Source organism: Flavobacterium chryseum (genome assembly GCF_004362015.1).
Lineage (GTDB): Bacteria > Bacteroidota > Bacteroidia > Flavobacteriales > Flavobacteriaceae > Flavobacterium.
The window spans coordinates 1-57,671 of sequence record NZ_SNWW01000002.1 but is presented as its reverse complement, the minus strand read 5'-3'; the positions used below and the strand labels follow the sequence as shown (position 1 = coordinate 57,671).

42 protein-coding genes and 1 pseudogene (1 of these 43 running past the window's edge) are annotated in these 57,671 nt (G+C 36.1%); 35 read left to right on the top strand and 8 right to left on the bottom strand.

From position 1 onward, the window contains the following. The 5 genes from EV143_RS04005 to EV143_RS03985 form a co-directional block, all read left to right on the top strand. Positions 1–1,984, top strand: partial view of a SusC/RagA family TonB-linked outer membrane protein gene (locus EV143_RS04005; protein WP_133506689.1) — the 3' portion only. Its footprint begins 1,115 nt before the window's first position; the window shows 1,984 of its 3,099 coding nt (coding positions 1,116–3,099); the start codon falls outside the window, past its left edge; its stop codon occupies positions 1,982–1,984. 62 nt (positions 1,985–2,046) lie between these two features. Continuing rightward, entirely contained in the window at positions 2,047–3,570 is a 1,524-nt protein-coding gene (locus tag EV143_RS04000) for a RagB/SusD family nutrient uptake outer membrane protein (RefSeq protein WP_133506688.1), read from the top strand. A gap of 10 nt (positions 3,571–3,580) precedes the next feature. Further along, complete coding sequence (locus EV143_RS03995; RefSeq protein ID WP_133506687.1) at positions 3,581–4,684, top strand: hypothetical protein; 1,104 nt, start codon at positions 3,581–3,583, stop codon at positions 4,682–4,684. A 133-nt stretch (positions 4,685–4,817) separates the two neighbouring features. Further along, positions 4,818–6,209, top strand: a complete 1,392-nt coding sequence (locus tag EV143_RS03990) for an endo-1,4-beta-xylanase (RefSeq protein WP_133506686.1) — start codon at positions 4,818–4,820, stop codon at positions 6,207–6,209. 49 nt (positions 6,210–6,258) lie between these two features. Continuing rightward, positions 6,259–7,182, top strand: coding sequence for a glycoside hydrolase family 16 protein (locus EV143_RS03985; protein ID WP_133506685.1), 924 nt, complete (start codon positions 6,259–6,261; stop codon positions 7,180–7,182). A gap of 375 nt (positions 7,183–7,557) precedes the next feature. Here EV143_RS03985 and EV143_RS03975 read toward each other — a convergent pair whose 3' ends face one another. Then, entirely contained in the window at positions 7,558–7,971 is a 414-nt protein-coding gene (locus EV143_RS03975; RefSeq protein ID WP_133506684.1) for a winged helix-turn-helix transcriptional regulator, read from the bottom strand. A 103-nt stretch (positions 7,972–8,074) separates the two neighbouring features. On the opposite strand from EV143_RS03975, the gene EV143_RS21730 reads away from it, so the two are divergent. From EV143_RS21730 to EV143_RS03950, 6 genes are all read left to right on the top strand, one after another. After that, positions 8,075–8,617 (top strand): SDR family NAD(P)-dependent oxidoreductase, encoded by a 543-nt coding sequence (locus EV143_RS21730; RefSeq protein ID WP_410503698.1) that lies wholly within the window; start codon positions 8,075–8,077, stop codon positions 8,615–8,617. Positions 8,618–8,645: 28 nt separating this feature from the next. Beyond that, entirely contained in the window at positions 8,646–8,840 is a 195-nt protein-coding gene (locus tag EV143_RS21720) for an SDR family oxidoreductase (protein ID WP_243739810.1), read from the top strand. An 88-nt stretch (positions 8,841–8,928) separates the two neighbouring features. Continuing rightward, positions 8,929–9,546, top strand: coding sequence for a TetR/AcrR family transcriptional regulator (locus tag EV143_RS03965; protein WP_133506683.1), 618 nt, complete (start codon positions 8,929–8,931; stop codon positions 9,544–9,546). A 55-nt stretch (positions 9,547–9,601) separates the two neighbouring features. After that, a complete protein-coding gene (locus EV143_RS03960; RefSeq protein ID WP_133506682.1) occupies positions 9,602–10,933 on the top strand; it encodes a TolC family protein in 1,332 nt (443 codons plus the stop codon). A gap of 11 nt (positions 10,934–10,944) precedes the next feature. Beyond that, positions 10,945–12,033 (top strand): efflux RND transporter periplasmic adaptor subunit, encoded by a 1,089-nt coding sequence (locus EV143_RS03955; RefSeq protein ID WP_133506681.1) that lies wholly within the window; start codon positions 10,945–10,947, stop codon positions 12,031–12,033. Positions 12,034–12,042: 9 nt separating this feature from the next. Continuing rightward, positions 12,043–15,093, top strand: coding sequence for an efflux RND transporter permease subunit (locus EV143_RS03950; RefSeq protein WP_133506680.1), 3,051 nt, complete (start codon positions 12,043–12,045; stop codon positions 15,091–15,093). 497 nt (positions 15,094–15,590) lie between these two features. On the opposite strand, the gene EV143_RS03945 is transcribed toward EV143_RS03950, so the two are convergent. Beyond that, positions 15,591–16,142 (bottom strand): TetR/AcrR family transcriptional regulator, encoded by a 552-nt coding sequence (locus EV143_RS03945; protein ID WP_133506679.1) that lies wholly within the window; start codon positions 16,140–16,142, stop codon positions 15,591–15,593. Positions 16,143–16,355: 213 nt separating this feature from the next. Between EV143_RS03945 and EV143_RS03940 the strand changes: the two genes are divergently transcribed. Next, entirely contained in the window at positions 16,356–17,414 is a 1,059-nt protein-coding gene (locus tag EV143_RS03940) for an NAD-dependent epimerase/dehydratase family protein (protein WP_133506678.1), read from the top strand. A gap of 18 nt (positions 17,415–17,432) precedes the next feature. After that, complete coding sequence (locus EV143_RS03935; RefSeq protein ID WP_243739787.1) at positions 17,433–17,858, top strand: DUF2141 domain-containing protein; 426 nt, start codon at positions 17,433–17,435, stop codon at positions 17,856–17,858. Positions 17,859–18,460: 602 nt separating this feature from the next. On the opposite strand, the gene EV143_RS03930 is transcribed toward EV143_RS03935, so the two are convergent. Together EV143_RS03930 and EV143_RS03925 are read right to left on the bottom strand one after the other, a co-directional pair. After that, the gene (locus EV143_RS03930) at positions 18,461–19,045 is read right to left on the bottom strand and encodes a hypothetical protein (protein ID WP_133506677.1); all 585 of its coding nucleotides are present in this window, start codon (positions 19,043–19,045) and stop codon (positions 18,461–18,463) included. Next, a complete protein-coding gene (locus EV143_RS03925; protein WP_133506676.1) occupies positions 18,999–19,973 on the bottom strand; it encodes a hypothetical protein in 975 nt (324 codons plus the stop codon). The genes EV143_RS03930 and EV143_RS03925 overlap by 47 nt, the downstream gene beginning before the upstream one ends. Before the next feature lie 929 nt (positions 19,974–20,902). On the opposite strand from EV143_RS03925, the gene EV143_RS03920 reads away from it, so the two are divergent. After that, positions 20,903–21,382, top strand: a complete 480-nt coding sequence (locus EV143_RS03920) for a YybH family protein (protein ID WP_133506675.1) — start codon at positions 20,903–20,905, stop codon at positions 21,380–21,382. A gap of 123 nt (positions 21,383–21,505) precedes the next feature. Here the strand turns inward: EV143_RS03920 and EV143_RS21420 are convergent, their stop codons facing one another. Then, the gene (locus tag EV143_RS21420; protein ID WP_243739786.1) at positions 21,506–21,898 is read right to left on the bottom strand and encodes an adenylate/guanylate cyclase domain-containing protein; all 393 of its coding nucleotides are present in this window, start codon (positions 21,896–21,898) and stop codon (positions 21,506–21,508) included. 39 nt (positions 21,899–21,937) lie between these two features. On the opposite strand from EV143_RS21420, the gene EV143_RS03910 reads away from it, so the two are divergent. Next, complete coding sequence (locus EV143_RS03910; protein WP_243739785.1) at positions 21,938–22,438, top strand: glycosyltransferase family 2 protein; 501 nt, start codon at positions 21,938–21,940, stop codon at positions 22,436–22,438. Positions 22,439–22,934: 496 nt separating this feature from the next. Next, the gene (locus tag EV143_RS03905; protein WP_133506673.1) at positions 22,935–23,600 is read left to right on the top strand and encodes an IS6 family transposase; all 666 of its coding nucleotides are present in this window, start codon (positions 22,935–22,937) and stop codon (positions 23,598–23,600) included. A gap of 139 nt (positions 23,601–23,739) precedes the next feature. On the opposite strand, the gene EV143_RS03900 is transcribed toward EV143_RS03905, so the two are convergent. Then, the gene (locus EV143_RS03900) at positions 23,740–25,737 is read right to left on the bottom strand and encodes a GAF domain-containing hybrid sensor histidine kinase/response regulator (protein WP_133506672.1); all 1,998 of its coding nucleotides are present in this window, start codon (positions 25,735–25,737) and stop codon (positions 23,740–23,742) included. 1,140 nt (positions 25,738–26,877) lie between these two features. Here EV143_RS03900 and EV143_RS03895 point away from each other — a divergent pair. From EV143_RS03895 to EV143_RS03860, 6 genes and pseudogenes are all read left to right on the top strand, one after another. Further along, positions 26,878–27,591 (top strand): alpha-L-fucosidase, encoded by a 714-nt coding sequence (locus tag EV143_RS03895; RefSeq protein WP_317128063.1) that lies wholly within the window; start codon positions 26,878–26,880, stop codon positions 27,589–27,591. Positions 27,592–28,302: 711 nt separating this feature from the next. Beyond that, positions 28,303–28,770: pseudogene (locus EV143_RS03885) on the top strand (RICIN domain-containing protein). A gap of 42 nt (positions 28,771–28,812) precedes the next feature. After that, the gene (locus EV143_RS03880) at positions 28,813–33,093 is read left to right on the top strand and encodes an Ig-like domain-containing protein (protein ID WP_133506671.1); all 4,281 of its coding nucleotides are present in this window, start codon (positions 28,813–28,815) and stop codon (positions 33,091–33,093) included. 42 nt (positions 33,094–33,135) lie between these two features. Then, positions 33,136–37,863 carry an Ig-like domain-containing protein gene (locus EV143_RS03875; protein WP_133506670.1) on the top strand — a complete coding sequence of 1,576 codons (4,728 nt, stop codon included), beginning with the start codon at positions 33,136–33,138 and terminating at the stop codon, positions 37,861–37,863. A gap of 668 nt (positions 37,864–38,531) precedes the next feature. Then, positions 38,532–38,816 (top strand): hypothetical protein, encoded by a 285-nt coding sequence (locus EV143_RS03865; RefSeq protein WP_133506669.1) that lies wholly within the window; start codon positions 38,532–38,534, stop codon positions 38,814–38,816. Between the two features lie 178 nt (positions 38,817–38,994). Next, positions 38,995–40,530: a histidine kinase dimerization/phosphoacceptor domain -containing protein gene (locus EV143_RS03860; RefSeq protein ID WP_133506668.1), complete on the top strand. Its 1,536-nt coding sequence runs from the start codon at positions 38,995–38,997 to the stop codon at positions 40,528–40,530. Between the two features lie 143 nt (positions 40,531–40,673). Here the strand turns inward: EV143_RS03860 and EV143_RS03855 are convergent, their stop codons facing one another. Beyond that, complete coding sequence (locus EV143_RS03855) at positions 40,674–41,255, bottom strand: TetR/AcrR family transcriptional regulator (protein WP_133506667.1); 582 nt, start codon at positions 41,253–41,255, stop codon at positions 40,674–40,676. Positions 41,256–41,326: 71 nt separating this feature from the next. Next, a complete protein-coding gene (locus tag EV143_RS03850) occupies positions 41,327–42,079 on the bottom strand; it encodes a glucose 1-dehydrogenase (RefSeq protein ID WP_133506666.1) in 753 nt (250 codons plus the stop codon). Positions 42,080–42,300: 221 nt separating this feature from the next. Between EV143_RS03850 and EV143_RS03845 the strand changes: the two genes are divergently transcribed. From EV143_RS03845 to EV143_RS03785, 13 genes are all read left to right on the top strand, one after another. After that, on the top strand, positions 42,301–43,881 hold the full coding sequence (locus EV143_RS03845) for a histidine kinase dimerization/phosphoacceptor domain -containing protein (protein ID WP_133506665.1): 1,581 nt from the start codon (positions 42,301–42,303) through the stop codon (positions 43,879–43,881). A gap of 14 nt (positions 43,882–43,895) precedes the next feature. Beyond that, a complete protein-coding gene (locus EV143_RS03840; protein WP_133506664.1) occupies positions 43,896–45,842 on the top strand; it encodes a sigma 54-interacting response regulator in 1,947 nt (648 codons plus the stop codon). Positions 45,843–46,008: 166 nt separating this feature from the next. Next, on the top strand, positions 46,009–46,797 hold the full coding sequence (locus EV143_RS03835; RefSeq protein WP_133506663.1) for an alpha/beta hydrolase: 789 nt from the start codon (positions 46,009–46,011) through the stop codon (positions 46,795–46,797). Positions 46,798–46,843: 46 nt separating this feature from the next. Further along, positions 46,844–47,863, top strand: a complete 1,020-nt coding sequence (locus EV143_RS03830; RefSeq protein ID WP_133506662.1) for an alpha/beta fold hydrolase — start codon at positions 46,844–46,846, stop codon at positions 47,861–47,863. A gap of 39 nt (positions 47,864–47,902) precedes the next feature. Beyond that, a complete protein-coding gene (locus EV143_RS03825; protein WP_133506661.1) occupies positions 47,903–49,672 on the top strand; it encodes an amidohydrolase in 1,770 nt (589 codons plus the stop codon). Between the two features lie 34 nt (positions 49,673–49,706). Then, positions 49,707–50,726, top strand: coding sequence for an MBL fold metallo-hydrolase (locus tag EV143_RS03820; protein ID WP_133506660.1), 1,020 nt, complete (start codon positions 49,707–49,709; stop codon positions 50,724–50,726). A 34-nt stretch (positions 50,727–50,760) separates the two neighbouring features. Continuing rightward, entirely contained in the window at positions 50,761–52,140 is a 1,380-nt protein-coding gene (locus EV143_RS03815; RefSeq protein ID WP_133506659.1) for an alginate export family protein, read from the top strand. 70 nt (positions 52,141–52,210) lie between these two features. Next, on the top strand, positions 52,211–52,684 hold the full coding sequence (locus EV143_RS03810) for a nuclear transport factor 2 family protein (protein WP_166638110.1): 474 nt from the start codon (positions 52,211–52,213) through the stop codon (positions 52,682–52,684). 172 nt (positions 52,685–52,856) lie between these two features. Further along, on the top strand, positions 52,857–53,537 hold the full coding sequence (locus tag EV143_RS03805) for a hydrolase (RefSeq protein ID WP_243739784.1): 681 nt from the start codon (positions 52,857–52,859) through the stop codon (positions 53,535–53,537). A gap of 92 nt (positions 53,538–53,629) precedes the next feature. After that, entirely contained in the window at positions 53,630–54,586 is a 957-nt protein-coding gene (locus tag EV143_RS03800; RefSeq protein WP_133506656.1) for a polysaccharide deacetylase family protein, read from the top strand. 54 nt (positions 54,587–54,640) lie between these two features. Then, a complete protein-coding gene (locus EV143_RS03795; protein WP_133506655.1) occupies positions 54,641–55,747 on the top strand; it encodes an alkene reductase in 1,107 nt (368 codons plus the stop codon). A gap of 237 nt (positions 55,748–55,984) precedes the next feature. Continuing rightward, complete coding sequence (locus tag EV143_RS03790) at positions 55,985–56,923, top strand: alpha/beta fold hydrolase (RefSeq protein ID WP_208111250.1); 939 nt, start codon at positions 55,985–55,987, stop codon at positions 56,921–56,923. 20 nt (positions 56,924–56,943) lie between these two features. Next, positions 56,944–57,402 (top strand): IS6 family transposase, encoded by a 459-nt coding sequence (locus tag EV143_RS03785; protein ID WP_133506654.1) that lies wholly within the window; start codon positions 56,944–56,946, stop codon positions 57,400–57,402. Positions 57,403–57,671 lie beyond the last annotated feature (269 nt).

The following is a 57,671-nucleotide window of genomic DNA, read 5'->3' as shown; positions in this document are numbered from 1 at the left end:
TGGTAATAACTTATCTGTAAGTAAGTCGTCTCAACAAGTAGTAAGAAACGATGATAGAGGTGGTTTGGTTATGAACACCTTAAGACAATCGCCGGAATTACCGGTTAGATACGCCGATGGTTCTTATGCGGGACCAACAAGTGGTTTAGGGTCTTCTGCAAATGAAGCAACAAACCCAATTGCTTTATCGGAATACAATAATTCAACTACAGAAAGATTTAAAATTAATGGTAATTTATTTGCTGATTTCACGATTATCAAAGGATTAGTTTTTAGATCTGAATTAGGTTATGATCTGAATTTTTCAAAAAGCAGTGCTTTTGCGCCTAAATATACTTTAGGAAATGTGTCTGAACTTTTAAACAAATCTTTCAAACAGCAGGATCAAAGTTATTATTGGAACATTAAAAACTATCTGACGTATAATAAAACGCTAAATGAAAATCACAATTTTACTTTCTTATTAGGTCAGGAAGCCCAGGAAAGCCGCTATGAATATTTAAGCGGTTACAGAACGGGTGAGTTTTTAAATAAGGATTTTACGAACTTAAACATTGGAGATATTGATACTGCACTTAACGGCAATGGTTCCGGCAGATGGTCGATGGCATCTTATATTTCGAGATTAAACTATAGCTTTTCTGACAGATATTCTTTCTCTGCGTCTTTAAGAGCTGATGCTTCGTCAAATTTTGGACCTAACAACAAATGGGGATATTTCCCGTCATTTTCAGGAGGATGGACAGTAAGTAACGAAAAGTTCTTTGAGCCTTTATCAAAGACTATAAATTATTTAAAATTCAGGGCAGGTTATGGTCTTGTAGGAAATCAAAATATTCCGGCAAACAGATATCAAACCATACTATCGTTACTTTCATCCCCCTTTGGAGGTGTGTCACCAACAATTGATAACTTAGGCAATCCGGATATTAAATGGGAATCTCTTAAATCTTTCAATGCCGGTTTTGAATTAGGATTATTTGATAACAGAGTAAAAATAGATTTTGACTATTATGTTAAGAATTCTTCAGATTTCCTGACCAAACAAATCAACGATGAATCAAATCAAAGTGCACTTAATTACTACCTCAATACAGGTGAAATTGTAACTAAAGGAGTCGAATTTACATTGAATACAAGAAATATTGTTACCGAAAATTTCACATGGGACAGTACAATTATTTTATCTAAATACAATAATGAGCTGACCAGTTTTCAGGGTCAGGGCAAATCTTTGTTAGGGAAAGTACAATTCGATTTATATAACGTTACCAGAACAACAGAAGGACAGCCGGTAGGACAATTTTATGGATACGTTACTGACGGATTATTTAAAAATGCTGCCGAATTAGCTGCAGGACCAACTCAGGAAACAGGAACCGGAATTGGAGATATTCGTTTTAAAGATCTTAACAGTGATGGAAAAATCGATAGTAAAGATCAAACAGCCATAGGAGATGCAATTCCTGATTTTACGTATGCATTTACCAATAATTTTAAATACAAGAACATCAGTTTATCTGTTGTTTTAACAGGAAGTCAGGGCAACCAGATCTACAATTTTACGCGCCATTATACAGATGGTATTTATCCGGGATTTGGAGATCGTTTTGGAAACGTTAGTACTGAGGCATTAAGTGCTTTTGAACCTGGAGTAAACGAAAATACAGATGTACCCCGAATCACACTTAATGATCCAAACGGTAATGGCAGAATTTCAAATCGATTTGTTGAAGATGGCTCTTATTTAAGAATTCAGAATGTTTCATTGAGCTATGATTTACCAGAAAAGATATTCGAAAAATCTATTTTCTCTAAAGTAAGAGTATACGCAAATGTTCAAAATTTATACACGTTTACTAAATACTCCGGTTTTGATCCTGCCCTTGGAAATTTAGATCAAAATATAACCCTAAGCGGTATTGATTTAGGAAGATATCCTGTGCCAAGAACAATTTCTATGGGAGTGAATTTAGAATTCTAAAATTGATAAAAAAACACATTTAACTTAATGATTCATAATCGTTAACATAAAAAAAAATAGTTATGAAAAAACTTTTTAAACTTTTTATGATGGGAATGCTAATACCATTACTGTCTTTATTTTCCTGTTCAGATGATTTTTTGGATGCACCATCTGAAAATCAATTAACTCCGGCAGACTTACCCGAAGGAGTAACCGCTTTTGACGGAATCGCAGAGAGTTTGTACTTTAAGCCGTGGTTTACTTTTAATGATAAATTCCTGATTGCTGTAGGAGATATGTATGCGGGAAATGCTTTTTCATTTGATGGTGCCTATGCACAATTTAAAGATGCCCAGGTAACCTCGCAAAACCCAATTCTGACAGAAGGATACGTTTCGTTATTTTCGGTTGTCGATCAATCCAATAATTTAATGAGTCTGGTTGAAGAAAGAAAAAGCGAATTGCCTGAAGCATCGTATAAAAAAGCTATTGCAATATCCAGATTTATGAGAGCCAATGCCTATTTCTATCTCGTGAGAACTTTTGGTGCTGTGCCTATTATTAGCAAAGCCGGTTCTGCTGCACAGCCAAAAAGAAATCTCGTTTCGGATGTGTACAAATTTATAAAACAGGATTTGGAATATGCTGTTGAAAATCTACCTGAACAACCATTAAAAAAAGGGTATGTTACGAAATTTGCCGCTATGGGTATTCTTGCAAAAGTGCATTTAACCTTAAATGAATACGGAGAAAGTTCAGCCTTAACCCAGCAAATTATTGGAAACCAATATAAATTAATCCAGGAATATGGAAACTTATTTAGCAGCCCTGAAAATAATAATAGCGCAGAGAGTATGTTTGCCTTGCAATGGAAAGCGATTGCTACAGAATGGGGAACACAAAATACAAACCAGGCCTATATAGTTCCGGGAGGTACAGGAATAACCGGTGGCGGCGACGGATGGGGAGTTTATCTGCCTTCTATCTCACTACAAGCTGGATTTGAGCCAAAAGATACCAGAAAAAAGAACACGATTATGACAGATGGTGACTTTTATCCTGAATTATTAAAAAATCAAGGTGGTTTCACGTACAAAAAAATCCTTTCTTCTACAGGAGCTAATTTCAGAAAATACATTGTAGGTTCTGCAGCAGAAAGAAACGATGTGTTTTTTATGAGAACATCACAAAACACGATTATACTAAGATATTCTGATGTTTTGTTAATGCATGCCGAAGCGATTTTGGCCGGAGCAGGTTCTACTACTTCTGCAGCTGCTTTAAGCGCTTTTAATGAAGTGAGATCAAGAGCCGGATTACCAGCTAAAACAATACTTACCAGAGAGGATCTGTTTAATGAAAGAAGAGTCGAATTTGCACTTGAAGGACAGTATTTCTTTGATTTAAAACGCCGTGGTATTGCTGAAGCTACAGCAATTATTTCACAGCAGGAAGTTGGTTTTTATTCTGATGATGCCAGAACTGAATTGGTTTCCAGAAAGATAACTCCTGGCAATAATTATTTTGAATTGCCATTACCTCAATCTGCTATTGATACTAATCCATCATTATTAGAACCACCGGTTCCTTTTAACTTCAATTAATTTTTATACTATGATCAATAAAATAAAATATAGAATTATAATTCTTTTGGCTCTGGTTTCTTTTACAGCTTGCCAAAATGATGATAATAGTACTACTGCAACTATAGATGCAATGGTTGCTGAACCCGGAGATTTACTTAATCAGGCTTTTCCGTTAAATAAAGTTAGGGTCGAAGGTGAAGGTTTAGCGGGATTAAAAAAGATTACGCTGGATAATAAAATTAATATCAGTTTTAATCCTAATCATAATTCAGATAAAGCATTTATTTTTACGATTCCTTTTGACGAAAAACTAGGAAGCAGATTTGGTGTACAACCCATTACATTTGAAACAGCTGCCGGTTCATTTACAAAAGATATCGAGATTTTACAACCTGTTCCTACCGTTACAAAAACAATTCCGGCTGTAGCAACTCCGGGATTTCCGCTGGAAATTGAAGGCACCTGGTTTTATAATATTTCTTCGGTAACCTTAGGAGGAAAAGCATTAAATTATACTCTAAAATCATCTTCTTCAATTATTATCGGTTTACCTGCAGATGCAGTTTCAGGATCAGAATTAATAATCACTACTCCGGGAGGTACAGCAAAAACAACAATAAATTTTGCCACACTAGTTATAGTATCTGATTTTGACGGAAATGGTGTCAGAACGAGTTGGAATTCTTATGGCGATATCGATAGTTTTAACGCAAATACTGCAGGTGGTCCAACAGGTAATTATGCAGCACTTGCATGGACTGGTTCAACTGCCAACGGTTACAACGGAAGCAGCGCCGGAGGAGGAACTAGTTTTCTAAGTACATCAAACACTGATGCTGCAAGAACTTTTATAGATATTGACGTTAGTGCCAATGTAATAGGCGCTCAATTTGCCATACAATTAAACACCATCGATGGTAAAGATTATGGTTATAATTTTAAAATAACCGATATAAATTGGACAACAAAAACCATAACCTTAGCTGATTTTAAAGATAATTATGGGTTTGGACTGCCTGCTACTACGCTGGACGCTTCTAAAGTTAATGAAATCAAAGTAGGAATTGTACAGAGTGATACGCCAAATCCTAGTGTGATAAAATTTGACAATATTAAAATTCGTTACCAATAATTGAGGATTGTATGCACTTTACTAAAAAAGAGGTTGTCATCAAAGCAGCCTCTTTATAAAAGTGAATTATATCATAAATAACAAAGAAAATATAATAAGAGTATTCCAGAATATTCTATAATAAAAAAACAGTATGAAAATTAAATTTTTACTAGTGCTCAGCAGTCTCTTCTTTTTTTTAAATGCCTGTTCTAAAGATGACAATGAAACTGTTGAAACTTTAGAAACACCCATTGCAAATGCACCAAAAGATGTGAATGACAATGGTTTTAAAGCTAAATGGAATTATGTTTCCAATTCTAAAAGCTATCTTTTAGATGTTTCTACAACCGAAAATTTTACAGCAATTGTGCCCAATTACAATTCAAAAGAAGTGACTGATTTGAATGAAGTTGTGGTTGGTTTAGCGGGTGGTACGCAATATTATTACAGAGTAAGAGCCAAATCAGAGACGCAAACTTCGGGTTATTCAAATGTTATTAGTGTTGTAACTACCGGGTCTAACGGTATTCCTGAAGATCCTACATTTTTAAAAGTAAAAGTCAATAAGGTGGCAAATCCATTTTTTGTTGGTATGGCAATAAAGGCTTCGCAATTAACCAGCGGAAGCCCTTATGATATTATTTTGAAAAATGAATTTAGCAGTATTTCTGCCGAATATGAAATGAAAATGGATCAAATTTCTACTACAAGCGGTGTTTATAACTGGACAGTGGCTGATCAAATTGTTGCTTACGGAAATTCAAATGGCATCAATGTTCACGGTCACGCTTTAGTATGGCACAATTCAGTACCAAAATGGCTAACCGATTTTTCTGGTACTGATGCTGAATTTGCTGCAGAAGTAAAAAAATATATTACGGATGTTGTGACGCATTATGCCGGAAAAGTAAAATCCTGGGATGTGGTTAATGAATCTGTAGATGATAATGGCGGCAATATGAGAAATACTATTTTTCTTAGACGAATGGGACCTAATTATGTAAAAGATTGTTTTCAATGGGCAAGAAATGCAGCAACTACAGCAGGTGACACAAATTTATTATTGTTTTATAATGATTATGCAACGTCGACCAATATCCCAAAACAAGATAAAGTTTTTAGCATTATAGATGATCTAAAAACAAGTAACCTTATTGATGGTGTTGGTTTTCAAATGCATAATACTTATTTAAGCCCAACAAAAACTCAAATCGAAACAGATATTAACAGAGCTGTTTCAAAGGGTCTGAAAATTCATGTTTCAGAATTAGACATTCAAGTCAATCAATTTAATGACATCTCTACTTTTACAAATGAAAGAAGATTAGCTCAAAAAGAAAAATACAAAGAAATGGTAAAAATCTATAATGCACTTCCGGCAGCAAACAAATACGCTTTAACGATTTGGGGAATGAAGGATAATGAATCCTGGATTCCGTATAACACAGATCTTAACCATGTTGGAAATGACTGGCCTTTATTGTATGACGCAAATTTTGCTATCAAAAGTTCGCATACCGGATTTCTCGAAGGTTTAGATTAAATTTTAAAGCATAATACTTTACTATACTATTAATTAACCACAAAAAATTATGAAAAAATTAAATTTGTTATCATTAGCATTATCATGTGTTTTAGGATTTGCATCCTGCTCAGATAATACAAGTCCTGTATTGGAAGAAGACCAATTGGCAAGTGTAAATACCTCTAAAAGTACAGGTAAAATAGCCGCCGCACCCTGGGTGAAACAATTTGAAGACACATTCAATGTAGGCTCTAATTTGTCACAATGGACAAAAGAACAACGATCGGATTATAATTCCTGGTATTGTGACTATAATAGTTCGGTACCTACCACACAATGGAGAGATGGAAAACAATGTTTAGAAATCAAAACAACCAAATTAAGCACTTACAAATATCAATCTGGTTTCATTAGTTCTCATTATCAATACAAACCAGAAAACAATACAGAGTATATGCTTTCTGCTAATATTAAATTAATAGCGATGGATGGCGGAACCTACAAATCTTTCTCAGATACTTACGGTGCATGGCCGGCCTTTTGGTCTGTACAGCAAAACGCATGGCCAACCAAAGGAGAAATTGATATTCTGGAAGGTTACTCTTTTGCACCTAACGCCAGCCGTTATACTTCAAATATTTTTTATGGAACTTCTTCCGGAAACAACTTATTAGGAAACGCTGCCGAAAGAAACTATCCCGGTAGTTTTAATTTAAACGGAAATAACGGATGGCATTTATATGAATCCTTCTGGAAAATGCAAAACAATGTTGTAACCGTAACCATAAAGGTTGACAATGTAACTGTTGCAACATATATGAACAGTAGTGTAGCTAATCTTAATTTTAATAATTTTGGAACACATTCGATTATTTTCAATATGAATGTGGGATCAAAAGACTCTAATTTTATAGACCCTAATAAAATTAACTTATTTTCATCTGTAATGATGTGGGTAGATGATGTAACGGTTTACAAAAGACCAATCTAATTGATAAGCGGAGGAAGCAGATTTCGAAAATTATAAATATTTATGTTGTAGCCAGCACTGATAGTTCGAATTCAATTCTTCAAAATACAACTTTTAAAAGAGGCTTTCCGTAAAGGAACAGCCTCTTTTTTATATTTCTGTTTAATCTCAATTTTATCTCTTGTTATGGTCATATTATTTTCGGTTCTGTCACATCTGGGAATAACATTTATCTTTAGAATTTAAACCCATCGAAAAATGAATACGAAAGGTCATTGCTATCCAAAGTCTATTATTCTGCAGGCAGTATATTTCAAACTTAGGTTTACTTTAAGTTATCGAGATGTTGAAGAAAGAATGAAGATAAGATTGGAGGCAGCTTCAATGTAATATATACTATAGATTTGATTCAAGTTCTTTTAAAGCATTTTTAATAAATCCTTCCTTATCAGCCTTCATCTGTCCCAGCAATTCCTTTCTTTTATCAGGAATTTTGGTATACTTTTCAGCCCAAAGATTAATTTCAACAATTATGGGAATTAAATCCATTCCTTTCTGTGTCAATTGATATAATACTTTGGCTTTACTTTCCGGATGCTCCAGTTTCTGAATAATTCCGTTTTCTTCTAATGAAAGCAGTCGGGCAGCCAAAATGTTAGTTGCTATCTTCTCATCAGATTTGGCCAATTCGCCATAGGTACATTTTTTTTTAAGCATTAAATCCCTCACAATCAATAGTGACCACTTGTCACCAAAGGCTTCAAGTGAAAAACTTACCGGGCAGTCTGATCTCTTTTTTTGAGTTTTCATAAAATAAATTTAAAACCACTTGCATTTTACAAGTAAATGCTTTTATATTTGCACTTGCAATTCGCAAGCAAATATACAAATAATAATTTTAAGCTAAGAAATAATGGAATTAAAAGGAAAAACAATATTAATTACCGGTGGTTCTGCCGGAATAGGATTAGAGGCAGCAAAACAATTCATTACAGAAGGCGCTAAAGTAATTATTACAGGAAGAGATCAGAAAAAATTAGATCTTGCCAAAAAAATGCATCCATCCATTACGACCATTAAAAGTGATGCGTCCAGCCAGGAAGCTGCGATTGCTTTGTACAATCAAATTAATGAAATGGGTGGTATCGATATACTTTATAACAATGCCGGAATTATGAATGGCCAGGATAATTTAGGTTTCAGTAATTCAAAACATTTTGAGAAAGCTGCCATAGAAATTAATACTAACTACTTAGGAGTTATTCTCTTAAATGATCTTTTTCTGAATATGCTTAAGCAGAAAAGAAGCAGCTATTATCAATACATCATCGATATTGAGTTACACGCCGTCCAATCTTGTACCGACTTATTCAGCATCAAAAGCTGCAGTACGTTTTTATACCGAAGCATTACGAGATCATTTACAGATAATTGGAAGCAGCATAAAAATATTTGAATTATTGCCCCCGTTGGTAAAAACAAATATGTCTGAGGGAATGGAAGGTAAATCGATAACACCAGATGTGCTAATTGATGCTTTGATAAAAGGATTAAAAAACAATACGTACACTATTCGTGTTGGCGATACAAAAGCGATTTATCTGTTAAATAGATTTTTACCAAAGTTAGCTTACAAGTTATTGAATCATAAAGGCATTACGGCCAGATTGCAATCTTAATTTATATAAAATATTTAACTGAAAATAAAATGAACGTTGTTCATTTTATTTTATATCTTTGTCAGTAGTAAGTCTGGAACAGATAAGTATGAGTATAGTAGATAGAAAAGCAAGAGAAAAAGAAGCTTTAAAAGCCCTGATATTAAAAGGTGCTAAAAAGCTTTTTGTTGAAAAAGGAATTGAACAGACTACCATAAGAAACATTGCTGAAGAAATTAACTACAGTGTAGGCACTGTTTATGTTTATTTTAAAGATAAAAACGATATTCTCCATGATCTTCACACGATAGGTTTTCAGGAATTAGATAGTTATTTTATGGAGTTATATACTGTAGAAGATCCGAAGGAAAGATTAAGGAAAATGGGGTTTACCTATATTAAATTTGCCATCGAAAATTCTGAAATGTACGATTTGATGTTTAATCTAAAAGCGCCAATAGAATTCCTCAAAGAGTCCGAGAATGAAGATTGGGACGAAGGATGTACAGCATTTGGATTAGTTAAAAAAACTATTGAAGAATGTATTAATAAAGGATATTTTAAAGGTCATAGCGCTGAACCATTGGCATTTATGGTTTGGAGTTTGGTACATGGTATGTGCTGTCTGGAAATTCACCAGAGAATTAAAAACGTAAATTTTACTAATCCGGATACCATTTTGTATGACGGATACAATGAATATTTAAAAATGATAGAAAAGCTTTAAAAATTTTTTAATCAAAAAAATGAACATAGTTCAAATTATAAACAATGTACAATAAATGAAAATTAAACTAACTTTTGCAATACTCTGTCTAGGATATTTAGGGTATGCACAGAACAAGCTGGAAAGTTATATACAGACAGGCTTAAAAAATAACGAAGTAATCAGGCAGCATAATTTTGACATAAATAAAAGTATGTATGCCTTAAAAGAAGCACAAGCTTTATTTTATCCAACAGTTTCTTTAAATGGAAGTTACACAAAAGCAGAAGGCGGAAGGACAATCGATATTCCTATTGGAGATATGCTGAATCCGGTGTACACTACTTTAAATCAGATTACCAATTCTAACGCTTTTCCAATGTTAGAAAATCAGTCGGTTTTGATAAATCCGGATAATTTTTATGATGCTAAAATTCATACCACGATGCCATTGCTAAATTTTGAAATTATTTATAATAAAAGGATCAAAACCCAGCAGGCTTCGCTTCAAAAAATAGAACTCGAAATCTACCAAAGAGAGTTAGTAAAGGAAATTAAAATTGCTTATTACAAATACCTGCAGTCGGTTGAAGGAATTAAGATTTATGAAGATGCTTTGGCTTTGGTAAAAGAAAATCAAAGGGTAAATCAGGCTTTATTTAGAAATGAAAAAATAAACAGAACTGCCGTTTTACGAAGCGATAATGAGGTAATCCGCATTCAGGCCAATTTAGAAACCGCGCGACAGACCAGCAATAATGCCAGATCATATTTTAATTTTTTATTGAATCAAAAACTTGATACCGTAATAGAAACGGATCAGAGTGAAGTACCGCCAATAGAAGTCATTTCAGAAAATACCCAAAATAGAGAAGAATTGCAAAAGCTGACGCAGGCTAAAGAAATCAATGAAAATGTTAGCAAACTGACCAATTCATACTGGCTGCCAAAAGTAAATGGTTTTGCCGATTTCGGAATTCAGGATTTTGAATTTGAAGTTGATAAGCAATCACGGTATTATTTTGCCGGTGTGGGTTTAGAGTGGAATATTTTTTCGGGAAATAAAAACAAGTATAAACTGAAACAAGTCGAAGAGGATCAGAAAAAAATAAGTTCCCAGACTGATAATGTCAAACAGCAATTACTGCTTCAGTTTCAGATTTCACAGAACAATCTAAAATCGGCCTTGGAGCAGTTTTATGCAGATAAAAATCAAAAACAGTCGGCCAAAAAATACAACGACGATATTACCAAACTATACAAAGAAGGCCAGGCCATTTACATAGAGCTTCTGGATGCGCAGAACCAATGGGTAAATGCACAGCTTAACACCAATATTTCGCTTTATAATTCCTGGATTGTTTTTGCGGAATTAGAAAGAGCCAACGCCACTTTTACTTTTAACTAAAAACAAAAAAAATGAAATCAAAGATTCAAAAATACCTAAAAGGAAGTTTTATACCAGATAGTAGAAAAAGCCTGGTTCTACTGCTTGTTCTATCGCTTTTTTACGCCTGTAAAGAAGAAAAAAAAGAAAATTTACCCTTTGAAAGCGCAGATGTTATTCCGATTAAAACAGCCTCAGTTCAATCTTTGGCCCTTAAGAATACCATAAGCGCATCGGGTTTGGTAACAACAGAAAACCAGGCAAATTACGGATTTAAAATCGGAGGCATCATCAATCGAATTTATGTTGAAGAAGGACAGTTTTTTAAGAAAGGACAACTTTTGGCATCGTTAGACGAAACAGAAATTAATGCCGGTTTAAACCAAACTGATCTGAATCTCAAAAAGTACGAACGTGATTATAAACGAGCAGGCAATCTCTACAAAGACAGTGTTTACACATTAGAACAGCTTCAGAATACAAAAACAGGTCTTGACATTGCTAAAAAACAGAAAGATGCTGTTGCTTTTAATGCACGTTATTCTAAAATTTATGCGGCTGCAGATGGATTTGTTTCGAAAAAAATAGCAAACGAAGGAGAAATAGTCGGCGCAGGAGCGCCAATTCTGGCTATAAATGAAACGAGCCAGAACAATAATTATCTGCTAAAAGTAGGATTGACAGACAAAGAATGGGCTGCGGTTAAAGTAGGACAGAAAGCCACTGTAACACTTGACGGTTATCCGGACGAAAAATTTGGTGCTTTTATTTTTAGAAAATCGCAGGCGGCAGATGCAGCATTGGGTTCTTTTCAGGTTGAATTAAAACTGAGCCTTAACAAAAACAAACCAGCAGTGGGAATGTTTGGAAAAACCGAAATAAATGCAGAACACTCAGAAGATTTTATGATCATTCCGTACAATTCGCTTATTGAGGCAGACGGAAACAAAGCGTTTGTTTTTATTGTAGAGAATAACAAAGTAAAACGCCAACCGGTAATAATCAATAAATTTGAGAACAATAAAGTATTCATCAAAGAAGGTCTTCAGAAAACAGATCAGATCGTAATCTCCAACAGTGCTTATCTGAACGAACAATCAACCATCAAGATCATTAAATAATTCAGTATCATGAAAATAACAAACTTTGCTGTTAAGAATTATCAGTTTACGCTGATTATATTTCTGCTGGTTGCTGTGGTAGGTTATCTTACCCTGTTTACAATGCCAAGGGCTGAAGATCCTGCAACACATCCTCCACAATATTTAATTACGGTAATTTATCCCGGCACAAATCCGAAAGATATGGAGGAACAGGTCGTAAAACCGATCGAAAACAAAATTTACGGACTCGAAAATATCGAAAAAATATTAACCACAGTAGAAGACGGTGTTGCTGCTTTTCAGGTAAAATTTAAATACGGCGTTGATGTTGATAACAAATATCAGGAGATTTCTACGGAAATGAATGCGCTTAAAAACAGCGAACTTCCCAAAGATATTTATCAGATAAAAACCGAAAAAATTGCTTCATCAGATGTAAAAATCCTTCAGGTGGCTTTGGTTTCTGAAAATGCGTCAGACAAAAAGCTGCGCGATGAAGCGGATAAGCTTAAATCTAAAATTGAGAAAATAACCAATCTTAAAGATGTAAAATATGCCGGAATTCCGGAGCAGGAAATTCGCATTGACTTACAGTTGGAAAAACTGGCACAGCTAAAAATTCCGTTAAACGTGGTCATCGGAAGCCTACAAAGCGAAGCAGCCGATATTCCGGGAGGAAGCATAGACTTAGGCAGTAAAGTATTTAATGTAAAAACCAGCGGTAAATTTAAAAATGCCGATGATGTAGCCAATACGGTAATTTACAATGCGAACGGAAAAATAATCTACATGAGAGATGTAGCCGAAGTAGGCTATAAGTCTCAGGTTGTCGATCATATTACGCGCATCAACGGACACCGTTGTGTGCTCGTGACAGCCGGAATGAAAGACAATGTAAACATTACCGATGTACAAAAAGAATTCTTGCCAATTGTAGATGAATTTTCTAAAGAACTACCGTCAAACATAAAATTGGTAAAAAACTTTGATCAGGCGAATATGGTATCGCAGCGTCTGGGACATTTAGGTTTTGATTTTATGCTGGCAATTTTTTTGGTAATTGTTACATTGCTTCCATTAGGTTTAAGAGCTTCCGGAATTGTGATGATTTCTATTCCGTTATCGCTCGCATTAGGATTAATTGCAATGAATGCTTTTGGCTTTTCTTTAAATCAGTTGAGTATCGTTGGTCTGGTGGTAGCTTTGGGATTACTGGTTGATGACAGTATTGTGGTAGTCGAAAATATAGAACGGTGGCTGCGAGAAGGACATTCAAAAATGGATGCAGTCCTTAAAGGCACCAGACAAATTGGAATTGCTGTAGTAGGCTGTACTGCAACACTTATTATCGCTTTTTTACCGCTGACTTTTCTGCCGGATGTTTCGGGTGAGTTTATCCGAAGTCTGCCAATGGCTGTCATTACAAGTGTTTTGGCATCGATGATTGTAGCTTTAACATTGGTTCCGTTTTTAGGAAGCCGATTTTTAAAAACACACGATCATGCGGGAGGGAATATTTTTCTTCAGTATCTGCAAAAGTTCCTGACCAGAGCGTACCGTGATGTTATGCCAAAAGCCTTAAAATATCCCAGAACAACTATTGCCATTTCTATCGTTTTAAGCATCACTGCTTTTGGATTGTTTAAAGTAACTGGTTTTAAATTATTCCCAGCTTCTGAAAAACCAATGTTTCTTATTAATATAAAATTACCACTTCAGGCCAATATTTCAGAAAGTGACCGCGTGACCAAAATTGTAGAAGCAGAGTTAAAAAATCATAAAGAAATCGTGTATTACACTTCCAATGTAGGTAAGGGAAATCCGCAGATTTATTACAATGTGCATCCACAGGACAGAAAACCGGATTTTGCACAGATTTTTGTCCAGCTAGAAGATGAAGCAAAACCATCAGAAAAAACAGCTTTGATTGAAGAACTGCGAACTAAATTTAAAACTATGCCTTACGCAAAAGTAGAGGTAAAAGATTTTGAACAGGGAACACCCTTAGAAGCCAATATTGTAGTGCGGTTATTTGGTGAAGATCAGGAAGTGCTGCGCAAGCTTTCTTCACAGGTAGAAACTATTCTTAGAAATCAGGAAGGAACCGTGTACATTAACAACGAGTTGAATACTTATAAGACAGATGTTAAAGTTAAAATAAATAAAGAAAAAGCCAGAACACTGGGAGTATTAACGAGCGATGTGGATAAGGTAATCCGTCTTTCGGTAGCTGGATTAACGGTTGGCGATTATATAGATGACAGGGGAGATGCCAGAAATGTTACACTGACATTGCCCCGTGATAAATTTTCGAACCTTGATGCTTTGAAAAACCTGTACGTAAATAACCTTCAGGGAACCCCGATTGCACTGAACCAGATTGCTGAAATTTCGTTTGAAACTTCTCCAACTGCAATTAATCATTTTAATAAATCACGCTTTTCAAAAGTAACCGCTTTATCAGCAAAAGGTTATTATGCCAATGATTTATTGACGCACATTGTTCCAAAACTGGATCAATTGAAAATGCCAAAAGGATATTACTACAAATTATCAGGTGAAAAAGAATCCGAAGGAGATGCGCTGGGTGGTAATTTTCTGGCGGTAATTATTTTAAGCACCTTTTTGTTTGTTGCGGTTTTACTGCTGCAGTTTAAAACTTTTAAAGGAATTATTATTGTGCTTTCGATTATACCATTGGGAATCTTAGGGGGAGTACTTTTACTTATTATGAACGGAAGTCCGATGTCGTTGGTTGCCATTATCGGTTTTATAGGTCTTTCCGGGATACAGGTCAAAAATTCGCTGCTGCTGGTAGATTTTACCAATCAGTTGAGACAGGAAGGGCATTCGATCGATGAAGCGATTGCCATTGCAGGAGAAACGCGTTTTCTGCCGGTAGTACTGACATCCATTACTGCAATTTGTGGTTTGATTCCAATTGCGCTAAACTCAAATCCTTTGATTACACCATTGGCCATTGTTTTAATTGGCGGTTTAATCAGTTCTACAATATTATCAAGAATTGTAACTCCGGTGATGTATAAATTGATTCCGCCAAGTATTGAAAAGAAGTAAGGAAACAGAAAATAGTTTTTTTTGTTGCAATTCTAAAAAAAAAAAAGCAGAAACGAGTCAAACCATTTGCTAGTAGGGTATATAAAAAAAATGGCGCCAATTGTTTTCAATTGGCGCCATTTGGCTGTTGTGACCTCGACGAGACTAATTTCTATATATTTTATGGAAGATTTGAAGAGATTGGCTTACCATATGTGACTCCTGTCTTTCATTGGCTTAAAGAATTTGGTTTTGATGTCCTGTTGGGGATTGAGAGAAAATTGATATCGTTTTATTTTTGATTTTGCACAAAATGTACTCTGATATTTTTTACTTTATTTAATTAATGTAAAAGATACCGCCTTAACTTTTGTGGCAAAAAAGGTTTCCATTCCAGAGTAAAACAGTAATTTCAGGTTATTCGTTAAGGAAGATTAAACAATTCGTTTTTAAAATCCATGATATTTGTTTATTTTGCTTTGAGAGATTCGATTAGAATTGATGGCTTATAAAAATTGCTATAATTTATTGAGTTTATTTACCAGATAACTTATCATATGTGCAATACTTTCAGCAGGAACAGAGAAATCATTTTCGATCCAATTTTTGATCACAGCAATACTTCCTTTTTCGCCAAATTGGTATGCCATTTCAGCAAAAGGCTTTACTTCGTCGGTAAGTTCTATTTGATTTTCAACTGGAAAATTAGTCCGAACACTTCTCAGGATTCGCGACAGAATTCCGCTTCCATCTGCTTTGGTAAACACAATTTTGCTCATCTGCTTATCACTTTCCAGTAACTGGCAGCTGAGCAGTATCACATCATCCATATTGGTACTTTTACGCAAAACTACTGAGAGTTTTTCAAAAACATTATCTTCTATTTCAAGCACTATATCCAGCGGAATATTATAATGCCGATAAAATGTATTGCGGTTGACATCGGCTGTTTTACACAGTTCGGTTATGGTAATTTCGCTCAATTCCCTCTCGTGCAGCAAACTAAATAATGCCTCACGCAATATTTTTTTAGTATACTGAACCCTTCTGTCTTTTCTTAAATCCATCACAAATTATTTTACATACGCTACAAAAGCATTATTCTTTGTTCGCTAATGTACAGTAGAATCCTTTTTTGAAACAGCAAATACATTCTTCTTTAATAGTTTTACGTAGTAATCAAAAAGAACACAAAGTTAAATATTGAACATATTGTATAACAAATATAGCTTTTTAATCAAAATTTAAGCGGATTGAAAAGGACAAATGTTAAATTAAAAAAAATGGAAAATAAGATATCACGAAAAAAAATACTTCTGACTGGTGCATCTGGAACTGTAGGATTTGAAACCTTACAGCATCTGGTTGAGCATACGGATTATGAAATAACGGTTTTTGATTTAAAAACCCAAAATTCAGTAAAAAAACTGGCTCCCTTTCGATCTCGTGTAGAGATTATGTATGGCAACATCAGCAATAGAGAAGAAGTGCTAAAAGTTGCCCAAAATAAGGATGTAGCTATCCATTTGGCAGCTGTCATTCCACCTCTTGCAGATATAGATCCAGAGATGGCTTACAGTGTCAATGTGAGAGGGACCGAAAATCTTATTTACGCTTTAGAGAAGAATTCACCGGATTGTTATTTGATTTTTAGTTCCAGTATTTCAGTTTATGGTGATCGGATGAAGAATCCCCAGATAAGTATCACTGATATTTTGCAGCCCAGTCCCGGTGATCAGTATGGAGAAACAAAAGTGTTGTGTGAGTCGTTGATTGGGAAATCCAAATTATCATGGAGTATTTTTCGTCTGGCTGCAATTATGGGGAATCATAAGATATCCAAATTGATGTTTCATATGCCGCTGGATACACCAATGGAAATCTGCACGCCAAAAGATACGGGCAGAGCTTTTGCTAAAGCAATTGAAAACCAAAAAAAACTAGAGAAGCAAATATTCAATTTGGGAGGGGGAGAGGATTGTGTTATTACTTATGGATCTTTTCTAGACAAAATGTTTGCTGAATTTGGCTTAGGCAAAGCTGATTTTCCACAAAAGGCTTTTGCAGAGAAAAATTTTCACTGTGGTATTTTAAAAGATGGTGAAGATTTAGATAATATTCTAGGTTTTCGACAGCAAAATTTGAATGATTATTTCGAGATGGTCCGCCAGAAAATTTATCCTCTCCAAAAAAAAATCACCTTCATTTTTAAAAGTATGATAAAAAAATGGCTGCTCTCACAATCAGAACCCTACCAGGCGTTTAAAAAAGGGAATGTAAAAAAGATGAATCACTTTTTTAACCAATTAGAGAAAGAGAAGCTAGAAAAGGTTCTATTATAAATCCTAAAAATATTACTTATGAAAATTAAAATGATAATCTTGATAGTACTTGTAACAGTTAATTCGGCACTGTTTGCACAACATAATTTCAGCGTTGAAGTATCGGGCGTAAAACTCGGCAAAGGATCTGTTTCTTTTGGATTGTACGATAAAGAGAAAGGCTTTCTTGATAATGAGTCACAGATTGCCACCGCAAAAGTAAAAGCTACAGAAAATAAAGTGGTCTACACGTTCAAAAACCTACCGGATGGCGATTATGCTATTGCTGTTTATCAAGACTTAAATAATAACGGAAAATGTGATAGAAATATTATTGGTTATCCGACAGAAGGATTTGGATTTTCTAAAAATTATAAACCAAAACTCTCAGCACCTAATTTTGATGATGTGAAAATTGCAATCAACCAGTATGCTAAAACCAGTATTGTATTGATTGTTAAATAGAAGACCCTTGCTCAGTTATGGGAATTACTTATTGTTATATTCTCTGCTGCCCATGCATAAACGTAAGTTTTAGTTATGTGATTAGGTATAAAAAAAGGCGCCAATTGTCTTCAATTGGCGCCTTTTGGCTGTTGTGACGGTTACTTAACAATTTACAAATCATTTTATGAACGATTTAAAGAAATTAGCCTATTTTCAAGTAAATTTGTAGGATAATTATTTTATATTTTTATTCAAATGCGGTTTGTATGTATTGCAGAGGTTAAATCTTGAAAAATGTTAAATAATTGATTTCACTAATTTGTTATTGGATCAATTTCAAGTATTAAATCCGAATATTAACTCAATCTTTAAATGAAGATTTAATTCAGTTATTTACAAAATTAAATGTTAGTTTTGAGATTATTCAGGTCAAAATTTGATGATTATGTTTGCTAATTTGGATGAAAATAAAAAATATGTGTCTACTTGTTTATATTCTTCCACCGAAGCTAAAAATTGATTTATTTCCTATCTTCGCAGGCGGAGATCCGGCAAAAGTATTTATAATATAAAGTGGCCGAAATTTCTTCAGACCACTCTTACCAAAATGGGAGCTTTTTTTAGTCTTTAAAAAATAAAATTTTATAACTTTCTTTGTTATCTGTTTCTACTAACCAAATACCCTCATCACAAATTATACTTTCATAATATAATTTTTTACCATCTTTCGATACACTTTTTACATAACTCATTACATTAGGATTTACAATCATAGCTACAAAAGTCATCTGTGAGAAAACTTTATTTTTAAATTCATCGCTAACATAGCTATTATTTATAAAAGCTTTATTTTTTAAATTACTTGTTGTATTATTATACTCAATAAAATTAATTTTTGAAATAGATCCAGTCAATTTATCAACCTTTGTAGAATATGAAAATTCAGTAAAATCATTAACTGAAACTGAAAAAATTAAATCTTTTTTATACTCCAATAAATTAATCTGTAGTCTAGAACTTGTATGTGTTTTTTCAAAAAAATCTTTACTAGCAATAGCATTAATAGATTCCCATAATTTAGTACCATTTTTATCAAACTTAAAAACATAAAAACCTTTTGGAGTAGTTACTCCATTTATTATTTTAGTTGCTTTTTCACTAAAAGCTCCGTAAACAAAAAATATCACCTGTCTTTTTATCTTCATAATAATTATTCACAGATAATGTTCCTAAACCTTTTGCAGCAGCTGTGAAAGGATTACCTGGGTTTTCGTCAGCTGACACAAAACCCTTTGGTCCTCCAGAATTATCTGATGCAATGAAAAATTTATTATTAAGTTTTAATGTCAGAGATATTTCATTTATTTTTTTGCCTACAAAATCATAAGTTGTTTTGTATAATATAGTAGTTTGAAAATCTGCAGAAACAGATTTTGTAATGATATCAAAATTTTCATTACCGTTTAATTTACAAATAAAAGATGTTTTATAATCTTGTTCTGCAAATGCATCACCTTTTAATAGAGATAAATTTGGTTTTTCTAACTTAAATCTTTTCCTTGCATTGCTAGTGATTTCAATGCTTTCTAAATAAATATCATCTTTTTCAAAATTAATTGTACCTTTTTGTTTTTGATTTGTAAAACCAAAATCATGAGAATCATTGAAAGAAGCATCAAAAAACATTTCTGACGATCTATTTTCAACAGCGCATAATACGCTATTATAATCATATCGTCCAAAATAATGGGTATTTAGATCTTCGAGCGTATCATAATTAACGGGGAAAACATTCTTATCCTGAAAAAATTTATAATTAGCCTTCTTAATTTGTGTAGCATCGTTTGCTTTATAAGTATTCTCTGTGACTGAAAATGTAGGACTCATTAACTTTTCATTTTCAAAAAGAACAGTTTTCTTTCCATTGACATCAAAGCTTAAAGCATTTGTAGTTATATAAGAATATGACATTGAAATTGGCGAACCTTTATAAACTACAATTTTTTTAGAATTAGGTAGGTATTGAAAAGTAATTGGTTCATTTCTATCTTCATATTTTTCTTCAACAATTACCGCTTGTGCAGATATATAAATTGTAGAAAAAATAGCAATACATAAAAGTATTTTTTTCATAAATTTTGTTTTTTATTTTAATTTACCTCAAAAATAAAATAAAAATTAACAAAAAAAATCGTCAAAATAAAAAATAATTATTTATCACCATAAAATTCGTAATTTACTACATCATATAAACATAAATCAATGTTATCATGGGTACATTTTTTATTATCGTATTAGTATTCGCGTTCTTTATTCTGATGTCTTCCTTTTTTAGAGTAAAACAACAATTGTCTGTAAAGAAATAAATCAAGTTTTAAAGTCCTTTGAGTAACAATTAATAATAGCAGGTATGTAGAGGAAGATTTAAATAATGATGAAAGCCTGCACCAATTTCTGAAATGTTGATTATAACTACCATGATAAATAATTATCTTCTTATTCGTTTAAATACTTCTTTACTACTCCGTTTGCCATGAATTTTAGAAAGCTTAAAATTTCTGCAGCTTCTTGAATGTAACATTAAGACAAGGAATTTCTGCAAGTATAATATTTAAAGGCTTTTGAAGCGGTTTGAATCAAGTAGGGTTAACTTGACAGGACAATCAAATCATTGTTTTTTAGACGTATTAACTGGTTAAATATGAATAAAAGAGGCAAAAAAAAAGCTAAAACTTTCATTTTAACTTTTTTTTAAGAGTGACCTCTACGGGACAAATTACTATAAATTTTATGGAGGATTTAAAGAGGTTGGCTTACTACTGGTAGGACCTGTCTTTAAATGGCTTCAACAATTTGGTTTGGATGTCCTGTTGGGGATTGATCGAAAATGAAGCGAAAAAAAACAAATCCTTATCTCTTGTTATTAAAACGGCCTTAGCTTTTTGCGGCAAAAAGGTATCAACTCCAACAGTTTTTTTTGCTATATTTGAGACTACTCAAATTAGGTTTTCTCATAGACTGACGTTTTGAGATATTTTAAATAACCTCTAATTAACTTAATTATGAATAAGATTTTTACAATTTATTCAATGACTTTAGTTTTTATATTTACACTACAAAATGTTGTTGCTCAAGTTGATACAGCAAATGATAAGGACGCGATAAAACAACTTGTGACAAATTACGAAAAAGCGTGGAATAGACATGATCCCAAAGGACTTGCAGATAATTACGATAATAATGCAACTTGGGTCAATTGGTTTGGCGCATATTATATTGGGAAAGAGGACATTCAGAATCATTATGAAATTGTTCATACAAGCTATTTCAAATCGTCTCATTATTATACTCGTGCTGTAGAAGACATAATTTTTGTAAAACCTGATGTAGCCATTTCTCACATTCGTACTGGTCTTTCAGGCGATACACGTTTTCCTGGACAAACGTTTGAATTTCGCAGAACAATCATTTTGACAAAAAAAGATGGCATATGGCTTATTTTAGCCGGACAAAACGCAAAGCTTAATGACGGAATTAAGTAATACAAAAGATATTGGCTATTGATTTGGAAAACAATGCCATTTTGGGATTGATCCTAATTTTTTGTTTTTTCGAGAAAACCTTGCGAAATTCATATTGCTTGCTGATGATTTATTTTCTCTTGATTATATGTGATACAATGTAAATAATTCAAATTGTACGTCTTTACCCGTCAAGGTATTTTTTCCTACTGATTCTACCTTGGAGTAAAGGCTAAGGTCAAGCTTATCAGTAATTGAGTCAGATACTAAAATATCTAAATCATAATTGTTACATAGCCCTTCAATTCGTGCTGTTGTGTTAAGTACATCACAGGTAAACATGATTTCTTTTTTTAAGACACCTATTTCTCCAGTTGTAACTTTTCCACAATGTAATCCTGCTTTAAATTGTGGAGTTAAGCCATATTTCTCTTTATAGGCAACTGATTTGTCCATTAACGATTCTTTCATACCAAAAAAGCACCGTATACAAGTATTGTTTTTTACTCCTTTTTCTAATCTCCGAGATATTATCATTTCATCTCCAGCATACTGATATATTTCGCCAGAATACTCATGGAACTGGTAGTTAGAATGCGCCGTTATATGATGGAGAACAAGATGCCTTACTCTGTTTCTTACATACCTGACCCATTGTGCTGGACCGAAGCGCCGGAAGATTTCAAAATATTTAAAAAACAGCGCAGCCGATGGATGAGAGGCACAATTGAAACTCTGGGCTTTCATAAAAAAATGTTCCTAAATCCAAAGTATAAAATGCTGGGCATGCTTAGTATACCTTATTGGATGTTATTTGAATTTCTTGCTCCGGCAATAGAATTTACAGGTCTTTTACTAACAATTCTGTTTATTATTTTTGGACTGCTTAATTGGTATTCCTTCTTTTTACTGATACTTTTTGTTTACTTTTTTGCTGTTATGTTTTCGGTAATTGCCTTATACAGTGAAGAGCGAACGTACCACAAATATTCAAAGCAAAGTGATTTTTTTAAGTTGCTTTTAGCTGCTTTTATAGAACCATTTTATTTTATCCCCTTGCAGTTTATGCTTCTTTAATGGGTTATAAAGAAAAACTGATGGGCAATAATGGATGGGGCGAAATGACTCGAAAAGGTTTTAGTAAGAAATAAGATTGAAATTTCTTTAGAATCTTATATTAAATTATGAACTTATAGGTACACGACCCTTATTTTAATCTTGGTTTACACCAGCGCTCACGGACTAATTTAATAGCAGGGCTGAGCAAGGTAAACTTATAAAATAAGTTTGGAATTTGAATGTTTTTGGTTCTAACTTCTTATATTACAATATGAAGATAGCGGGGATTTTGAAAATATAGAGTCTGTAGTTTAGAATCTGTTATTTACTGTCGATAATATGCTTACTAGTTACAGAAAACATTTACGAAGCTATTATTTTATCTGTTTCATGTTTCATGCGAGAGAACCGTAATTTTTTTTCTAGATTATTTAATTTCTCATTAAGGTCGTTAATTTGGGTTTGTCGCATCTGGGAATAACTTTTATCTTTAGAACTTTAAACCGATCAAAAAATGAATACCAAAGGTCATTGTTATCCAAAATACATAATTCTTCAGGCAGTATATTTCAAATTAAGATTTACACGTAGTTACCGCAATGTTGAAGAAATAATGAAAATTAGAGGAGTGATTGTGGATCATGCCACCATTCAGCGTTGGGTTTGTAAGTTTACACCTTTGATTGACTCAGAGCTGAAGAAGAGAAAGCGTAGAGTGGGGGCAGGTTGGAGGTTGGATGAGAACTATATCAAAGTAAAAGGTATTAGGTGGTATTTATATAGAGCGGTAAATAAATTAGGCAATACAGTAGACTTTCTTTTGACCAGAAGAAGACAGAGAATGAGCGCTCAGTCTTTTCTAATTAAAGCGATTAGTAATAACTGCCTGCCAAGAGTAAGGAACATTGATAAAAGCGGTCCTAATACCGCAGCGATCAAAGTATATAACAAGCGTTCGTTCTCAAAGATAAAAATTCGGCAGTGTAAATATCTCAACAATATTGTAGAACAGGACCATCGATTTATAAAATGGAGGATACAAAACGGGCTAGGATTTAAAAACTTTGAATCATCAAGACGAACATTGGGTGGAATTGAAGTTGTGCATATGCTAAGAAAGAATCAGATGATTGGACCTGGGACAAATATGTTTAAATCATTCTGTAAATTAGCATGCTAACTTTTAAATTACTTAAATATTTATATTTGATTCTAACAGGTGCGACAGAGCCCCAAAGTTTATATCTATCTAAATTATTTTCAATAAAATCAAAAATCATTGGTTTACCTTTACAGATATTGCGGGGGTTACCGTGGTACTAGGCAATTTCCTGTTTCTGAAGATCCTGTACGATTTCTTTTATACTGCAGTACAGTATTTCCATACTGTCTGCTGTCTGGGCGGTAAATTTCTTTTGGATGGCCTCCCGCTCAATGCCGGCTAAATGCATGCTTAGACTCTCCAGAAGAAACAGGTGCATCCAGATTTGAAGCTGCTCTGCGCGATGCAGTACGGTCTGGAAATCACCAGCCTTAATGGCATTTTCAAATTCCTGCACTTCAATGGGGGCTTTTTCGATAAACTTGGAGGTCACTTCTTTTTTCCACCCCGGTTTTATAAGGTCTGTTTCTTCAATGCGCGAAAGGTCGGCCTTGGGCCGTCTGGCGGATCGCGGTTCTTTTTTCAGGACGGTTTTAATCGCCTGCAGCAGTTCGTGCTGCTTAAAGGGTTTGGGAACGTAACCGTCCATGCCGGCATCGTAACAGCGGTCCTGCTCCCCGACAAAGGAGTGCGCGGTCATAGCGATAATGGGAATGGAACTTTTTAACTCCCGGCGGATAAAGCTAGTGGTCTGGTAGCCGTCGCTCACCGGCATCTGAAGGTCCATCAGGACCAGATCATAGTGATGTTCTCTGAGCAGTTCAATGCCCTGTTCGCCGTTCTCGGCAATGTCAATTTCAAAACCGAATCCCTCAATTACGTTCTGCGCTAGTTTCTGATTTAGGCGGTTGTCCTCGCAGAGTAGTATCCTCAGACTGCCCAGGTCGTTGACCGACTGGGTTTGCTGCTGTCCTGCTTGCTGAAATGTTTTCTTATAGGCGGCCGTGAAAAAGAATTCCGATCCGCCGCCTTCCTGGCTTTTGACCTGTATAGACGAGCCATGGAGTTCGACCAGCTCTTTTACAATGCTGAGCCCGAGCCCGGTGCCCCCGAATTTTCGGGTAGTGTTTTGCTCGGCCTGCGTAAAGCGCTCGAAAATGGCTTTAAGCTGCTGTTCGGGGATGCCGATGCCAGTATCTTTCACCGAGAACCGGATCAGATACTCCTCATCGGTCTGCCCTGTTTTTTTTACGGCTATGTTCACTTCACCCTCCTGGGTGAATTTCAGCGCATTTCCAGCCAGGTTCATCAGGATCTGATTGAGCCTTCCCTGGTCCCCGGATACCATGTCGGGGAGTTCCGCATCCAGGTATAGGTTGAATTCCACTTCCTTGGGAACTTTTACCTTAAGCAGGTCGTAGACGTGCCGGAGCGCCTTTTTTAAATCAAAGGGCTGGAGTTCCAGGGTAAGTCCGCCGGATTCAATCTTGGAAAGATCCAATATGTCATTGACAATCAAAAGCAGGTTATCCCCTGCCGTCTGTACATCCTTCACAAAACTGCTTTGCTGCTCATTGAGCCTGGTGCCGGCCAGGAGTTCCGTAAAACCGATAATGGCATTAAGGGGTGTCCGGATCTCATGGCTCATGTTGGCCAGGAAACTCTCCTTGGCGGCAACGGCGCGCTGGGCTATTTTTTTCTGGCGGGCCAGTTCGCTGTTTTTGGTACCGAGCTCCAGTGTGTTGATCACATGGCGGGCGACAATCAAAAGTGCGGTGCGCTGGCTGTCGTTGAGTTCCCGTGGGATATTGTCCGCGGCGCACAAAACCCCTATGTTATAGCCGTCAGGGGTTGTCAGGGGCACCCCGGCATAAAACCTGATTTTAAGGCCTCCCGTGACATCGGGATCGTCCCTGAAACGCTCATTGAGGAGCGTATCGGGAATTTCGACCAGCCTGGTATCCATGATGGTATAGCGTGAGAAGGTGATCTGCCGCGGCCCCTTGGAAGCGTCAAGGCCGATTTCCGATTTGAACAGCTGCCTGTTCTGGCCAATAAAGGTAATGTAGGCGATAGGAACCCCGCAGATGTAGGATACCAAGGCGGTGGCATCGTTAAAGGCATGCTCGGGGAGCGTTTTGAGTATATTATAGCGTTTTAAGGCGTCAAGACGTTCGGATTCATTTTGCGAAACGGGTATATCGGGAGATTCCATAGCCTAAAATTAAATCGTAAGTTACACAAAGCAGTTCTTTCTGGCGTTATATATTGGACAACAGTGTCTTATATAATTTTCAGTTCAGGATTCGCTCAAATTGAGATTATGAGAGAAAGACACTTTGTTTCTTGAAGATAGTAAGCGATTTGGTTAATGTTTTTCAAGAGCTGCGGAAAGTGGATTAAGAGTTCACCTGCAAAGAGTGAAGGGCATAGTGCTGCCTTACATGGTCCGGGTAATCTGCAAAAACCCGCCAAATACAGAAAATGCATCAGGCGGGGTGTCCATAAACATAATCTTCCATTTTATGTTTACTTAATTATTAAAGAGCCTTAATGCTTCACTTTGATTGTGCCTAAAGGCTGTACTGCAAAACTATTTAAAGGATCGTCATCTGCTTACATTATAGGCATCTGTTCAACTTCAAAGATATAATTTCTTGACTAATAGTTGTTATAGCCTGCTTAATAATTATTATAAAATTCTCATCTTTAATTTTTATAGTCCCAGAGGATGTGTATCCCAATTGCTTCGCTTTTTGGTATTGGTAATTGTTACAGGAATCTAATTCGGAGTAATTATGTAATGAATTGTATATAGTTCTATTTTTTGGAGCTTTTTCCCGCTATTCGTTGCAATCTTTTGTGCCGAACCCTCGCACAAAAGGATTTCCACTTCTATCGGGGCTAGGGCTGCGGCGGCGGGGCAATTTCGTCTTTGGAGAAAGTAAATTTGAACCTAATTGTTGTATTTCTAATTTACAGGAGGTGTAAAAATAAAGTATTTTTTTCGTAGGATATTTTCTGGTTGTTATGTCTTATAAAAAAGGAAACGAAAACAAAAAAAAATAACTAATATGTTCATTAAAAGTTTTTTAGGTAAAATAAGGCGTCAATTGTCTTCAATTGACGCCATTTGGCTGTAGTGACCTCGACTGGACAAATTTCTATACATTTTATCGATGATTTAAAGAGAATGGCTTACTACAAATAGTAGCTGTCTTTGATTGGCTTTATGAATTTGGTTTGGATGTGTTGTCGGGGATCGAAGGAAAATGTACTGCCAAAAAAGCAAATCGTAAACCTCTTTTTATTAAAACCGCCTTAACTTTTTGCAGCAAATAGATATTATCTCCATATTGTTTTAGGTAGGATTAATCCAGTATCAGAGATATATCACCATGATGGGTTTTGTTTATTACCATCAGCTTATACAGAAAGATCTGTAAAAAATTCTCCTTGGGAAAATGGAAATGGAGATCTTATAAAAGAATTAGCAGCAGCCTGCAAAGAATATGATTTAAAATTAGGACAATATCTTTCTCCATGGGATAGAAATCATGATGACTTCGGCAAACTGGAATATATTACGTATTTCAGAAATCAGCTAAAAGAATTGCTTACTAATTATGGGTATGTATTCGAAATGTGGTTTGACGGCGCAAATGGCGGAGAAGGCTACTATGCCGGAGCAAATGAAATCCGAAAAATAAACACCCTTGACTATTATAATTGGGATGAAACGTATAAGCTAATTTACCAAACAGCACTCAAAACTTTAGTATTGGGAGTTGGACCTTCAGAAGCCAGATGGATTGGGAATAAAGAAGGTCGGGCCGGAAAAACATATTGGAGTCTTTTACGTCAGAAAGATGAATTGGCAGGAAAAGTTCATTATACAGAGTTTATGTCAGGACATGAAGATGGAGAAAAATGGGTTCAGGGAGAAGCAGATGTGTCCATTAGGCCAGGATGGTTTTACCATGCTGTTGCCCTTAATCCTGTTATACACGCCGGTGAAGTTGGGGGATCTGATCATGTTTCATTTTATAAGTCTTCTATCGCAACCTAGGTTTTCATACAGGAGGCCACCGCAATATCATACACCCGAAGATGATATTGATTTGATAAATATAGAAGGAGGCGCTTTGTTATCTCAATATATTTATGATGCTTTAATGGCAATTGTAAATGATAATCAACAACTGTATTTTATTAATCAGGATTAATTATTGTATTTTCGATTTGAAGCAATATTTTTTTATAATTTATAAAAAAACATTGATATTTTGTTTTAAGTTGTATAATAATGTTAAAAAATTTTAATATTCCTATTTCATTTGCCTTAAAAATAGCAACTTTATCTATACTTTCTCTTGATTTTTATTTATTAAAATAACGTGTAAGTAACTGTATATTAGTTTATTGAGTTCAATTTTACGTTATTTAAATCTTGATTCTTAATCTACCTTTTTTTTAGTTTTTCTTTTAAGTCTAGTTTTGTTATTGTTCTTTAGATAACGGACTAATTTTCAAACACTAAATTTCAATTCACCATTTTTATTCAAATAAATAAAGATGAAGTGTCTGTTAATTATCTGGTAATTCTTTAAGGAATGATTTTAGAAAAAAGAAATACGCTTGAATAAGACTATTAACCCAAAAACCAAAATTATGAGTAATCAATTACCTACTGTCTTTTTTAAAAGACGCAAATATTATCATTTATTAATAATTTTTTTTGCTTTTATAACCTCAAATATATATTCACAACGAGGCTATTATGATGCGGTTTATGAAAAGGTATGAGGCAAACGTGGCAAAATTATCAAATGGTGCCGTAAGAATCAGAAACAGATGGCAAACAGGTGCTATCATTCATGTTGAAAACCAAACGGGTTCTGCTCAGTACAATGGAGGTCAGAACAATTGGGATAGCGCCCAATGGCAATTTCAATCGACTACAACGGCGAAAATTGATGGTAGCAAAACAGAAATAAATACCGAAAATAATGCTGCAATTGGTATTTATCCAAACCCTGCAATTAACAATGAATTTAATATTCTATTCTCAGAATTGAAAGCCGGCGAAACAGCAACTGTAACTGTTACGGATATCAATGGAAGAAAGGTTTTGGTTAACAAACTGAATTCTTCTTGAAAAATCAATCATAATTTAAGATCGGGAATATATGTTGTTACAATTAGTTCTAAGACTTTTAATGTAACTAAAAAACTGATCGTGAAATAGTCTTTTTTTAACCCGTTGAATGTAATTTAAATTAAATTAAACATGAAAAAAATTATAATTCTATTATTGGTTCTCTTCGGATTTTGTCCACTGATAACCCACGCACAAAGCGATGGATTGCCACGCGGTGCCTATGACGTGCCTTACAAACGATATGAATCTGAAAGTGCCACAAGGGGAGACGGAGCTGTGCTATATTCTTCTCCTGAATATATCATGAGCCAAATGGCAAGTGAAGCTTCTGATCAGAAATATGTAGGTCTTCCTTCCAACGGTTCATCAATCAGTTGGACGATGACAAATGCTGGCGCAGGTGTCAATATGCGCTTTACATTACCCGATGCCGGTACGACAGGACAAACCGGATCGCTCAACTTGTATGTAAACAATGTGCTGGTGAAAACAATCAACCTGACCTCTTACTGGGCTTGGCAATATTTTAATATGTACGAGCACGATCCCAGCAATCAAGGTCCAAAGGCACTCACCTTCATGCGGTTTGATGAAATACATTTCAGACTCGCTACAAAACTGAATGCAGGTGATGTTGTCAAAATTCAAAAAGATACAGGCGGTCTTGAAATCGGTGTTGACTTTATTGAAGTCGAAGAAGTGCCGGCCCCTTTAGGTAAACCATCCGGTTATGTTTCAGTGGTTGACAAAGGTGCAATTCCAAATGATGGCATTGATGATCAGGCAGCTTTTAATGCGGCTATCACAGAAGCAGATGCAGCCAACACTGGTATTTATATTCCCGAAGGACAATTTACCTTAGCAGCTTGCTGGCGCGTAGGTGCATCAAACATCGGAATAAAAGGAGCGGGAATGTGGTATACTAATGTTCACTATTCTACAAATGCATTTTTTAGCGGCGGTATGATGTCTACGGGAACCGACATGGATATTTCAGATATATACTTTAGTACAAACAATAACATACGTTGGGAAAACGGTGTGTATCGCGTATATAAAGCCTTTATGGGTGAGTATGGAGCGAACTCAAAGATGCAAAGACTTTGGATCGAGCATTTTGAATGCGGGATGTGGATTGGTGACTATGACCAAATTCCCCTCCAACATACTACAAATTTACTCGTATCCCATTGCCGGATTCGTAATAACTACGCTGATGGTATTAACTTCTGCCAGGGTACTAGTAACTCAATAATAGAATTTTGTTCTGTTCGTAACAATGGTGACGATGGTCTTGCAAGCTGGTCAGCGAAAGATATGGGTAACACCGTAGAATGCAAGAACCTCGAGTTTAGAAATAATACGATTGAAAATAACTGGCGCGCAGGAAGCATCGGTATATTCGGTGGAAGCAATCACAAGATTCATCACAACTATATTAAAGATGGCGTTGCGGGTTCAGGTATCAGGTTTACAACTGAGTTTTCAGGTTATAAGTTTGAAAACAACACCGATATGCGGATCTATGAAAACACAATAATCAGTTGTGGCACAAGTACAGATCTGGTAAATCAGGAAAAAGGTGCCATCGAATTATACGATGCTATGGGGCCTATTCAAAATATGACCTTTACGAATAATACAATCACCAACGCACAACGTCATGGTGTTATTCTCGGAGCCAATACAATCAACAACATTAAATTTGATAACCTTATCATTGACGGCACGGGCCTTGATACGGAAACCAAATCTGCATTTGCAGCGCCTTCAGGTGGATATGCAATATTTTCTTACTCGAGCAATGGTACAACAACGTTTAACAATCTGGTAACCTCAAGACTGGAAGAACCCGCGCTTGTCTACAAAGGTCAGCAAGGATATAATATTATAATTAATTCAGCACCTGCAGTTCCGGTTACAGGGGTTAGTGTTACTCCGGCCAGTTCAACACTTGCTGTGGGCGGAACACAACAACTCACACCGACAATAGCGCCATCCAATGCTACAAATAAAGCTGTCACATATTCTTCCAGTAATAATTCTGTAGCTACAGTGGGTGCATCTGGTTTAATAACTGCGGTTGCCTCAGGAACAGCTACCATCACTGCAACCACAGTTGATCAGGGAAAAACTGCAACCTGCACCGTGACGGTGAGCAATGTTCCGGTAACTGGAGTAACGGTTAGTCCAACATCCGTAACATTAGCAGTAGGAGCAACACAACAATTAACATCAACAGTTGCTCCAGCAAATGCTACAAATAAAACCGTGACCTATAGTTCTAATAATATTGGCGTAGCAACTGTAAATGCTTCCGGGTTGGTAACCGCAGTGGGTTCTGGTTCTGCTACTATTACAGTAACTACACAAGATGGTTCCAAAACAGCTACTGCTGCAATAACAGTAAATACATCAAATGTTGCCGTGACAAGTGTTAGTCTTAATCCAACAACTGTGACTTTAAATGTAGGTGCAACACAACAATTGACATCAACGTTTGCTCCGGCCAATGCTACAAATAAAACGGTTACTTATAGTTCTAATAATACTGGCGTAGCAACTGTAAATGCTGCAGGACTGGTAACTGCAGTGGGTTCTGGTTCTGCTACTATTACGGTAACTACGCAAGATGGGGCGAAAACAACTACTGCTGCAATAACTGTAAATGGATCTAATGTTGCAGTAACAAGTGTTAGTCTAAGTCCAACTTCGGCAACATTAGCTGTAGGCACAACACAACAATTAACTCCAACGATTCTGCCATCGAATTCAAGTAATAAGTCCGTTACTTATAGTTCTAATAATACTGGCGTAGCAACTGTAAATGGTTCCGGGCTCGTAACTGCAATTAGTGCAGGATCGGCAATTATCATGGTAACTACACAAGATGGAGCAAAAACTGCTACAGCCGCAATCACTGTAAATACAAACTCAAATTCAAGTTTTACAGTTAACTTTTTCAGACCTGCAACTTGGGGAACAGCAATAAAAATATATTGGTGGAGCGCAATGCCTACCGGAACATTAGCAGATGCTTCCTGGCCTGGAGTGACTATGACCGACGCTGGTAATGGCTGGTACAGTTATACTTTCACCAATATAACGGCAACCAATCTTATCTTCAATGATGGCACGAATCAAACCGCCGATTTAAACAGAAACAAAACGGGCTGGTATATAAATAACACTTGGTCTGATACCAAACCTGGAACATCAATTGCTGTAACTGGGGTAACAATTTCACCAACAACTGCGACTTTAAACGTTGCAGGAACTCAACAATTAACACCAACGGTTGCTCCTTCCGATGCTTCAAATAAAACCGTGACGTATAGTTCTAATAATACTGGTGTAGCAACTGTCAATGGTTCCGGATTAGTAACTGCAGTTAGTGCAGGATCGGCAATTATTGCGGTTACTACACAAGATGGGGCGAAAACAGCTACAGCTGCGATAACTGTAAATACATCGAATGTGGCAGTAACAAGTGTTAGTCTTAGTCCAACTTCTGTGACATTAGCAGTTGGAGGAACACAACAATTAACGCCAACGATTCTTCCATCTAATGCAAGTAATAAATTCGTTAGTTATGCGTCTAATAATAGTAGTGTAGCAACTGTAAATGGTTCCGGGTTGGTAACTGCTGTTGCTAATGGCACAGCAACAATCACAGTAACTACAGCCGATGGAAATAAAACAAGTACGGCTGCAATAACCGTAGCTACAGCTACAGGAAACTACTTTACCATTAAAAATAAATGGACCAATACGTATTTATATGATGCCGGTGCGAATGTAGGTTATGGAGCTTCTGTTGCCAACAACAATTACAAATGGGAAAAAGTAGCGGTCGATGCCACTTATTTTGTGCTAAAAAATGTAGCTACCGGAGATGTAATGCATATCGAAAATTTAACAGGAGCGGTACAGTGTACTGCCGGATTGTCTACTTGGATGAGTGCCCAATGGTTAAATGAAAATGTGGATGGTACTTGGGTAAGAATTAGAAACAGATGGCAGACAGGCGCTATGATTCATGTTGAAAATCAAACAGGTTCTGCTCAGTACAATGGAGGTCAGAATAATTGGGATAGTGCCCAATGGCAGTTTCAATCTTCTACAACGGCTAAAAATGATGTCACTAAAGAACAAATAAATACCGAAAGCAATTCGTTGATTGGTATTTATCCAAACCCTGCAATTAACAATGAATTTAATATTCTATTCCCGGAATTGAAAGCGGGTGAAATTGCAACTGTCACTGTTACTGATATAAGTGGAAGAAAGGTTCTGGTAAACAAACTCAATTCTTCTGGAAAAATCAATCATAATTTAGCTGCTGGGCTCTATGTTGTTACAATTAGTTCTAACACTTTTAATGTGACAAAAAAACTGATTGTGAAATAGTCTTTTTTTAATTCGTTGGATGTAATTTAAATTAAATAAAATATGAAAAAAATTATAATTCTATTATTGGTTCTCTGCGGATTTTTTCCGCTGATAACTCACGCACAAAGCGATGGACTCCCACGTGGAGCATATCAAATGCCGTACACCAGATATGAAGCGAATGCGGCCGCAGTGGGTGGCGGAGCTACTATGCTTGCCGCCACATTTGATCAAAAGCAAACACAATCAGAAGCTTCTGATCAAACCTGCGCGAGCCTTAACGCAACAAATTCATTTGTAAAATGGAATCTTACTTCTGCCGGTCAGGGTTTGGTTTTACGTTTTAGTATTCCTGACAACGCAGCTGGTACCGGTCAAACAGGTACGCTCGCTCTTTTTGTTGGAGGTACTTTCGTTCAGAATATAAATCTCTCTTCCAAATGGGCATGGCAATATTTTAGTCCCAATCCCAGCGATGGAACAAAAGATCCAGTGAACACACCACAATCAGGCTGGACTATGCGCATGCGTTTTGATGAAGTGCGTGTGAAACTTCCTTCATCGGTTTCTTCAGGCACTGAAGTAAGGCTCGTGAAACAAGCTTCTGATGGTATCAACTATTTGGTTGACTTTATAGAAATGGAACCGATACCTGCTGCTGTGGCTCAGCCTGCTAACGCTGTTAGTGTAACTTCTTTTGGTGCCGTTCCCAATGATGCCAATGACGACAAGCAAGCATTTGTCTCTGCAATAGCAGAAGCGAGAAATACAGGTAAAAGCATATACGTTCCTGAAGGTCGCTTTTTATTGAATAGCAAACTTGATATGATCAATATTAGTAATGTGACTTTGCAAGGTGCAGGTATGTGGCTTACCGAATTATATTTCACCGGTACTTCTTCTGGAGGTGGCGGTATTTCATCCGGTGGTACGGGTACAAATATCGATATGAAAGATTTCTTTATGAATACCGATAACACAAGCCGCACATCTGATTACAAAGGCTTTGTCGGTGGACATGGAACTAATTCGTCTATAGAGCGCGTGTGGGTTGAACACTTTGAGGTTGGTTTGTGGGAAGCGAACTTTTTCGGCACACCGGTAACCGATGGATTGTTGGTAACCAACTGTCGCTTTCGTAATAATTATGCTGATGGTGTAAATTTTTCACGCGGCACAAGCAATTCAATTTGCGAGCATTCAAACATGAGAAACAATGGCGATGATGCCATGGCTTCATGGTCATCAAATGATGGTCCACAACAATGTGTAAACAATGAGTTCAGATATTGTACGGCAGAAAATACCTGGCGTGCAGGTGGTATTGGTTTCTTCGGAGGCGGTGGACACAAAGGCCATCACTTGCTGATTAAGGATGGCGTTGAAAATGGAATACGGGTGAATTCCGATTTCCCAACAGTAGGTAGTTCATTTAGTACTACGCTTTGGATGGAAATTTATGAGACAACAGTAATAAGCTGTGGTACCAATGCAAACCTTTGGTATAACAGATATGGTGCTATAGATATTTTTACAAGGTTGTATGATGTTCAAAACTTGAGATTAAGAAATGTAGATGTTCTTAACTCGCAAAAAGACGGTGCCATGATTTACAACGTTGGTACCGCTTTCAAAATTACAAATCTTGAATTTATCAATGTGACCATTGATGGAACAGGAAAAGATAACAATGTAAATAATTACACAACAGGTACGTGGGATGATTACAAGGGCTATGGAATTTATGTATTGCCAGGTACACCAGGTACCAACGGTTCAATGACTACCACAGGTCTGGTAGTAAACGCAGCCTCAACACCTGCAATAAATAATGAATCGCCTGCAACATTTACAATTAACAACGTAGGGAACACAAGTGTTGCCAGTGTAGCGATTAGCCCTGCCTCTGCTATATCAATCCCGCAAGGCGGAACCTCACAATTAACAGCCGTTATTTCCCCAACCAATGCTACCAATCAAAATGTAGCATGGACGTCTTCTAATACTGCCGTAGCAACGGTGAGTGCTGCAGGTGTTGTAACAGGTGTTGCACCGGGTACTGCTACCATTACAGTGACAACGCAAGACGGAAGCAAGACAGCAACAAAATCTGTTACTGTAACAGCCGCTGTAAATATTACAGCTACAGATGCAACAGCAGGTGAAGGCGGTAACGTAGGCGTTTATACAATAAGCACCAGCGGTACTACTTCAAACCTTACTATCGGATATACGATATCAGGAACAGCATCAACTTCTGATTATTCGTCAAGTCCCGCATTGAGTGGATCGGTTACTTTAACTTCTGCTGCACCATCCGCCACAATCACAATTACACCCACAGATGATACGGTATTCGAAGGATCAGAGACATTGATAGTTACCCTTCAGCCTGGCACAGGTTATAACCTTGGAGGAAGTACAGCAGCGACAATAAATATTGCTGATAACGATAATCCGCCCTGCACGGCACCCGTAATTGGTTTCACTACAACCGCTCCCGCTATCGATCAGAGCATTGATGCAGCATGGGGTAATGTTCCAGCCGGTACGTTAGGCAATGTTACCATTGGTTCCTTGCCTTCAGATTTTGCAGGCAGCAAATGGAGAGCGATGTATGACAACACTAATTTGTATTTACTTGTAGAAGTAAACGATGCAAATAGGTTTAATGACTCTGGTGCATCATGGTGGGAAGATGATGTTGTAGAAATCTTCATTGATGGAAACAACAGCAAAGGCTCATCTTACGACGGAGTCGATGACTTTCAGTTAGGTTTCCGTTACAATGACACCGGCATTAAAGTAGGTGGTACATCGGTAACAAGAACTACTGGCATTGTTTTCGCGCAACACAATGTTTCAAACGGTTATAACATAGAAGTTAGAATACCATGGTCAACAATAGGTGTAATACCAAGTCTTGGAAACAAGATCGGCTTGGAAGTAGAAGTTGATGATGATGATAACGGCGGAACAAGAGATTCACAGGTATCTGCTTTTGCAACAACAAGCACAGCATGGTCTACACCAGGTGTATTTGGTACCGTATTTCTTACAAACTGCGGCACGCAACCTAATGTTCCCTTAACAGGTGTGAGCGTATCACCCTCACCATCATCAGCATGCCTGGGTGGCACAGTACAACTCACCGCTACCGTAGCACCAGTAAATGCCACAAATCAGAATGTAACTTGGAGCTCAGGGAACACTGCAGTAGCTACAGTTAATACATCAGGGCTAGTAACAGCAGTTGCTGCGGGCACAGCAGTTATCACGGTAACAACAGCTGATGGCGCAAAGACCGCAACAAGTACAATAACGGTTAGTGCATGTAACGTTTCTGTAACAGGGGTAACGGTATCACCGGCATCTGCAACACTGACAGTTGGTGCAACCCAGCAGCTTACAGCAATTGTAGCACCATCAAACGCAACGAATAAAAATGTAAGCTGGTCAACCAGCGACGCTTCGTTTGCCACAGTAAGTTCATCAGGGCTTGTAACAGCAGTTGGAGCAGGTACTGCTACGATCACCGTTACAACAGCTGACGGCGCAAAGACAGCAACAAGCTCTATCACCGTAACAACAGGCAACGTTGCGGTAACCGGTGTTACGGTATCACCAGCATCTGTATCATTGACGACAGGCGCAACCCAGCAACTCACCGCTACTGTTTCACCTGCTAATGCTACAAATAAAACGGTTACGTATAGTTCAAATAATACTGGTTTAGCAGCTGTAAATGGTTCTGGGTTAGTAACTGCAGTTAGTGCAGGATCAGCCACTATTACGGTAACTACACAAGATGGGGCAAAAATAGCAACTGCAACAATAACTGTAAGTTCATCTAATGTTGCAGTGACAAGTGTGAGTCTTAGTCCAGCTTCATTGACATTAGCAGTGGGAGGAACACAACAATTGACTCCAACGATTCTACCATCAAATGCAAGTAATAAATCTGTTAGCTATGCTTCCAATAATACTGCCGTAGCTACCGTAAATGGTTCTGGGTTGGTAACTGCAGTAGCGAATGGCACAGCAACAATCACGGTAACTACTGCCGACGGAAATAAAACAAGTACGGCTGCTATAACAGTAGCGACAGCTACAGGAAGCTACTTTACCATTAAAAATAAATGGACCAATACTTATTTATATGATGCCGGCGCCAATGTAGGTTATGGAGCTAATGTCGCCAACAATAATTATAAATGGGAGAAAGTAGCAATAGATGCCACTTATTTTGTATTAAAAAATGTAGGGACTGGCGATGTAATGAATATTGAAAATTTAACCGGTGCGGTACAATGTTCTGCCGGACCATCTACCTGGTGGAGTGCACAATGGTCAAACGAAAATGTTGATGCAACCTGGGTAAGAATTAAAAACAGATGGCAGACAGGCAGTATGATTCATATCGAAAACTTAACTGGCTCTGCTCAATATGCCGGAGCTCAAAACAATTGGGAAAGTGCACAATGGCAATTTCAAACAACTGCAACAGCTAAAGGCAATAATCAAAAATTAGAAACAACAACAGAAAATAATGTACTAATTGGCATTTATCCAAATCCTGCAACTAATAATGAATTTAATATTGTGTTACCGGAATTAAGAGCTGGTGATTGGGCAACTATTACTGTCACGGATATAAATGGAAAAAAGGTTTTGGTAAACAAACTCAATTCTTCTGCAAAAATAAGTCATAATTTAGTTGCCGGAATATATATTGTGACGATTATTTCAGAGGAATACCACGTTACCAAAAAGCTCATTATAAAATAATAGATTAAAAGCTGATCTGTGAAACATCTTAATACTGAAACATATTTAGAAAGAATTGAAGATGAAATTAATATTTTAAATATTTAACTAAAAGCCACTCATTGAGTGGCTTTGCTTTATAGTATCAAAGCAACTGCAAATACACAACTGTTGCGAATATCAAACCAATAATTAAATAAATTAGTACGGATGTTGAATATTGCTTGCGATCAATAGCAGCTAATTTTTTTGAAAGAATCTCATTTTTCCTGTCCGTTTTCAAATGATATTTATTTTCCATTTTACAACTGTATTAAAGGGTTCTGTCGCATCTAAGCTAAGTTTTATCTTTGGCTTTTTAAATTCTTAAACTCATGAATACGAAAGGTCATTGCTATCCGAAATCTATTATACTGCAGGCAGTATATTTCAAGCTTAGGTTTACATTAAGCTATCGGGATGTTAAAGAAATAATGAAGATTAGGGGAGTTATTGTGGATCATGCTGCGATCCAACGGTGGGTTTATAAGTTGAAGTTATTTTTAGCAGCTCTTCCCGCTATTTGTTCCAATCTTTTGTGCCGAACCCCGGCACAAAAGGATTTCACTGCTATCGGGGCTAGGGCTGCTGAGGAGCCCGGCTGTTTAGACTAATAAAAAATAAACAAAGTTATAAAAAAAATGCGCCAATTGTCTTCAATTGGCGCCATTTGTCTTGTTTGTGACCTCTACGGGACAAATTTCTATAAATTTTATGGAAGATTTGAAGAGTTTGGCTTACTATATTTAGTGTCTGTCTTTCATTGGCTTAAAGAATTTGGTTTTGATGTCCTGTTGGGGATTGATGTAAAAGTGTGTATTCAGTTTTTTACATATCTAGTTCTTGGATTTAATTTTGCACTATATTTATTTATTAATAATTTATCAAACTTAAAAGTAAAATATGGAAGTGGTGTGAAAAAAAGATTACACTAATTTAGCAGAAGCTGATAATAGCTAGATAGTGTGTTATAAATAAATGAGTTCTTTTAAATTGTTTAGGACCCAAAAGAAACAACGATATATCGTTTTCTTTAAAAATAACCTTCCGACTCATTATAATCCGATTTATCAATAACTTTGTTGCTTTCATTTTAACTCCGGAAAACAAAACATGAAACCGTGTGCTTTAAAAGAATACTGCATATTTGCGCTCTTGCTCATAGGGCATTCTGTCTGTATGGATGCAAAGGAAACAGACTATACGCATGGACTGGTCAAAAGTGATGAGCGTGCCTTGTCCGGCTTACACGGTATTAACAAAGTCAACACCTTATTACAGTTAAGTGACTGGTATGAATCGCAAAACTTTAAGGCAGGACAACTTCAAAAGGCATTTGATTATGCCCAGCAAGCCCTTCGGCTAAGCCGGTCTTTGCATTCTGTTCTCTATGAAGGAAAATGTTACCTGCAGCTTTCCATGTTATATCAGTTGCGAAATAACAATGAGATGATAGAACAATGTGCCAGACAGGCTATCGTCTTGCTGGAAAAGACAAATCATACAGATGACCTCGCGGAAGCTTGGGTGATGCTATGGTCAGCAAAAATGCGCGGTGAGGCACCTATGAAGGAAAAATTTATGCCGATTCGTAAGGCTGCTGCTTTGTTCAAACGGTCGGGAAATATAAAAAGAAGAAGTGACTGTTACAGGGAGATTGGTGAATTGTACTACAGATACAAAAATTTTCCCAAAGCAATGGCTTCGCTGGAAAAAGCAATGGCTCTCTATAAAAAAGCAAATCTTGAGGAGAAGGATTTTTATCCTATTTACACCAGACTTAATATACTTTATGAAACAGAAAAGAAAAACAAGGATATTATTATTCTGCGCAATCAAACCCTTCTGCAGCAAAATGAACTTAGGAATGCGGCGTTTATAAGAAATTCCATGATTATCTTTCTGGGGCTGCTTCTAATAATTCTGGGGTTGCTTTATAAGAGTTTTAAATTCAAGAAAAAAACAAACAGGACACTTGAAGGTAAGCAGGATGAGATTAATCAAAAGAATACCACCCTGCGGAATATGCTCATTGAAAAGGAATGGCTTTTGCGTGAGATTCATCACCGGGTGAAAAACAACCTACATATGGTGGTAGGACTATTGGCAAGCCAGACGGAATTTTTGAAGAATGAAGAAGCTCTGCAAGCTATCAGCAGCAGCCAAAACAGGATTCATTCCATGTCGTTGATCCATCAGAAGCTCTATCAGTCTGAGAATTTATCTATTATTAACATGCCATCCTATATTTTTGAACTGTCAGAGTATTTAAAGGATTGCTTTCAGATGGAAAAGTCAGTTCGGTTTGTTCTGGATATTGATAATTTTGATTTACCGCTGTCCCATTCCATACCTATTGGCTTGATTTTCAATGAAGCGGTGACCAATTCCATAAAGTATGCTTTCCAGGATAATGTTCATGGAATCATTGACATTTCGCTTAAAGCAGGGGATAATAATACCTTCACCTTAAAAATCCAGGATAGCGGTAGTGGACTTCCGATAGATTTTGATCCTGTTGAGAATGCTTCTTTGGGACTGAAATTAATGCGAGGGCTTGCTGAGGATATAAAAGCCGAATTTAAAATCAGCGGTGAGAATGGAACTCTTGTAGTCGTGAAGTTTACTTTAGCCCCAACCATAATTTAGGTAATTATTGGTAATTGACTTGTTATAGAATAGAAGTTATAATTAATGTTTAAAAAGTAAGTTAAAGGTTTTAGTTAGTTTCACAATCAATCGCATTAAAAAGCCTCAATACTATTTGTATTGAGGCTTTGCTAATTGTTTAATTACAGAAGGTGAAACATAGTGTTAACGATATCGTCATAAACCTGTTTATCTCTTTCTCCGGCTCTTGCTAAAACCCTGATCCCGGAATAAGTATTAAAGATAAACCGGGCCAGAACTCTTGCGTCTGTAGCTTTGGAGATATGTCCTGAATCCTGTCCTTTTCTTACTGCATTAGTAAAAACTTCTTCCATTTTCTGACTATTGCTTTTTACGATTTTTGCTATTTCTTCATCATGCATCGCGAGTTCTACAGAAGAATTGACCATAAAGCAGCCCTTTGTAATTCGATCCTGCAAACTTTCTATCACTGCTTGTTTAAATATATCATGCAGCGTTTTTTTAACGTTTTTCGATTCCTCTAAAAGTTTTACTATCTGATCTTGTGACTGCTTTTGATAACGCTGCAAAGACTGTGAAAACAATTTTTGTTTGTCACCAAAGGTATCGTACAAACTTGAACGGCTAAGTCCTAAATGAGTTACTAAATCCTGAGCTGAAGTTCCGTTGTAACCTTTGTGCCAAAAAATTTCGATGGCTTTGTCTAAAGCCTGATCTTCGTTAAATTCTTTCGTTCTAGCCATAACTTTTTAATTAAATTACTGTACAAAGATACTAAAAAACGGAACATTCGTTCCTGAATTAGAGAAAAAAATTAGACTACTGCATTTACAGTAAGGCCACCATCTACAACAATTTCTGTCCCTGTAATGAATGAAGCATCATCAGAGGCTAAGAAACCAACTGTTTTCGCTATTTCTGAAGATTGTCCAAAACGTTTCAATAAAATTTTCTCTGCCAAAACTGCTCCAAAACCTTCAACTTCTGCTTTCTCTAAACCTAATTTTCCATAAAGTGGAGTTTCAACAGGACCAGGAGAAACGGCATTAACTCTAATTTTTCTTGGTGCTAATTCTGTTGCAAAAACTTTGTTTAAAGATAAAACTGCAGCCTTGCTTGATGCATAAACGCTCGAATTTGGCATACCAACATGTGCATTGATTGAAGTATTAAAAATAATAGAACCACCGTCGTTTAAAATTGGTAATACTTTTTGAACAGTAAAATAAACGCCTTTTACATTTACATTCATAATACTGTCATAATGTTCTTCTGAAGCTGAATCTACAGGAGCAAAAGATGCAATTCCCGCATTTAAAAATAAGATATCAACTTTTCCGAATTGGTTTTTTACCTGTTCTACTAAACTGTCAATCGATTTTAAATCAGATTGGTCTGAAACAATGCCAGTAACGTTCAATTCTTTTTCTGCTTTAGCCAAAGCTTCTTTGTTTCTTCCTGTAATAATTACTTTGGCTCCTTTTGCTGTTAGTTCAGCTGCAGCTGCATAACCAATTCCACTATTTCCACCAGTTACAATTGCTACTTTTTTTTCTAAATTTTTCATTTTTATTTGTTTTTAAATTATTTGTTTTTAATTATTATGGTACAAAGATATAATAACGGAACGATTGTTCCGTTATTATAATTGTTAATTTTTAGTTAAATTTTTACTATTTATAATTATAAGAAAGCAACGATATATCGTTGATAGTCAATTTTATAATATTTTAAATTTAAATAAAGAATTATCAATACCTTCGTTTAAGCTGATTAATTCCAAATAAAATGCTCTCAAATCACTACAGAATACTTCTGTTTCTCCTTGTATGGTTTACAGTTGGAGAAGTAAAGGCATTGGCTCCTTCCGAGAGCATAATGGAGATAGGAATTGGTCTTGATAAGGAAACAGCTTATAACGAACTACAGGTAAAAAAAGCGGAGGAACTTTTAAGCACATTACCTGAAAATATAGACAAAATCAAAATTTTATTAAAGGTCAGTGACTGGTATGAAGCGTCCTATAACAGCCCTAATACTTTGTTAAAGGCATTTCAATATGGGGAGGAAGCCCTAAGAATAAGCCAAAACCTTAATTCTAATATTTATACTGGTAAATGCTATCTACAGCTAGCTATGGTGCAGGAGTTGCGAAATAACAACTCAATGATAGAAATCAACGCCAGAAAAGCAATAGAGGCATTAGCTAAAACAGATGAAACCGATGATTTGGCAGAATCATGGGTAATGGTCTGGTCGGCCAAAATGCGTACTAATGCATCAATATCAGAGCGATTAGATCCAATTTTTAAGGCCGCAGCTCTTTTTGAAAAGTCCGGAAACAATAAAAGAAGTGGTGATTGTTACAGAGAAATCAGCGAATTATATTTTTCAGTTTCCGATTTTCACAAGTCTTCAAATTTCTTAAAAAAAGCTATAGCTTTCTATAAAGCAGCCAATCTGAAAGAAAGCGACATTTATCCCATTTCCTCCAGGCTCAATATTATCTATGAAACAGAAAAGAAAAGCATGGATATTATCAAACTTAAAAATAAAACCTTGTTGCAGCAAAGCAAGCTTAAAAACGAGGTATTTTTGCGTAACTCCATGATAATTTTTGTTTTGCTTTTACTTATAATACTTGGATTACTCTATAAAAGTTTCAGGTTTAAGAAGAAAACAAATAAGGTGCTGGAAACACAACGAAATGAAATCAATAAAAAAAATAGTACACTGCAAAAGCTGGTCGGTGAAAAAGAATGGCTTCTGCGTGAAATTCATCATAGAGTAAAAAATAACTTGCATATGGTCGCCGGTCTCCTTGCAAGTCAGGCTGAATTTCTAAAAAATGAAGAGGCTCTCCAAGCTATTAATAGCAGTCAGAATAGAATTCATACCATGGCTTTAATCCATCAGAAATTATATCAATCTGAGAATTTATCGATAATTGATATGCCTTCTTATATTTTTGAATTGACTGAATATTTGAAAGATTCTTTTGAGATCAGAAAATCAATCCGCTTTATACTGGATATTGACAGCTTTAATCTGCCTTTGTCTCATTCAATACCCATTGGACTAATTTTTAATGAAGCAGTTACAAATGCTATTGTATATGCCTTTCCAGATCTTAAAAATGCAGTAATTAGGATTTACCTTAAAACAAATGACAATAAAAATTATGTTTTAATTATTCAGGACAATGGTATAGGGCTTCCCTACGACATTGATCCCTACGACAGTCCTTCGTTAGGTATAAAATTAATGCATGGGCTTTCGAACGATATAAGTGGAAAATTTCAAATTACTAATGAGAATGGTACAAAAATAACTTTGGAATTTAGCACTGCAGATAGTAATTTTAATTAATTTAATTTTATAAAATGGCTAAACCATTAAAAATACTTATAGTTGAGGATCAGTTTGTTGAGGCAAATCACTTGCGACTGATGCTGAAAAAAGCCGGACACTCCGTTATTGGAATGGCAAGATCTGTTCCTGATGCTAAATATTATATTGCAGAGCAGAGGCCAGAATTGGTGTTACTGGATATTTTTCTGTCGGGAAAAGAGACCGGTATTGATCTTGCCGAAATACTCAAAGACGAAAATATTCCTTTTATTTATCTTTCGGCTAACTCTAACGAAGAAGTGCTTAGCAAAGCAAAACTAACGCATCCTCAAGGTTTTTTGGTGAAACCTTTTAGAGAAAAAGATTTATTAGTAACAATTGAAATTGCTGAATATCATCAGCAGTATGGTATGGAATCTTCTATTAGAAAAGAGCTTTTGTTTCAAAAGCAATTAAAAACTATAGTAACAAAAAGCGGAACATGGGATGAGAGGGTTTTTAATATCATTACCGCGCTGCAGTCTCTTATTTCTTTTGATCTTGTAATGGCTGTTTTTTATATGGAAAATAAATTATCCAGCAGAGTTTTGGGCTACGCAAGAACAGGATTGCATGAATATCAACGGATAGGAATTGAAGAATTGCAAAATATTACTGCATTAAAAGAATCTGAGATTACTGACTTAAGAAACAAAAGTAATGTGGAAACAAACGCCACATTCTATAATGATGAGGATTTTATCAAAATATGTGAAAAAGACCCTCTCAAAAAATTGATGGCTACTTCCATGAATATGAAGTCAAATCTCATGCTGCCGGTTCCTTTAGCATTGTCCGGAAATGGCGGATTATATTTATCTTTTTTCAGCAGACAGACAGATAATTACAATAAAAATCATTTAACACTGTGTGAAAGGCTTCAGGAACCTTTAATTTTTGCAGTTGAAAATTTAATCAGTCATGACAAAAAACTGGATAAAAAAAACACTTCTGAAACTCCTGTAACAGCTAAGAATATAAAAGATTTAGGATTTGAATCGATCATTGGCAAAAGTCCGGCTTTGCTAAAAATATTTGACCATATTTTACAAGTTGCTCCCGCTGATACAACAGTTTTAATTACTGGAGAAAGCGGTACAGGAAAAGAGAGTATTGCCCATAGTATTAAGGAACTTTCAAATAGAAAAAATCAGCCGTTTGTAAAAATTAATTGTTCAGCACTTCCACCAAGTCTCATAGAATCTGAGTTGTTTGGACATGAAAAAGGATCTTTTACGGGTGCTTCAGAAAGACGGATTGGTAAATTTGAACAAGCTGATAATGGCACTTTGTTTCTCGACGAGATTGGTGATATGCCATTAGAAATGCAGGCAAAACTACTGCGGGCAATTCAGGAAAAAGAAATTGAACGTGTTGGAGGAAATGATTCAATAAAAGTTAATGTACGGATTATTGCAGCTACCAATTGTAATCTTGAAAAAGAAGTTGCTGATGGACGTTTTAGATTAGATCTTTATTACCGATTAAATGTGTTTCCAATTCAGCTGCCTCCTTTAAGAGAACGGAAAGAAGATATTGGACTCCTCGCACGCCATTTCATTACTTTCTATAGTTCTAAAACGGGAAAAAATGTGACGGAAATAGGAGAGAGTGCTTTAAAAAGTCTTTTGTCTTATCAATGGCCTGGTAATATTCGGGAATTGGAGAACCTGATTGAAAGAAGTATTCTATTGGCAAAAACAAATACGATTGAGCATATTCCGCTTCCGGCTTTTGATGAAATTAAAATAAATGCTAATTCAAATGAATGGTTCTTTAAAACTATTCAGGAAAATGAAAGGGAGCACATTATCAATGTGCTTGAAAAATGCAACGGAAGAATAAGAGGTGCCGGAGGTGCATCCGAAATCTTAGGGCTACCGCCTACAACGTTAGCTTCCAGAATGCAAAAATTGGGTATAAAGAGAAGCCACTTTTAAAGAATTAATTTGTAAACAAACGATATTAAGTCGCTTTATTTTCGTCGTACGACGAAATATAGTCGGTACTGGTATAATTGCAAATATGTAAGTGGCTTATTATTAGATAAATATAGAAAAGGTTCGGTTTTAGTTTACACTTTGGCATAACATTAAAATGTGTAATATGCTGACTGAAAACCCTACAACAATACTTTTTATTACAGGTGCATTTGTAAGCAATAGATGCTGGGATGACTGGAAAACCTTTTTTGAAAATAAAGGCTATACAACACTTGCACCTGCATGGCCATATAAAGACGCTCCCGTAGATGTTTTACGTTCCCGACATCCAGATCCTCAGATTGCGAGTTTACGCTTAACTCAGCTAATAGATCATTTTGAGAATATTGCCAAAAAACTCCCTCAAAAACCTATTGTAATCGGACATTCCATTGGTGGACTTGCTGCGCAAATACTTTTACAACGTAATTTGGCATCAGCCGCAATTGCTATACATTCAGTTCCTCCGCAAGGAATAATGACTTTTGAATTTTCATTTTTAAAAGCTGGATGGGGGCCACTTGGCTTTTTTACTTCTTCTAAAAAAACTTTCTTAATGAATTTTAGCCAATGGCAATATTCATTTACAAACGGAATGCCTGAGGAATGGCAGGAAAAAGCATACTGTGATTATGTTATTCCCGAATCTAAGCTAATTGTTCGCGACACGATAACTTCCGCTGCAAAAGTAGATTTTCAAGCTGCTCATAATCCGCTCTTATTAATTGCGGGATCGGCTGATCATACTATTCCAGAATCTCTCAATTATTCCAACTATAAAAAATACACGAATAAAAATTCGATTACCGATTTCAAAGTTTTTCCCGAAAGAAATCACTTTGTTTTAAATCAACCCGGCTGGCAGGAGATTGCAGTCTTTATACAAGACTGGATTGGAAAACTGCCTGCTTAAAAAGTATAATAACCATTATTCTAATAACCAATTAAATTTTTAAATTATGAAAACGAATTTATTGAACACTACTTTTTTAAACTTGAAAAGTAAAACAGTCCACATTTTAACCTTTGTATTTTTACTACTGGTTTTAATATCATGTAATAAAAAAACGGAAGAAACTACTGTAACAGAAACTACACCTACCGAATCTTCCGAAACAACTCAGCCAGCACCTGCAAATCCACCTGCGAATTTCAAACATGCCTACGAAGAAGTGAATGGAGTTAAAATCCATTACGTGATTGGAGGTAAAGGAGATCCTCTGGTATTGGTTCATGGTTTTGGACAAAACTGGTACATGTGGAACCGTTTGCTTCCGGAACTTTCAAAACATTTTACCGTTATCGCTCCGGATTTAAGAGGAGTAGGAGAATCTGATAAACCAGAAGGAGGTTATGACAAGAAAAACATGGCAAAAGATATTCATGAACTGGTGAAAAAATTGGGCTACGACAATATTAATTTGGCAGGACATGATATTGGACTTATGGTCGCTTACGCCTATGCTGCACAATACGGGAGCGAAGTGAAAAAAGTAGCTTTGATGGATGCGCTTCTTCCTGGTATCGAACCGGTTTGGTCACAAGTGTCAGCTTCTGCATGGTGGTTTGGATTTTTTGCATGGCCAGCTTCAGGGGATATTGTTAAAGGAAAAGAAAAAGAGTTTTTGACTAATTTCTGGCCAATGGTAGGACATGTTAAAGATCCTTTTACTGCTGAGGAAACTGCTGAATTCGTAAGAGCTTATGCTGTTAAAGATGGTGCGAAATCTACTTTCAAATGGTTTGGAGCATTTCCGCAGGATGGAAAAGACAATTTAGTATTAGCAAAAACAAAACTTAAAATGCCTTTGCTTGCTATGGGCGGAGAATATTTTTCGGCAGCATTCCTAAAAGAGCATTCTAAATTGGTGGCCGACAATGTAAGTGAATCTAAAATTGCAGGTTCAGGACACTGGTTGGTTCAGGAAAATACAGCTCAGGTACAAAAAGATTTATTGGCATTTTTCCTTGCAAAATAAAACAGCAGCTTACAAAGACAGACCAATAAATTTTAAAAAATGAAACAAATATTTGCAACACTATTATTTTTCTTTGGTCTGTTAATGCAGTCTCAGGAAAAAGCCGACCTGATTATTTACAACGGTAAAATTGCAACGATGCAAAAATCAGGCGAATTTGTTCAGGCGCTAGCATCTAAAGACGGAATTATTCTGGCAACAGGAACCTCAAAAAACATTTTAGAAATGTATAAAACTACAGCCACTAAAGTGGTTGATGCAAAAGGCAAAACCGTTGTTCCCGGCTTAAATGACAGTCATATTCACGTCATTCGAGAAGGTTTGAATTACAATGCAGAATTGCGTTGGGATGGTGTCAAAACCTTGAAAAAAGCAATGGAAATGCTTAAGGAACAAGCAACAAGAACTCCTCCCGGAGTTTGGATCAAAGTAATTGGAGGTTGGAATGAATTTGGCTTTGAGGAAAAAAGACAACCAACCATCGAAGAAATAAACGCAGCCGTTCCTGACAAGCCTGTCTTTATAACTTATTTATACGGCAAAGCTTTCCTAAACAAGAAAGGAATCGAAGTTTTGGGCTACAGTAAGGACACGCACTACGAAGGAAGTGTTTTGGAACAAGATAAAAACGGAAATCTAACAGGATTAATGTTTGCCAAAGAAACACCAAAAGCCATTTATACCACTTTAGGATTAACTACAAAATTGACTCCTGAAGAAAGGATTAACAGTTCGCTTCAGTTTAATCGTGAACTGAACCGTTTTGGTTTGACTTCTGTAATTGATGCAGCCGGAGGTTCTCAAAATTATCCTGCAGATTACGCCAATTCGATGGAATTAGCAAAACAGGGAAAACTGAACCTTAGAATTTCGTATTATCTCTTTGCACAGCAAAAAGGAAAAGAACTTCAGGATTACGAAAAATGGGTTGCCGAAACGGTCATCAATAAAAACGATAACCTTTTGACAGCCAATGGTTATGCCGAAGAAGGTGCCGGAGAAAATATCGTAGCATCTGCGGCAGATTTTGAAAACTTTTTGGAACCAAGAATTGTACTTTCTGATGAAATGGAAAAAGACCTGGAACCTATAATTCGTTTATTGGTTAAAAACAGATGGCCTTTTCGTTTACATGCTACTTACGGCGAATCGATTGACAGAATGCTCAATGTATTTGAAAAAGTCAATAAGGAAATTCCGTTTAACGGCTTACGCTGGTTTTTTGATCATGCCGAAACCATTACACCTCAGGAATTAGAAAGAGTAAAAGCATTAAATGGTGGAATTGCAGTTCAATTCAGAATGTATTTTCAGGGAGAATTGTATGAGAAAATGTATGGTGCTCCAAAAACACAATTGCCTCCGATTAAAAAAATGCTCGAAATGGGAATCCCTGTGGGAATGGGAACGGATGCTACGCGTATTTCAACATACAATCCGTGGATGGCGCTGCATTGGCTTATTACAGGAAAAACGTTGGGAGGTATGCAGTTTTGGCCAAAAGATCAGGTTTTAGACAAGTTCACCGCACTTCAATTGTACTCTTCAGGAAGCGCCTGGTTTTCGGGCGAAGAAAAAGAAAAAGGAAAATTGATAAAAGGAATGTATGCCGATATGTCGATTCTATCAGAGGATTATTTTACAGTTTCAGCCGATAAAGTTCGAAACATCGAATCGGATCTGACCATTGTAAATGGAAAAGTAGTGTATGGTGCGAGGGATTTTAAATCACTTGATCCTGCAATTGCTCCTGTAATTCCGGATTGGTCGCCAGTGAAATATTTTGGTGGCTATGCTAAAAAAATGTAAAACGAATTGAAGACAATTCCATAAAAAATAAATCATGAAAATTCAAAAAATAATCTCAGCATTCGCAATTATCATGTTGTGCACATTAGCTAATACATTCGCTTATGCACAATTCCCAATGCCCAGTCACGTGCCCATTTGGGACGCTAACAAAGTGACTTTAAAGCTGCATAAAATTTCAGAAAATGTGTATGCCGTATCTCCAAGTACAACCGAAACCGAAACCACAAAAGGAATTGCACAGGCAACTTCGGCTGGATTTATTGTAGGAGACAAAGGGGTTTTGCTTATCGAAACGATGTTAAGCAAAGGATTATACGATCAGCTTTATAAATTAATCAGGTCTGTAACCCCAAAACCTATTGTTTATGCCATAAATACAAGCGATCATGGCGATCATTGTTTCGGAAATTATTTACTTCCAAAAGAAACAATTGTCATTCAGAATGAATTCTGCAAAGACAATCTTGCTAAAAATTATGATAATATCAAACAGTTTATGATCATGCTTTTTGGAAAGGGAAGAGGAATCGAAGAGAGTGTTTACCGTCCGGCAGATATTACAATAGCCATCAACCAGACCATGAAAATTGATATGGGAAAAGGGAATATTGTTGAAATTATCAATGTAGGAACCGCACAATCTCCGGCTGATCTTTTTGTTTATTTGAAATCATCTTCAGGAAATGTATTGTGGGCAGGAAATCCTTTTATAGCTGAGAGTCCTACAATTCCATGGTTATTTGACGGGTATTTTCTTGAGCCGGTTCAAAACCTGAACAAAATTTATAATATGATTTCGGATAAAGATATTGTGGTTCCCGGTCATGGCCGAATTACTAATAAAGCAGGTATTAAGTACACAATAGATTATGTTACAGCTTTGCAGTCTAATGTTGAAAATGCAGTAAAAAAAGGTTTGACATTGGAAGAAACCAAAACGGCTGTGACCATGCAGGAATTTGATAAAGGATATGAACTCTTTAACTGGCTTCATTTCAATTTTAATGTTCCAAATGCATACAAAGATATTAAGCAAAATGGAATTAAATAAAAGTAAATCAGGTTGTGGTATTTAAAATTGATTTATGAAAAACAAGATAGTATTACTGGTTTTATTGCTTTCAATTTCAGGATTTGCACAGCGTTATCCTGATTTTAAATCACTGCGATTTGATGAAAATTACAGTGTTTTGGAAAATGATACTGATACTGTGAGCAATGACTGGTACAAAACAGTGAAATTTCTGCCACTTTCTGCTTCTAAAAAAACGTATATCAGTTTTGGGGGCGATATACGTTTTCAGTACTTCTATGCTAAAAATGAAAATTGGGGCGATGGTCCGCAGGATAACGATGGTTATGTTTTAGGAAGATATTTGTTTCATGCGGATTTTCATGCCGGCAAGTATTTCAGAACTTTTGTTCAAATGCAAAGCAGTATGGCTGACGGAAGAATTGATCCGAGTCCGGTAGAGCAAAATCCGCTCGAAGTACATCAGGCATTCGGTGATTTCAAGATAATAGACGAGGGCAGTAAAAGACTAATTTTAAGAGTAGGAAGGCAGGAACTCACATATGGATCACAACGTTTGCTAGCTGTTAGGGAAGGTCCTAATAACAGACAATCTTTCGATGGGGTTAAAGCCATTATAGGCAAAGAAAATTTTACAACAGATTTATTTTACAGCCATTATGTTGTGGCACACAACGGTATTTTTGATGATGAATCGAATAAAGACAGACAACTATGGGGAAGTTATTTTGTCTTTAATAAAATACCAGTTGTCAAAAATATTGATGTGTATTATTTGGGGTACCAAAGAGCGAATGCTGCCTTTAATGATGCAGCAGGAAAAGAAAAACGTCATTCGGCGGGAACACGTATTTGGGGGAAAACAAAAAACTGGCGTTACGATGGTGAAGCGGTTTACCAGTTTGGGGACGTGGCAGAAAAAAAAATCAATGCATGGACAGCTTCTATTAATGTAGGATATCGTTTCAATGAGGTAAAGTTTCGACCGGAAATTGGTTTTAAAACTGAAGTAATCAGCGGAGATAAAAACGCAGGAGATACAAATTTGGAAACCTTTAATCCTCTTTTTCCCAGAGGCGCTTATTTTGGACTGGCTTCTGTAATCGGACCATCCAATTTGATTGATTTTCATCCGTCGCTGAGTTTTGAAATTGCCAAAAATGTAGATTGGGTTATTGACTATGATATGTTTTGGCGATACAGCGGCAATGATGGTATTTATGCGCCAAATATGTCACTCATTTATCCTGGAGATACTACCACAGAAAAGAAAATCGGAAATCAGTTAGAAAGCGAAATCATCTGGGAACCTAATCAATATCTCTATTTTAGGCTCGAAGCGACCTGGTTTAAGGCAGAAGATTATATCAAAGCATCCGGAACAGGTAAAAATATATTCTTTACCGGAATTACCATGCAACTTCATTTTTAGACTTAAAATGGAGTTAAATCAAAATAATTTAAAAAACATTATTATGAAAAAAGCTGTCTTTAAATCAAAAATGAAAACTATAAAATTAATACTGGCAATACTGCTGATTAGTTTTTCAGCACAAGCGCAAGTGTATTCTGATGAAGAAATCAAAACAAAAGAAACTGTTGATAAGTTCTTTGGATATGTTGGAGCCAAAAATCCCGAAAAAATAGCCTCGATGGTTTCAGAAAATGTGGATTGGTATATTTTTGAATCAAAGTATATGCCATGGACGGGACATCGTTCTAAGAGAGAAGAAATTTCAGAATTATTCAAAACACTATTCAGTTATTTTGTTGATGGAAGTGAAAAACTCGAGGCACAATCTTTTCTATTGAGAGGAAATGAAGTAGCCGTTTTTGGTTTTGTTGAAAGAACCGTGAAAAAAAACGGAAAACATTTTAAAATGCCTCTTGCGATTCATATAACAGTGGAAAATAATTTGATAAGCAAATTTTCACTCTATGAAGAAACATTGATTATTGAGAAAGTACTTAAATAAAAATAAAATTTATCATTTACTGTAAAAACAAGGAGAACAGTTTTCAAATAAGAAAATTTCAAGGTTCGATTGTTTTTTGCCTTTTTGATTGTGATAATGGATCCCACATCCTTTTGTATAGTAGAGGACAGTAAAAAAATTAAAATTAATAATAACCTAAAATTTATTTATTATGAAAAATTTACTATCAGCAGTACTGTTTTTAGTTACTGTTACAGGATTTTGCCAAAAGCCAGGTCCTGCATTGTTAAACCCGACCAATCATGCATTAGTACTAATAGATTATGAAGGTCAAATGGCTTTTGCAACCAGCAGTATAAGTATAGACCAATTACGAAACCATGTGGCATTAGTGGCAGGAGCATCTAAAATATTTGATATTCCTACTGTGGTTACTACCGTGGCCGAAAAATCATTCAGTGGACCTATGTTTCCTGAAATTTTGGAATTGTATCCTGAATCTTCCTATATCGATCGTACTACGATGAACACCTGGGAAGACGTAAATGCCTATAAAGCCATTGTGGGTAAAAACAAGAAAAAACTGGTTTTTGGAGGATTATGGACAAGCGTGTGTATTGTTGGCCCTGCTTTGTCAGCCATTAGCGAAGGCTATGATGTTTATATAATTACAGATGCATGTGGAGATGTAAGTAAAGAATCTCACGATCAGGCAATTACACGCATGGTTCAGGCTGGTGCACATCCAATGACTTCTCTTCAATATTTGTTAGAACTTCAAAGAGATTGGTCTAGACAAGCTACTTATAAACCGGTAAATGATCTTGTAGTTAAATATGCCGGTGGTTACGGAGTAGGTGTACAATATGCACGTCAGATGGTCAAACATTAATTGACTGCCATTCTTTATCATGCCACAGTTGCTGCTTTAATTGAAGCAAATGCAAAAGGCAGTGAAATAATTTTAAATTTTAGTAAAAGAGTATGAAGGATCGAAGAACATTTCTCAAACAAGCAGGTCTGGCTGGCCTTGCGGGTTTGATGCCACTAAGTACATTATCAGCAAGTGATCTCAAAGCAGACCATTTAAACAATGATGAAAGCACTGAAGCCAAATGGGCTGACGGGTCTCGTTTGGTAGTGTCGGTATCAATGCAATTTGAAGCGGGCGGTCAGCCCGTAAATGCTGAGAGTCCATTTCCGCAAAACATGCAAAAAGGATTTGTAGATCTTCCCGGCGAATCCTGGTATCAGTATGGATATAAAGAGGGAATTCCAAGAATGCTGGACAATTGGGATAAATTTGGAATCAAAGTTACTTCTCATATGGTGGGATCAGCAGTACTAAAAAATCCGGAACTTGCCAAAGAAATTGTAGCAAGAGGACATGAAGCTGCCGCCCACGGTATGGATTGGGCGACGCAATATTCTATGCCATATGAAACCGAAAAGAAGTTTATCAAGGACGGGGCAGATGCTATTAAAAAAGTTACTGGTTTTGAACCTGTAGGCTATAATGCAAATTGGTTGAGACGCGGAACAAATACATTGGAAATTTTGCAGGAACTTGGTTTTAAATACCATATTGATGACTTAAGCCGCGACGAACCTTTTATATTAAAAGTAAAAGGAAATGATTTTGCAGTGGTTCCGTATACGATTCGCTGTAACGATATTGTATTGATAGAAGGGAAAAATTTCAGTGCCGATCAGTTTGTGCGTCAGGTTAAAATGGAATTTGACCAGCTTTATAAAGAATCAGAAAAAAAATGCAGGCAAATGTCAATAAGTTTTCATGATCGTATAGGAGGCACACCACAAATGGTCGCTGCTACTACGGAAATCCTGTCATACATTCAAAAACATAAGGGGGTTAGTTTTAGGCGAAAAGATGAGATTGCTAAAATGGCTTATGAAGATAAATATACCATTAGAGAATGATGATGCAATCATAAACAGCCAATTAAACATCTTACTTATTAAATAAGAATTATTATGAAGTATCAGAAATTATTTGAGCATTACAACTTAAGTGGAAATCAAATAAAAAACCGTTTTTTAATGGCTCCTATGACGCGTTCAAGAGCTTCACAGCCTGGTGATATTCCAAATGTTTTAATGGCTGAATATTATGCACAAAGAAGCACCGCAGGTATTATAATTACCGAAGCAACACAGGTTTCGCTTCAGGGAAAGGGTTATGCTAAAACACCTGGTATTTACACTCAGGGGCAAATAGAAGGCTGGAAATTAATTACAAAAGCGGTACATGAAAATGGAAGTAAAATTTTTCTGCAGTTATGGCATGTCGGCAGAGTAAGCAGTTCAAAAGTAAACGGATTACAGCCTATAGGACCATCTGCAATAACTGCTCAAAACACCAGTGTTTATATATTTGACGGTTCTTCAGATGGAGATGCAACATTTGTTCCCGTTGAAGAACCCCGGGAAATGAATAAAGCTGATATCGAAATTGTAATTAACGAATTTACAGAAGGTGCCAAAAATGCTATCGCTGCTGGCTTTGACGGAGTTGAAATTCATGGCGCTAATGGTTATTTGATTGATCAGTTTTTAAGAAGCAATAGCAATGTAAGGACAGATGAATATGGTGGAAGAAAAGAAAACAGAATTCGTTTACTCATTGAAATTTCAAGAGCGGTAGCCAATACAATTGGAAAAGAAAAAACAGGAATAAGATTATCTCCATTTATCAGTTTTAAGGACATGAATGATCCTGAGATTTTGGAGACTATAATGCTGGCAGCAGAACAATTAAATAAACTGGATGTTGCTTATATTCATCTTTGCGAAGCTGATTGGGATGATGCACCACAAATTCCTTCAGATTTTAGATTTAAACTTAGAGATACATTTAAAAATACAATTATTGCAACAGGGAATAAAACTGCTGAAGAAGCCGAGAAATTACTTCAGGAAGACTTGGTTGATTTAACTGGTTTTGGGCGGCATTTTTTGACTAATCCTGATTATCCTGCGAGAGTAAAGCATAATTCAATTTTAAATGAAATTTCAGATAGTCATACTTTATTTGGAGGAGGTACAGCAATTGGTTATACAGATTATCCTTTTATGAAGTAAAAGTCAGCTTTTACGTAGTTTATTTATTAATTCGGAATTTGAAAGTAAACGCCACTTTAAACATTTAAGTGGCGTTTACTTTTTAATAAGGTTGCAATTTATAAATGCTTAAAAGTCTTTTAAAGCCCGTATTCTTTAAAGGTATAAAAATTTAACCAACTATTAACATAATTAATAACGGAACAATCGTTCCGTTATTACAATTTTGCCCCATAAATATTTAAATATAATATATCAATGAAAACAATAATTAGAAATTTAGCCATGCTTTCAGGAGCATTTTTAATGGGAATCAGTTTAACTGCCCAAACCAAACCCACATTACCAGCGAACCCGCCGGCCAACTTTAAGTATGCAACTGTAAGGGTGAATAATGTTGACATTCATTACGTAATAGGAGGGAAGGGAGAACCCTTAGTATTAGTTCATGGATTTGGTCAAAACTGGTACATGTGGAACAGACTTTTACCAGAACTGTCTAAACACTTTACTGTAATAGCTCCAGATTTACGAGGTGTTGGAGAATCAGGCAAACCAGCAAACGGTTACGATAAAAAAACAATGGCGAATGATATTCATGAGCTAGTAAAAAAACTCGGATACAAAAATATTAATATAGCGGGACATGATATTGGATTAATGGTGGCTTATGCGTATGCCGCACAATTTCCGGGTGAAGTGAAAAAATTAGCTTTAATGGATGCTTTGCTTCCAGGAGTTGAACCAGTTTGGTCACAAGTTTCAGCATCAGCTTGGTGGTTTGGATTTTTTAGCTGGCCATCTTCCGGCGCTATAGTAAACGGAAAAGAAAAAGAGTTTTTAACCGGATTCTGGCCAGTTGTGGCTTTTAATAAAGAGTCTTTTACAAAAGAAGAAACAGCAGAATTCATTCGTGCTTATTCCGTTAATGGGGCTACAACAGGAAGCTTTCATTGGTTCGGTGCTTTTGCTGAGGACGGAAAAGACAACCTTGAATTTATGAAAACGAAATTGAATATGCCAGTTTTGACAATGGGTGGACAGTACTTTGCTGCAGCATTTTTAAAAGATCACACCAAACTTGTCGCTACTAATGTTTTTGAAACCAATATTCCAAATTCAGGACATTGGATTGTTCAGGAAAACACAGCAGCAGTTCAAAAAGGATTATTAGACTTTTTTCTTGAAACAAAATAATTCCACGAAATAATGCTAAAATGTCACAGCATATAAATTTATATTATGCCGTGGCATTTTTTTGTTTCTGTCGGATTTTGGATTTATTTTACCTTAATGTAAACTCGCCTAAAAATGAATACCAAGGTCACTGCTATCCAAAATACATAATTCTTCAGTCAGTATATTTCAAATTAAGATTTAAACTTAGTTACCGTGCCATTGAAGAAATAATGAAGAATAGGGATGTAATTGTGGATCATTGCACAATTCAGCGTTGGGGTTATAAGTTTGCACCTTTGCCTGAGGCAGAGATCAAGAATAGAAAAGGCAGAGTAGGTGCGAGTTGGAGATTGGATGAGACCTATATCAAAGTAAAAGGTATTTGGTGTTATTTATTTTTCAGGAGCTTTTTCCCGCTATACGTTCCAATCTTTTGTGCCGAACCCCGGCACGAAAGGATTTCCACTGCTATCGGGGCTAGAGCTGCTGGGGGGTAATTTTGTCTTTAGAGAATAAATTTGAAGCTAATTGTTGTATTTGTAATTTACAGCGGTGCAAAAAATAAAGTATTTTTTTCGTAAAATATTTTCTGGAAGGAACGAAAACAAAAAAATCACTAATATATCTATTACAACTTTTTCAAGCAAAATAAGGCACCAATTGTCTTCAATTTGGATATTCTGGATAAAGTGAGCACCTAATTCTGGATAAAAGTGAGCAGTATAAATGAACTCAAAAAGGTGTCTAAAAAGTAGTTTAAAAGTAT

What these genes read in the sequence shown, in the direction of transcription:
- EV143_RS03835 (WP_133506663.1), top strand. Translation starts at nt 46,009, where the DNA reads ATGCTGACTGAAAACCCTACAACAATACTTTTTATTACAGGTGCATTT.
- EV143_RS03975 (WP_133506684.1), bottom strand. Translation starts at nt 7,971, where the DNA reads ATGAAAACTCAAAAAAAGAGATCAGACTGCCCGGTAAGTTTTTCACTT.
- EV143_RS03940 (WP_133506678.1), top strand. Translation starts at nt 16,356, where the DNA reads ATGGAAAATAAGATATCACGAAAAAAAATACTTCTGACTGGTGCATCT.
- EV143_RS03910 (WP_243739785.1), top strand. Translation starts at nt 21,938, where the DNA reads ATGGAACTGGTAGTTAGAATGCGCCGTTATATGATGGAGAACAAGATG.
- EV143_RS03800 (WP_133506656.1), top strand. Translation starts at nt 53,630, where the DNA reads ATGAAGGATCGAAGAACATTTCTCAAACAAGCAGGTCTGGCTGGCCTT.
- EV143_RS03830 (WP_133506662.1), top strand. Translation starts at nt 46,844, where the DNA reads ATGAAAACGAATTTATTGAACACTACTTTTTTAAACTTGAAAAGTAAA.
- EV143_RS04000 (WP_133506688.1), top strand. Translation starts at nt 2,047, where the DNA reads ATGAAAAAACTTTTTAAACTTTTTATGATGGGAATGCTAATACCATTA.
- EV143_RS03805 (WP_243739784.1), top strand. Translation starts at nt 52,857, where the DNA reads ATGAAAAATTTACTATCAGCAGTACTGTTTTTAGTTACTGTTACAGGA.
- EV143_RS03880 (WP_133506671.1), top strand. Translation starts at nt 28,813, where the DNA reads ATGAAAAAAATTATAATTCTATTATTGGTTCTCTTCGGATTTTGTCCA.
- EV143_RS03960 (WP_133506682.1), top strand. Translation starts at nt 9,602, where the DNA reads ATGAAAATTAAACTAACTTTTGCAATACTCTGTCTAGGATATTTAGGG.
- EV143_RS03815 (WP_133506659.1), top strand. Translation starts at nt 50,761, where the DNA reads ATGAAAAACAAGATAGTATTACTGGTTTTATTGCTTTCAATTTCAGGA.
- EV143_RS03955 (WP_133506681.1), top strand. Translation starts at nt 10,945, where the DNA reads ATGAAATCAAAGATTCAAAAATACCTAAAAGGAAGTTTTATACCAGAT.
- EV143_RS03965 (WP_133506683.1), top strand. Translation starts at nt 8,929, where the DNA reads ATGAGTATAGTAGATAGAAAAGCAAGAGAAAAAGAAGCTTTAAAAGCC.
- EV143_RS21730 (WP_410503698.1), top strand. Translation starts at nt 8,075, where the DNA reads ATGGAATTAAAAGGAAAAACAATATTAATTACCGGTGGTTCTGCCGGA.
- EV143_RS03845 (WP_133506665.1), top strand. Translation starts at nt 42,301, where the DNA reads ATGCTCTCAAATCACTACAGAATACTTCTGTTTCTCCTTGTATGGTTT.
- EV143_RS03820 (WP_133506660.1), top strand. Translation starts at nt 49,707, where the DNA reads ATGAAAATTCAAAAAATAATCTCAGCATTCGCAATTATCATGTTGTGC.
- EV143_RS03905 (WP_133506673.1), top strand. Translation starts at nt 22,935, where the DNA reads ATGAATACCAAAGGTCATTGTTATCCAAAATACATAATTCTTCAGGCA.
- EV143_RS03795 (WP_133506655.1), top strand. Translation starts at nt 54,641, where the DNA reads ATGAAGTATCAGAAATTATTTGAGCATTACAACTTAAGTGGAAATCAA.
- EV143_RS03825 (WP_133506661.1), top strand. Translation starts at nt 47,903, where the DNA reads ATGAAACAAATATTTGCAACACTATTATTTTTCTTTGGTCTGTTAATG.
- EV143_RS03935 (WP_243739787.1), top strand. Translation starts at nt 17,433, where the DNA reads ATGAAAATTAAAATGATAATCTTGATAGTACTTGTAACAGTTAATTCG.
- EV143_RS03810 (WP_166638110.1), top strand. Translation starts at nt 52,211, where the DNA reads ATGAAAACTATAAAATTAATACTGGCAATACTGCTGATTAGTTTTTCA.
- EV143_RS03930 (WP_133506677.1), bottom strand. Translation starts at nt 19,045, where the DNA reads ATGAAGATAAAAAGACAGGTGATATTTTTTGTTTACGGAGCTTTTAGT.
- EV143_RS03920 (WP_133506675.1), top strand. Translation starts at nt 20,903, where the DNA reads ATGAATAAGATTTTTACAATTTATTCAATGACTTTAGTTTTTATATTT.
- EV143_RS21420 (WP_243739786.1), bottom strand. Translation starts at nt 21,898, where the DNA reads ATGATAATATCTCGGAGATTAGAAAAAGGAGTAAAAAACAATACTTGT.
- EV143_RS03985 (WP_133506685.1), top strand. Translation starts at nt 6,259, where the DNA reads ATGAAAAAATTAAATTTGTTATCATTAGCATTATCATGTGTTTTAGGA.
- EV143_RS03790 (WP_208111250.1), top strand. Translation starts at nt 55,985, where the DNA reads ATGAAAACAATAATTAGAAATTTAGCCATGCTTTCAGGAGCATTTTTA.
- EV143_RS03925 (WP_133506676.1), bottom strand. Translation starts at nt 19,973, where the DNA reads ATGAAAAAAATACTTTTATGTATTGCTATTTTTTCTACAATTTATATA.
- EV143_RS03900 (WP_133506672.1), bottom strand. Translation starts at nt 25,737, where the DNA reads ATGGAATCTCCCGATATACCCGTTTCGCAAAATGAATCCGAACGTCTT.
- EV143_RS03950 (WP_133506680.1), top strand. Translation starts at nt 12,043, where the DNA reads ATGAAAATAACAAACTTTGCTGTTAAGAATTATCAGTTTACGCTGATT.
- EV143_RS03785 (WP_133506654.1), top strand. Translation starts at nt 56,944, where the DNA reads ATGTCACAGCATATAAATTTATATTATGCCGTGGCATTTTTTTGTTTC.
- EV143_RS03875 (WP_133506670.1), top strand. Translation starts at nt 33,136, where the DNA reads ATGAAAAAAATTATAATTCTATTATTGGTTCTCTGCGGATTTTTTCCG.
- EV143_RS03990 (WP_133506686.1), top strand. Translation starts at nt 4,818, where the DNA reads ATGAAAATTAAATTTTTACTAGTGCTCAGCAGTCTCTTCTTTTTTTTA.
- EV143_RS03855 (WP_133506667.1), bottom strand. Translation starts at nt 41,255, where the DNA reads ATGGCTAGAACGAAAGAATTTAACGAAGATCAGGCTTTAGACAAAGCC.
- EV143_RS21720 (WP_243739810.1), top strand. Translation starts at nt 8,646, where the DNA reads ATGTCTGAGGGAATGGAAGGTAAATCGATAACACCAGATGTGCTAATT.
- EV143_RS03850 (WP_133506666.1), bottom strand. Translation starts at nt 42,079, where the DNA reads ATGAAAAATTTAGAAAAAAAAGTAGCAATTGTAACTGGTGGAAATAGT.
- EV143_RS03840 (WP_133506664.1), top strand. Translation starts at nt 43,896, where the DNA reads ATGGCTAAACCATTAAAAATACTTATAGTTGAGGATCAGTTTGTTGAG.
- EV143_RS03995 (WP_133506687.1), top strand. Translation starts at nt 3,581, where the DNA reads ATGATCAATAAAATAAAATATAGAATTATAATTCTTTTGGCTCTGGTT.
- EV143_RS03860 (WP_133506668.1), top strand. Translation starts at nt 38,995, where the DNA reads ATGAAACCGTGTGCTTTAAAAGAATACTGCATATTTGCGCTCTTGCTC.